The 57,671-nt window shown below is 71.7% G+C and carries 39 protein-coding genes and 1 pseudogene (2 of these 40 cut by a window edge); 21 read left to right on the top strand and 19 right to left on the bottom strand.

The features are described from left to right. A protein-coding gene (locus ACZ6TV_RS03950) for a glycoside hydrolase family 3 protein (RefSeq protein ID WP_465295110.1) crosses the window boundary here: on the top strand, window positions 1-944 show its 3' portion. Its footprint begins 508 nt before the window's first position; only the last 944 of its 1,452 coding nucleotides appear in the window; its start codon lies off the left edge, out of view; its stop codon occupies window positions 942-944. A 657-nt stretch (window positions 945-1,601) separates the two neighbouring features. On the opposite strand, the gene ACZ6TV_RS03945 is transcribed toward ACZ6TV_RS03950, so the two are convergent. After that, on the bottom strand, window positions 1,602-6,461 hold the full coding sequence (locus tag ACZ6TV_RS03945) for an NAD-glutamate dehydrogenase (RefSeq protein WP_465295108.1): 4,860 nt from the start codon (window positions 6,459-6,461) through the stop codon (window positions 1,602-1,604). A 205-nt stretch (window positions 6,462-6,666) separates the two neighbouring features. On the opposite strand from ACZ6TV_RS03945, the gene ACZ6TV_RS03940 reads away from it, so the two are divergent. Further along, window positions 6,667-8,535: a penicillin-binding transpeptidase domain-containing protein gene (locus tag ACZ6TV_RS03940; protein WP_465295106.1), complete on the top strand. Its 1,869-nt coding sequence runs from the start codon at window positions 6,667-6,669 to the stop codon at window positions 8,533-8,535. A gap of 1,064 nt (window positions 8,536-9,599) precedes the next feature. Here the strand turns inward: ACZ6TV_RS03940 and ACZ6TV_RS03935 are convergent. The 13 genes and pseudogenes from ACZ6TV_RS03935 to ACZ6TV_RS03875 form a co-directional block, all read right to left on the bottom strand. Further along, a pseudogene (locus ACZ6TV_RS03935) lies at window positions 9,600-10,769 on the bottom strand (arginase family protein); the annotation flags it as partial. An 11-nt stretch (window positions 10,770-10,780) separates the two neighbouring features. Then, on the bottom strand, window positions 10,781-11,662 hold the full coding sequence (locus ACZ6TV_RS03930) for a tetratricopeptide repeat protein (RefSeq protein ID WP_465295104.1): 882 nt from the start codon (window positions 11,660-11,662) through the stop codon (window positions 10,781-10,783). A 4-nt stretch (window positions 11,663-11,666) separates the two neighbouring features. Further along, the gene (locus ACZ6TV_RS03925) at window positions 11,667-12,539 is read right to left on the bottom strand and encodes an ABC transporter ATP-binding protein (RefSeq protein WP_327005949.1); all 873 of its coding nucleotides are present in this window, start codon (window positions 12,537-12,539) and stop codon (window positions 11,667-11,669) included. A gap of 12 nt (window positions 12,540-12,551) precedes the next feature. Beyond that, window positions 12,552-15,566 (bottom strand): FtsX-like permease family protein, encoded by a 3,015-nt coding sequence (locus ACZ6TV_RS03920; protein ID WP_465295101.1) that lies wholly within the window; start codon window positions 15,564-15,566, stop codon window positions 12,552-12,554. Window positions 15,567-15,740: 174 nt separating this feature from the next. Beyond that, complete coding sequence (locus ACZ6TV_RS03915; RefSeq protein ID WP_465295099.1) at window positions 15,741-18,707, bottom strand: FtsX-like permease family protein; 2,967 nt, start codon at window positions 18,705-18,707, stop codon at window positions 15,741-15,743. Window positions 18,708-18,793: 86 nt separating this feature from the next. Next, on the bottom strand, window positions 18,794-20,467 hold the full coding sequence (locus ACZ6TV_RS03910; protein ID WP_465295097.1) for an acyl-CoA mutase large subunit family protein: 1,674 nt from the start codon (window positions 20,465-20,467) through the stop codon (window positions 18,794-18,796). Window positions 20,468-20,587: 120 nt separating this feature from the next. Further along, on the bottom strand, window positions 20,588-21,232 hold the full coding sequence (locus tag ACZ6TV_RS03905) for an Asp23/Gls24 family envelope stress response protein (protein WP_465295095.1): 645 nt from the start codon (window positions 21,230-21,232) through the stop codon (window positions 20,588-20,590). Window positions 21,233-21,299: 67 nt separating this feature from the next. Then, window positions 21,300-21,950, bottom strand: a complete 651-nt coding sequence (locus tag ACZ6TV_RS03900; RefSeq protein ID WP_465295093.1) for an ATP-binding cassette domain-containing protein — start codon at window positions 21,948-21,950, stop codon at window positions 21,300-21,302. After that, a complete protein-coding gene (locus ACZ6TV_RS03895) occupies window positions 21,947-22,807 on the bottom strand; it encodes an ABC transporter ATP-binding protein (RefSeq protein ID WP_465295091.1) in 861 nt (286 codons plus the stop codon). Before ACZ6TV_RS03895 ends, ACZ6TV_RS03900 begins: the two co-directional genes overlap by 4 nt. A 207-nt stretch (window positions 22,808-23,014) precedes the next feature. Continuing rightward, a complete protein-coding gene (locus ACZ6TV_RS03890) occupies window positions 23,015-26,032 on the bottom strand; it encodes an ABC transporter permease (RefSeq protein WP_465295089.1) in 3,018 nt (1,005 codons plus the stop codon). 45 nt (window positions 26,033-26,077) lie between these two features. After that, on the bottom strand, window positions 26,078-27,055 hold the full coding sequence (gene meaB / locus ACZ6TV_RS03885; RefSeq protein ID WP_465295087.1) for a methylmalonyl Co-A mutase-associated GTPase MeaB: 978 nt from the start codon (window positions 27,053-27,055) through the stop codon (window positions 26,078-26,080). Next, a complete protein-coding gene (locus tag ACZ6TV_RS03880) occupies window positions 27,052-27,465 on the bottom strand; it encodes a hypothetical protein (RefSeq protein ID WP_465295085.1) in 414 nt (137 codons plus the stop codon). The genes meaB and ACZ6TV_RS03880 overlap by 4 nt, the downstream gene beginning before the upstream one ends. Window positions 27,466-27,509: 44 nt before the next feature. Then, entirely contained in the window at window positions 27,510-28,697 is a 1,188-nt protein-coding gene (locus tag ACZ6TV_RS03875) for an acetyl-CoA C-acetyltransferase (protein ID WP_465295083.1), read from the bottom strand. A 73-nt stretch (window positions 28,698-28,770) separates the two neighbouring features. On the opposite strand from ACZ6TV_RS03875, the gene mce reads away from it, so the two are divergent. The 5 genes from mce to ACZ6TV_RS03850 all read left to right on the top strand — a co-directional run bounded on the left by mce (window position 28,771) and on the right by ACZ6TV_RS03850 (window position 36,586). Continuing rightward, a complete protein-coding gene (gene mce, locus ACZ6TV_RS03870) occupies window positions 28,771-29,247 on the top strand; it encodes a methylmalonyl-CoA epimerase (RefSeq protein ID WP_465295081.1) in 477 nt (158 codons plus the stop codon). 157 nt (window positions 29,248-29,404) lie between these two features. Further along, complete coding sequence (ccrA, locus tag ACZ6TV_RS03865; RefSeq protein WP_465295079.1) at window positions 29,405-30,754, top strand: crotonyl-CoA carboxylase/reductase; 1,350 nt, start codon at window positions 29,405-29,407, stop codon at window positions 30,752-30,754. Window positions 30,755-31,053: 299 nt separating this feature from the next. Then, complete coding sequence (locus ACZ6TV_RS03860) at window positions 31,054-32,301, top strand: coiled-coil domain-containing protein (RefSeq protein ID WP_465295077.1); 1,248 nt, start codon at window positions 31,054-31,056, stop codon at window positions 32,299-32,301. Between the two features lie 121 nt (window positions 32,302-32,422). After that, window positions 32,423-35,014, top strand: a complete 2,592-nt coding sequence (locus ACZ6TV_RS03855) for a hypothetical protein (protein WP_465295075.1) — start codon at window positions 32,423-32,425, stop codon at window positions 35,012-35,014. Window positions 35,015-35,227: 213 nt separating this feature from the next. Then, window positions 35,228-36,586 (top strand): hypothetical protein, encoded by a 1,359-nt coding sequence (locus ACZ6TV_RS03850; RefSeq protein ID WP_465295073.1) that lies wholly within the window; start codon window positions 35,228-35,230, stop codon window positions 36,584-36,586. A 6-nt stretch (window positions 36,587-36,592) separates the two neighbouring features. On the opposite strand, the gene ACZ6TV_RS03845 is transcribed toward ACZ6TV_RS03850, so the two are convergent. The 3 genes from ACZ6TV_RS03845 to ACZ6TV_RS03835 are packed head-to-tail and all read right to left on the bottom strand — an operon-like array spanning window position 36,593 to window position 39,270. Further along, window positions 36,593-37,222, bottom strand: coding sequence for a PIG-L deacetylase family protein (locus tag ACZ6TV_RS03845; RefSeq protein WP_465295071.1), 630 nt, complete (start codon window positions 37,220-37,222; stop codon window positions 36,593-36,595). Continuing rightward, on the bottom strand, window positions 37,219-38,031 hold the full coding sequence (locus ACZ6TV_RS03840) for a glycosyltransferase family protein (RefSeq protein WP_465295069.1): 813 nt from the start codon (window positions 38,029-38,031) through the stop codon (window positions 37,219-37,221). The genes ACZ6TV_RS03845 and ACZ6TV_RS03840 overlap by 4 nt, the downstream gene beginning before the upstream one ends. A 6-nt stretch (window positions 38,032-38,037) precedes the next feature. After that, a complete protein-coding gene (locus tag ACZ6TV_RS03835; protein ID WP_465295067.1) occupies window positions 38,038-39,270 on the bottom strand; it encodes a methyltransferase domain-containing protein in 1,233 nt (410 codons plus the stop codon). A 215-nt stretch (window positions 39,271-39,485) separates the two neighbouring features. Here ACZ6TV_RS03835 and ACZ6TV_RS03830 point away from each other — a divergent pair, with 215 nt between their 5' ends. The 14 genes from ACZ6TV_RS03830 (at window position 39,486) to ACZ6TV_RS03765 (ending at window position 56,092) form a co-directional block, all read left to right on the top strand. Next, the gene (locus ACZ6TV_RS03830) at window positions 39,486-40,514 is read left to right on the top strand and encodes an NAD-dependent epimerase/dehydratase family protein (protein WP_465295064.1); all 1,029 of its coding nucleotides are present in this window, start codon (window positions 39,486-39,488) and stop codon (window positions 40,512-40,514) included. Between the two features lie 52 nt (window positions 40,515-40,566). After that, window positions 40,567-41,745, top strand: a complete 1,179-nt coding sequence (locus tag ACZ6TV_RS03825) for a class I SAM-dependent methyltransferase (protein WP_465295062.1) — start codon at window positions 40,567-40,569, stop codon at window positions 41,743-41,745. 14 nt (window positions 41,746-41,759) lie between these two features. Further along, complete coding sequence (locus ACZ6TV_RS03820) at window positions 41,760-42,704, top strand: glycosyltransferase (protein ID WP_465295060.1); 945 nt, start codon at window positions 41,760-41,762, stop codon at window positions 42,702-42,704. Window positions 42,705-42,713: 9 nt separating this feature from the next. Further along, entirely contained in the window at window positions 42,714-44,306 is a 1,593-nt protein-coding gene (locus ACZ6TV_RS03815) for a lipopolysaccharide biosynthesis protein (RefSeq protein ID WP_465295058.1), read from the top strand. 8 nt (window positions 44,307-44,314) lie between these two features. Next, entirely contained in the window at window positions 44,315-45,625 is a 1,311-nt protein-coding gene (locus ACZ6TV_RS03810) for a glutamate-1-semialdehyde 2,1-aminomutase (RefSeq protein WP_465295056.1), read from the top strand. 11 nt (window positions 45,626-45,636) lie between these two features. Continuing rightward, on the top strand, window positions 45,637-46,896 hold the full coding sequence (locus ACZ6TV_RS03805; protein WP_465295054.1) for a hypothetical protein: 1,260 nt from the start codon (window positions 45,637-45,639) through the stop codon (window positions 46,894-46,896). A 422-nt stretch (window positions 46,897-47,318) separates the two neighbouring features. Next, window positions 47,319-48,326, top strand: a complete 1,008-nt coding sequence (locus tag ACZ6TV_RS03800; RefSeq protein WP_465295052.1) for a Gfo/Idh/MocA family protein — start codon at window positions 47,319-47,321, stop codon at window positions 48,324-48,326. Between the two features lie 14 nt (window positions 48,327-48,340). Next, window positions 48,341-49,486 (top strand): DegT/DnrJ/EryC1/StrS family aminotransferase, encoded by a 1,146-nt coding sequence (locus ACZ6TV_RS03795; protein WP_465295050.1) that lies wholly within the window; start codon window positions 48,341-48,343, stop codon window positions 49,484-49,486. Window positions 49,487-49,543: 57 nt separating this feature from the next. Beyond that, complete coding sequence (locus ACZ6TV_RS03790; protein ID WP_465295048.1) at window positions 49,544-50,407, top strand: sugar transferase; 864 nt, start codon at window positions 49,544-49,546, stop codon at window positions 50,405-50,407. Then, window positions 50,404-51,675: a glycosyltransferase family 4 protein gene (locus ACZ6TV_RS03785; protein WP_465295046.1), complete on the top strand. Its 1,272-nt coding sequence runs from the start codon at window positions 50,404-50,406 to the stop codon at window positions 51,673-51,675. Before ACZ6TV_RS03790 ends, ACZ6TV_RS03785 begins: the two co-directional genes overlap by 4 nt. Window positions 51,676-51,729: 54 nt before the next feature. Continuing rightward, window positions 51,730-52,740 carry a hypothetical protein gene (locus ACZ6TV_RS03780; protein ID WP_465295044.1) on the top strand — a complete coding sequence of 337 codons (1,011 nt, stop codon included), beginning with the start codon at window positions 51,730-51,732 and terminating at the stop codon, window positions 52,738-52,740. Next, window positions 52,737-54,227, top strand: coding sequence for an O-antigen ligase family protein (locus tag ACZ6TV_RS03775; RefSeq protein ID WP_465295042.1), 1,491 nt, complete (start codon window positions 52,737-52,739; stop codon window positions 54,225-54,227). The genes ACZ6TV_RS03780 and ACZ6TV_RS03775 overlap by 4 nt, the downstream gene beginning before the upstream one ends. A 60-nt stretch (window positions 54,228-54,287) precedes the next feature. Continuing rightward, a complete protein-coding gene (locus tag ACZ6TV_RS03770) occupies window positions 54,288-55,109 on the top strand; it encodes a glycosyltransferase (RefSeq protein WP_465295040.1) in 822 nt (273 codons plus the stop codon). Then, entirely contained in the window at window positions 55,106-56,092 is a 987-nt protein-coding gene (locus tag ACZ6TV_RS03765; protein WP_465295038.1) for a glycosyltransferase family 2 protein, read from the top strand. The genes ACZ6TV_RS03770 and ACZ6TV_RS03765 overlap by 4 nt, the downstream gene beginning before the upstream one ends. Window positions 56,093-56,290: 198 nt before the next feature. On the opposite strand, the gene ACZ6TV_RS03760 is transcribed toward ACZ6TV_RS03765, so the two are convergent. Together ACZ6TV_RS03760 and ACZ6TV_RS03755 are read right to left on the bottom strand one after the other, a co-directional pair. Continuing rightward, on the bottom strand, window positions 56,291-56,572 hold the full coding sequence (locus ACZ6TV_RS03760; protein WP_465296095.1) for a hypothetical protein: 282 nt from the start codon (window positions 56,570-56,572) through the stop codon (window positions 56,291-56,293). A 67-nt stretch (window positions 56,573-56,639) separates the two neighbouring features. Beyond that, on the bottom strand, window positions 56,640-57,671 hold the 3' portion of the coding sequence (locus ACZ6TV_RS03755; protein ID WP_465295036.1) for a 3-hydroxyacyl-CoA dehydrogenase family protein. It continues 756 nt past the right edge of the window; the window shows 1,032 of its 1,788 coding nt (coding positions 757-1,788); its start codon lies beyond the right edge, outside the window; its stop codon occupies window positions 56,640-56,642.

Raw genomic sequence — 57,671 nt, 5'->3', positions numbered from 1 at the left:
CCAAGCACTTCCCCGGGCACGGCGCCACCCTCGCCGACTCGCACCTCGAGCTGCCCACCGTCGACATCTCCCTCGACGAGCTGCGCGGCCGCGAGCTGCCCCCGTTCATCGCCGCCGTCGAGGCCGGCACCAAGTCGATCATGAGCGCGCACATCCGCGTGCCCGCGCTGACCGGCGACGCCCCGGCCACCTTCAGCCGCGCCGTCCTCGTCGACCTGCTGCGCACCGAGCTCGGCTTCGCCGGCGTCGTCGTCACCGACGCCCTGGAGATGCTCGGCGCGGCCCGCTACGCCGGCAGCACCCAGGCCGGCGCCGTCCTCGCCCTCGCCGCGGGCGCCGACCTGCTCTGCATCGGCGCCGAGGTCGACCACGCGCTGACCCTCGCGTGCGTCGACGAGATCGTCACCGCCGTCCAGGACGGCCGCCTGCCGCTCGCCCGCCTGGAGGAGGCCGTCGCCCGCGTCCAGGCCCTGTCCGACTGGACCCGCCAGGGCGACCGCACCGACCGGGAGGAGCCCGGCCTCGGGTACCCGGCCGCGCTCAGCGCCGTGCGCATCGAGGGCTCGGTGGACCGCGTCTCCGCCCCGCTGATCGTGCAGCTGGAGTCGGAGTCGTCGATCGCCGCCGGCCGCGTGCCGTGGGGCCTCGGCCCGCACGTCAACGGCACCGAGCAGGTCCGCGTCGTGGCCGACCGCACCGCCCCGGAGGAGCTGCGCACCCTGGCCGGCACCCGCCCGATCGTCGTCGTGGGCCGCAACGTGCACCGCCTGCCGGGCGCCCGCACCCTGGTCGACACCCTGGCCGCCACCCACCCGGTCACCGTGGTCGAAATGGGCTGGCCGTCCTCCTGGCGCCCGGCGAACGCCCGCGCCTTCATCACCACCTGGGGCGCCAGCCACGCCAACGGCCGCGCCGCCGCCGAAACCCTCGGCCTCGCCGCCTGACCTTTCCCCATGATCCGGAAGAGTTTGGGCACCTATGGGTGCACAAGGCCTTCCGGATCACGGGAAATCGGGAGTGCGGCGGCGCGTCGAGCGACGGATCGGGCAGTCCGGGCGACGGCACGGTTGCGGCCGTCCCCTCCAGCCGCCGGCGCGGAGGGTCCGGGCGACCTGGATCGCCGTGGCGCAGGGTGTCGCGACGTCGCCCCAGCCGTAACGGAGCGTTCGCTGTCCGTCGATGGCGGTCGCGTTGTCCCGCCGCTGATCGTCCCGGCGCCGCTCCTCGGGGTGGCAGGCCCGCCCGGCGAGCTCGACGACGGTGGCGAACGCCCGGTCCCGCCCGGAGCAGCGCGGCCCAGAACAACGTGCGCCGGCTCGGCTCGCCCGTGTAGGTCCGGAACACCCCGTCGTGCATCGCCACCCAGCGCCCCGCCTCGACGTGCGACCGGATCGCGCCGAGGCTCACCCCCGCCGCGAGCGCCTGCCGCCGGGTCACGACACCGTCCTGCACCTTCAGGAGCGCGTCAGGCATCCGCCCAGCCTGGTCGGCGCCCGGTCCGTCAGGAAGCTCGGCTTTCAGCCTGTGGACAACGCTCCCCATAATCCGGAAGACCTTGTGCACCCATGGGTACACAAGGTCTTCCGGATCATGAGGGACTGTCAGGCGGCGGAGGCGCGGACCAGGGTGCGGATCTGGCGGAGGAGGACGGAGAGGGCGGCGAGGTCGCCGGGGGACTCGCCGAACTCGCCGATGGCGTTGCGGGTGCGGGCGATCGACGTGGCGTTGCTCTGCTCCCATTCGTCGACCCGGGCTTCGGCGTCGTCGGAGGGGGCGGTGCCGTTGAGGACTTCGGCGGTCAGGGCGGCCAGCGCGGCGTACAGGTCGTAGCGCAGCGCCATGCGGGCCAGGGTCTGCCAGCGGTCCTCGCGGGGCAGGTCGGAGATCTTCGACAGCAGGTTGTCGACCCGGAAGCGCTCCGAGAGCACGTAGTAGACCGTGGCGACCTCGTTGACGTCGCGGCCGGTCTGGGAGGCGACCTCGACGATGTCGAGCAGGCCGAAGCCATACATGATGCGGGTGGTGAGCTCGGCCAGGTCGTCCGGCACGCCGAGGTCGCGCAGGCGGGCGGTGTTGTCCGTCAGGACGTCGCGCTCCCTGCCCCGGAAGAGGCTGTCGAGCTCGCCGAGCAGCCGGGAGATGCCGGGGCGCAGCCGGGCGATCTCGCCGGGGACGTCGATCGGGAGGCGCCGGTTGGAGACCAGCCAGCGCACCGCGCGGTCGAGCAGGCGGCGGATCTCCAGGTAGACCTCGGTCTGCGACTCGGTCGGGATCTGGTTGTCGAGGTCTTCGACGGCGGAGCGCAGCGCGTTCAGCCCGTAGACCTCGCGGATGACGACGGAGGCGCGCAGCACGTCGGCCGAGCCTGCGCCGGTCTCTTCGGAGGCGCGGTGGAAGAACGACGTGCCGCCCCGGTTGACCGCCTCGTTGACGACGGCGGTGGTGACGATCTCGCGGCGCAGCGGGTGCTCCGCCATCGACTCGGCGAAGCGCTCGCGCAGCGGGGTCGGGAAATACTCCACGAGGACCTCGTTGGTCCACTCCTCGTCCGGCAGGCCGGAGTCGAGGATCTCGTGCTCGAGGACGATCTTGACGTAGGACAGCATGACGGCGAACTCGGGCGAGGTGAGGCCGACGCCGGCCGCGGCCCGCGCGTCGAGCTCCTCGTCGGTCGGCAGCCCTTCCAGGGCCCGGTCGAGCTGGCCGCGGCGCTCCAGGTCGGCGATGAGCCGCTTGTGCACCGGCAGCAGCGACCGGGACTGGGCGCGGGCGTTGCCCAGCGCGGTGGCCTGGTCGTAGTTGTCGCGCAGGACCAGCTCGCCGACCTCGTCGGTCATCTGGGCCAGCAGCGGGTTGCGGTCCGCCTGCTCCAGCATGCCGGCCGCGACGGCCCGGTCGAGCAGGATCTTGATGTTGACCTCGTGGTCGGAGCAGTCGACGCCGGCGGAGTTGTCGATGAAGTCGGTCGCGATGCGGCCGCCGCCGAGGGCGAACTCGATCCGGCCGTGCTGGGTCAGGCCGAGGTTGCCGCCCTCGCCGACGACCTTGGCGCGCAGCTCCCGGCCGTTGACCCGCAGGTAGTCGTTGGCCTTGTCGCCGACGTCGGCGTGCGACTCGCTGGTGGCCTTGACGTAGGTGCCGATGCCGCCGTTCCAGAACAGGTCGACGGGGGCGGCGAGGATGGCGTGCATCAGCTCGTTGGGCGTCAGCGAGGTCAGCGAGGACGGGATGCCCAGCGCCGCCTTGGCCTCCGCGGTGAGGGGGATCGCCTTCGCGGAGCGCGGGTAGACCCCGCCGCCGGCGGAGATGATCGACCTGTCGTAGTCGTCCCAGGACGAGCGCGGCAGGTCGAACAGCCGCTGCCGCTCCTGGAACGACGTCGCGGCGTCGGGGTCCGGGTCGATGAAGATGTGCCGGTGGTCGAAGGCCGCGACCAGCCGGATGTGCCGGGAGAGCAGCATCCCGTTGCCGAAGACGTCGCCGGACATGTCACCGACGCCGACGACGGTGAAGTCGGCGGTCTGGGTGTCGACGCCGAGCTCGCGGAAGTGCCGCTTGACCGACTCCCAGGCGCCCTTGGCGGTGATGCCCATCTTCTTGTGGTCATAGCCGGCGGAGCCGCCGGAGGCGAACGCGTCGCCGAGCCAGAACCCGTAGCGCACGGAGATCTCGTTGGCGATGTCGGAGAACGTGGCGGTGCCCTTGTCTGCGGCGACGACGAGATACGGGTCGTCGGGGTCGTGCCGGACCACGTCGGCGGGGGCGACGACCTTGCCGCCGTCGAGGTTGTCGGTCACGTCGAGCAGGGCCGAGATGAACAGCTGGTAGCAGGCGACGGCCTCGTCGCGGTCGCCCGGGACCTGCTTGAGGACGAACCCGCCCTTGGCGCCGGTCGGCACGATGACCGCGTTTTTGACCATCTGGGCCTTGACCAGGCCGAGGATCTCGGTGCGGAAGTCCTCGCGCCGGTCGGACCAGCGCAGGCCGCCCCGGGCGACCGCGCCGAAGCGCAGGTGGACACCTTCGAACCTGGGCGAGTAGACGAAGATCTCGAACTTCGGCCGCGGCGCGGGCAGGTCCGGGATCGACTGCGGGTCGAGCTTGAAGGCCGTGTAGGACTTCGGGCGCCCGGCCTCGCCGCGCTGGAAGAACGAGGTGCGCAGCGTCGCCTGGATCAGGGTCAGGAACGAGCGCAGGATCCGGTCCTGGTCGAGGCTGGTCACCTCGTCGAGGTCGGCGTGGATCGCCGTGACCAGCTCCTTGGACTGCACGGCGCGGCTCTCCTCGGACAGCTGCAGCCGCGGGTCGAAGCGGGCGGCGAACAGCGCCACGAGCTTGGAGGCGATCGCCGGATACTGCAGCAGCGTCGACTCCATGTAGTCCTGGGAGAAGACGGTGCCGGCCTGGCGCAGATACTTCGCGTAGGCCCGGAGCACGACCACCTCGCGCCAGGTGAGGCCGGCCTTGAGCACGAGGGTGTTGAACCCGTCGACCTCCGCCTCGCCCCGCCAGGTGGCGGAGAACGCGTTCTCCAGGTGGGGGCGGACCTCGGCGATCGCCCGCGAGTCCGCGGGCAGCTGGAGGCCGAAGTCGTAGAGGTAGATGGTGCCGTCGGCGCGGTGCATCTCATACGGCCGCTCGTCGGTGACCCGCACGCCGAGGGAGTGCAGCACCGGCAGCACCGCGGACAGGATCATCGGCTCGCCGTAGCGATACACCTTGAACCGGATGTCCGACTCGTCCTGGCGGCGCCGGTAGACGTGCATGACGAGCTGGCCCGGCTCGTCGAGCAGCTCCAGCTTCGCGACGTCCTTCACCGCCTCATAGGGCGTGTGCTCGTCCTTGTAGGTCTCCGAGATCGCCGCGCCGTAGCGCTGGTAGAGCTCCTTCGCCTGGTGCTCGTCGTCGAGCTTGCGCTCCAGCACGAGCCGGAAGTCGTCGTCCCACAGGCGGGTGGCCTCGGCGAGCCGCTCGGTCAGGTCGTCGACGTCGACGTCGCCGGGCGGGTTGCCGGGCTCGGTGCGCACGATGAAGTGCACCCGGGCGAACTTGGACTCGCTGACGCGGGTGGTGTAGTCGACGCCGACGCCGTTGAGCTCGGCGAGCAGGATCTGCTGGATGCGCAGCCGGTTGGCGGTGGTGAAGCGGTCCCGGGGCAGATAGACCAGGCAGGAGATGAAGCGGCCGTAGGCGTCGCGGCGCAGGAACAGCCGCAGCTGCCGCCGCCCGGCCAGGCGCAGGACGCTCATCGCGGAGCGGAAGAGCTCGTCGGTGGTGATCTGGAACAGCTCGTCGCGCGGATAGGTCTCGAGGGTCTCCATCAGGTCCTTGCCGGAGTGGCTGCGCGGGGACAGCCCCGAGCGCTCCACCACCTCGGCGACCTTGCGCTTGACCACCGGCAGGTCCCGCACGCTGGTGCGATAGGCCGCGGAGGAGAACAGCCCCAGGAAGCGCTTCTCGCCGGTCACGTTGCCGTCGGCGTCGAACAGCTTGAAGCCGATGTAGTCCAGATACGCCGAGCGGTGCACGGTCGCCCTGGAGTTGGCCTTGGTGATGATCAGCAGGCGCTTCTCCAGCGCCTTGGCGTAGGCCTCGGCGGTCATCGAGCTCAGCACCCGCGGGTGCGGCTGGTCGGCGCGCAGGATGCCCAGGCCGGTGCCGAGGACCGCCTGCAGCAGGTCCTCGCCGTTTTCGCCCTTGGCCAGCTTGTATTGCCGGAAGCCCAGGAACGTGAAGTGGTCGTCGGCGAGCCAGCGCAGCAGCTCGACGGAGTCGGTGATGTCCTTGTCGGGCACCGGCAGCTGCGCGCTGCCGAGCTCGTCGGCGAGGGTGAGCGCCTGGGTGCGCATCTTCTGCCAGTCCTCGACCGCCTCACGCACGTCGTTGAGCACGCGGGCGATGTCGGTGCGGACGGTCTCGACGTCGTCCTCGTCGCGGATCCGGTCGATCTCGATGCGGATCCAGCTCTCGACGATGTCGCCGGGGTCGGCGTCCTCGGGCTCCAGCCCGACCCGGACCTCCTGCAGGGCGCCCAGCGGCTGGCGGCGCACCACGACGAGCGGGTGGACGAGCAGGTTGACGTCGAGGTTGCGGGACGACAGGGCGCTGGTGACGGAGTCGACCAGGAACGGCATGTCGTCGGTGACGATCTCCAGCGATGTGCCGCCGGTCACACTGAGCCCGATGCGGAGCTTCAGCTCCCCCGGGACCCGCTGCTGGGCGAGCTCGAGGTGCGACCTGGTGGCCGCGACCATCTTCGACACCTGGCAGCTGGCCAGCTCCTCGTCGGGGACGAGGCGCCAGTAGTTCGCGACCAGGGCGGGATCGGTGTCCTGCGCGGCGGCCAGGACCACCGCCTCGGCGACGAGGTGCTCAGCGTTGGGCACTGGCTGCGTTAACTCGTCGTCCTCGATCGTTGGCTCGGCGACCGCAGTGCGCACCGTTGCCGTGGGCCGGTTCATCGGTCAGTTCTCCCCTCACCCACGACGCTGTGGGTTGTCCCGCACAGCCTAAGACGTACCTCCGACAATTCTGATCGGCCCAGCGTCGGTTACCCGATCGACCGGGGCGACCCTGCACTAATTGTCCAACTTTACCGATCTTGGGGAGTGCGGATCGTGGCTTTCATGGCGCAGAATCGCCCACATGGCCGTTTCGTTTCGTCGCATGATCGCCCTCCTCGCCGGGCTGGCACTGCTGGGCGCCCTGCCCGCCTGCTCCAGCAAGCCACCGGACGACGCGCTGAAGACGTTCCTCGCCGCGTGGGAGCAGGGCAACATCGCCGGGATGAAATTCGTGGGCACGGACGGCAAAGCCCTCAGCGGTGACGCGGCGCAGAAGCTGTGGACCACTGTCGCCGGCGACCTCGCCGCCACCCCGCCCACGCTGACGATCAAGGGCGCGCCCGCGGTCAAGAAGGACGAGGCCAGCGCCGTCGTGACGGTCAAGTGGCCGGTCGCGGACTCGACGTGGGAGTACGACACCACGGTCAAGGCCAGGCGCGTCGACAAGCAGTGGACCGTGGTCTGGGACGCCAAGACCATCAACCCGACGCTGGAGCCCACCGACAAGATCGCCGTGCGGAAGTCCGCCGGACCCCGTGGCAGCATTCTCGACGGCTCCGGCCAGCCGATCGTGAGCAGCAAGCCCGTGGTCATCATCGGCGTCCAGCCACGCTCGGTCACCGACATCAACATCGTCACGAAGAACCTCGGTGAGGCGTTCACCGCCGCCAAGGTGCAGGTCGACCTGTCCGGGCTGCCGGGCAAGGTGAAGGCCGCGAAGCCTGACGCGTTCGTGGAGGTCGTGACGCTCCGCAAGGAGGTCTACGACACGGTCGCCAACAAGCTCAACTCGACGCCCGGCGTCGTCACCCGCAACTCGACGCAGACCCTGGGTCCCTCGGCACAGTTCGCCCGTGCGCTGATCGGCACGTCCGGCGAGGTGACGAAGGAGATCATGGACAAGAACCCCGGCAAGTACAAGATCGGCGACGTCGTCGGCCTGTCCGGGCTGCAGCAGAAGTACGACACGGCACTGCAGGGCAAATCGGGCGTCTCGGTCGTCGTGCCGATGCCCACCGGCACCCCCGACAAGAAGCTCTTCAGCACCGAGGCGGCGCCGGGCGCGGCGATCAAGCTGACGCTCGACGTCAACATGCAGAACGCGGCCGAGGCGGCGCTCGCCCTCGACACCCGCCGCTCGGCCCTCGTCGCGATCCGGGTCAGCGACAACTCGATCGTCGCCGTCGCCAACGGCCCCGGCGCGGCCGGCAACAACTTCGCGCTCGTCGGGCAGACCCCGCCCGGCTCGACGTTCAAGACGATCACCGCGCTCGGCGTGCTCGACAAGGGCACGACCGGCGAGACGGTGGTCCCCTGCCCGAAGAACCTCACGGTCGACGGCCGCACGTTCAAGAACTCCCACGACATGGAGCTCGGCAACGTGCCGTTCCGGGTCGACTTCGCCAAGTCGTGCAACACCGCGTTCGCGTCCCTCGCGCCGCAGCTCGCCCCCGACGGCCTCGCCAAGACCGCGCAGAGCGTCGGCATCGGCATCCCGTGGGACCTCGGCGTCGACGTCTTCACCGGCAAGGTCTCCGCCAACGGCTCCAAGTCCGAGCAGGCCGCGGCCGCGTTCGGGCAGGGCACCACGCTCTCCTCGCCGGTCGCCCTCGCGGGTGCCGCCGCCGCGATCGCCCGCGGTCAGTGGAAGCAGCCGCAGCTGGTGCTCGACCCGGCGCCGAAGAACCCCGCCGCCGACGGCCCGCAGCTCAACCAGGCCTCCCTGGACGCGCTGCGGCAGATGATGCGCGAGGTCGTCACCGCCGGCACCGCCGACCAGCTCAAGAACCTCCCCGGCGACCTGCGGGGCAAGACCGGGACCGCGGAGTACGACAACGATCCCGCTCACACGCACTCGTGGTTCATGGGGTACCGCGGCGACATCGCCTTCTGCGTCTTCGTCGAGAACGGTGGCGCGAGCACCGCGGCCGCCGTCCCGATCGCCGGGAAGTTCTTCCAGACCATCGGCTGACGCACGCGTCCCCGGCCCCGCTCGCCACCGGCGGGTGGGGCCGGGTCGCGTCAGGGCTTCGGTGTCCGCTCGTCGTCAGGTGTACGAGCAGCCGGCACCACATCCGTGAGCGGCGACTCCGGCACGTCGGTGTCGTCGCGGGCCGGCCTGGCCTGTGCCGGCACGAACGGCACGACGTCCTGGTCGTGGGCCTCCCCGCCGCCGGTCTGCGGGTCGCCGCGCCGGGCGAGCCGCCCCGACGCGGGCGGCGCCGAGATCGGGGCGAGCGTCAGCGCCAGCCGCGGCGCCCTGCGCCCCTTGCGCCCGGGCCGCCCGAACGGCAGCGCGCCGCCCTCCTCGGCGGTCTGCGCGGTGTCTTCCACGGGCGGGTCCACGGGCTCGTCCGGCACCTCGGCGGCGCCGCCGACGGCCACCCAGCCATCGTCCGGGTCCTCGGCGGGCCCAGGGGGCTCGATCGGTCTGCGGGTGGTGATCCCGATCACCGCGCCGCGACTGTACGCCGGAAGCTTCGGCCCATCGTCCTTCTCCGGCGCGGCACGACCGGCGCTCCGGCCGGCGGCCAGGTCGACCACCGCCCCGGTCCGCACGTCGACCCACGCCACGGGCGGCCGCTCGAGCCCGGCGCCACCGCTCTCGGGCTCGGCGGAGGCGTCGACCGGCGCGGCTGCCAGGTCGACCGGATCGTGCGCCGGGCCGCCGGCGGGGACGTCGTCCGGTGCCTGCGCGCGCCCCGGGTCTGCGGGGTCCGCGTCCGGCTCGCCGCCGCGACCGTGCGCCGGGTCCTCCGCCGGCTCACCCCGGACGTCGTCAGCCGGCTCGTCGCCCGGCTCATCCGGCACGTCAACGGAGAACTCATCGACGGGCTCATCCGGCACGCTCGCGGCGAACCCGTCATCCGGCACGGCCGGTGCGTCCGCGGCGAACCCGGCAACCGGCCCGGCCGACTGGTCCGCGGCGAACTCGTCATCCGGCACGCCCGCGGCGAACTCGTCCACCGACCCGGCCGGCAGGTCCGCGGCGAACTCATCGACGGGCTCGTCCGGCACGTCCGCGGTGAACTCGTCGTCCAGCTCTGCCCGCGGGTCCGCAGCGGGCTCCTCGCCGGCGAGCGCCGTCCCACCGTCCGATGCGTCCGGCGCATCCGGCACGGCCGGTGGCTCCGGCGGCTCCGCCGGGCCGGAAGGCGACACCTCGTCGGCGAGCCGATCGATGGTCAGCTCCGCGGCCGGGTCGAACACCGGCGCGAAGGACGCGGGAGCGAAAGGGGCCTGCAGCGGCGGGGCGGAGACGACCGGGGTCAGGTCGGTGGCCGCCAGCGCCGACGACGTGATGAGCGGCTCCAGGCCGGCGACGAGCACGTCGGTGACCTCGCGGGCGTACTGCCCGTCGGGGTCGTAGTCCGGGTCGAAGACGGTGACCTGCACGCCGACGCAGCGCGGGTCGCTGACCAGGCCGCTGAGCAGGATCTCCAGCTCCCGGTAGGCGATCCCGCCCACGTCGGGCGCGTCGACCGCGGGCATGACCGCCGGGTCGAGGACGTCGACGTCGACGTGCACCCAGAAGCCGGCGCAGTCGCGCAGCTGGTCGCGGGCCCACTGGGCGGACCGGGCGGCGCCGTGGGAGCGCAGCTCCGGCACCGCGCGGGCGACGATGCCGGCGGCCTGCAGGTCGAGGCGATACTCGTCGTGCGTGCGGATGCCGAGCAGGACGACGTCGACGTCGCGGAAATACGGCCGGCGCTGCTCGATCGAGGCGAGGTTGCTCTGCCCGCGGCCGGTGGCCAGGGCGAGCGCCTCACCCCCGGCGGCGCCGACGTAGGAGGCGTTGCCCTCGTGGCGGAAGTCGGAGTGCCCGTCGACGTAGACGAGCCCGACCCGGCCGGCGAGCTCGGCGGAGTGCCGCCGCATCGCCAGCCCGGCGCCGAGCAGGATGGAGCAGTCCCCGCCGAGGACGACCGGGAAGTCGCCGGAGGCGAGGACGGCGCCGATCCGGTCGGCGAGCCGGCGGACGAAGACCGCGATCTCGTCCGCCTGGGCGACGCCGTCGCCGGGCTGCCAGCCGGCCGGGTCGTAGCGGGGCGGGGTGATGCACCCCGCGTCGCGGGCGCCCAGCCGGGCCAGCAGGCCGCTGTCGCGCAGCGCACCGGGTGCTTTCGCGCAGCCGGGGACCGAGGTTGCGGTCGGTGGCCGCAACCCCAGGTTGCTCGGTGCGTCGACGACGGCGATCCGGCGCATCCCGCCCCGGCTCAGAACAGCGCGCTCGCCAGCGCCCGGCGGGCTTTGGCGACCGCGGGGTCGTCGGGCCCCGCGACGGTGAACAGCGAGACGAGGTGCTTGCGCACGGTCTCGCGTTCGTCGCCGGGGGTGCGGCGGACAAGGTCGATGAGGCGCTTGTACGCGAGGTCGGCCTGGCCGGTCAGCACCTCGATGTCGGCGGCGAGCAGCTGCGAGGGGAGGTCGTCGCCGGCCGCCGCGAGGACCGCCGCCGGGTCCAGCCCCGAGGTGCGGCGCAGCAGCGCGACCTGGGCGAGGCCCGACTCGGCGATCGGGTCGGCGGGCGTGTCGGCGAGGATGGCCTTGTAGGCCTGCTCGGCGCCGTCGAGGTCGCCGTCCATGAGCGCGTCGTCGGCGGCGAGCAGCCGCGGGTCGTCGCCGCGCTGGACTTCGACGCCGGCGGCCTTGAGGACCGCGTCGATCCACTGGCGCAGGTGCGACTCGGGCAGCATCTGGTTGAACGCGTCGACCGGCTGCCCGCCGACGATCGCGACGACGAACGGGATGCCCTGGATGCGGAACATCTGGGCGAGCCGCGGGTTGGCCTCGATGTCGACGCGGCCGAGCAGCCAGGTGCCCTCGCCGTCGGCGGCCAGCTTCTCCAGCAGCGGGGAGAACTGCTGGTGCGGCTGGCTTCCCTCGACGTAGAAGTCCAGGACGACCGGGGTGGTGACCGAACGCTGCAGCGCGGCGTCCTGGAAGTTGGCCTCGGTGACGTCGAAGACATAGGCGGAGCTCGGCGCGGCGGCAGGCTGGGCAGATCGCTGCGCCGCGGCCTGATTGCTCCGGGCCAGGGCGCCGAGGTCCACCGCCCCGCGGGTGAAGATCGACTGGGTCTGCCTTGGGTCGCTCATGGAGCTAGTTTTGCACGTGCCCCAAGTGGTCCGCCGCAAGTGACCGGTCGGATCCCCCTGCCACCAGTGTGACGGCGCCGTCGATGTGCTCGACGGTGAAGAGGGTGCCGGGCGGGAAGTCGCCCAGGACCTCCGGCGGCAGCTGCACGGTGCCGTCCCCGGCGACGACCGCGAAGTCCTGACCGTCGCGGCCCTCGGCGCCGACGCGGCCGTCGCGGATGGTCACGGCGCGGCCGAGGCGGGTGCCGACGTCACCGTCGTGGGTGACGACGACGATGGTCGTGTTGCGCTCCTGGTTGACCGTCTCGAGGGCTTCGAGGACCTCGTCGCGGCCGGCGGTGTCGAGCTGGCTGGTGGGCTCGTCGACGAGCAGCAGGCCGGGTCCCGCGGCGATGCCGACGGCGAGGGCGGCGCGCTGGCGGGCGCCGGGCGCGAGCTCGTCGATGCGGGAGCGGCCGAGGCCGGGCAGGCCGACGAGGTCGAGGATGCGGTCCGGGTCGTCGAGCTTGATGCCCTCGGTGCGGGCGGCGCGCCGCTGGGCGAGCCAGATGTTGCGGTGCAGCGTCGCGTAGGGCAGCAGGTTGCGGGCCGCGCCCTGCAGCACGACGCCGATCTCGGTGCCGCGCAGGCGGGCGATCTCACCGTCGGAGAGCTTGCCCATGTCGTACGTGCCGATGTTGACCCGGCCCGCGGAGGGCCGCATGAGCCCGGCGAGCAACGCGATCAGCGTCGACTTGCCGGAGCCGGACGGCCCGACGAGGGCGAGGGTCTCCCCCGGCCCGATCGACAGGTCGACGCCGGCGAGCGCCACGACGTCACCGGCCTCGGCCCGGTAGATGTGCACGACCCGCCGGCAGGCCACCGCCAACCCGTTCATGAGCAGTCCCCTTTATCGCTGTCTGGTCGCGGCACGGAGTCGGGCACCGGCGAGGAGCGCCACGCCGGCGAGGATCAGCACGGCCGCCAGCCACGCCACGGCGACGGGCAGCGGCGACGGCCAGATCGGCACCGGGAAGGTGCCGGGGTCGTCAGTAAACACCGGAAGATGTTCGCGCACCAGGAGCCAGCAGCTCATCGCGGCGAACGGCCCGATGACCGCCGCGGTGCCGACCAGCGCCAGGTAGCCGTTGGCGGACGCGTCCCGGCGGCCGACGCCCTGGGCCCGCAGTGCCCGCAGCTCGCCGCGGCGGCGCTGCCGGTCCAGGGCGGTCACGAGCCAGAGGGCGCCGCCGGCGAGGAGCACGGCGAGCCCGGCGGCGAGCTCGTGGAAGCGCAGCGCGACCGCGGGCCCCTGCTCGTCGAGGGCGTCGCGCAGCGGGCGGATCCGCTCGTCGGTCATGACGCGCAGGCCGACGGCGTCGACCTTGGCGAGGATGTCCGCGGGGGCCTTCTCGTTGAGCCAGACCTGCGGGGAGATCGTGTCGGCGCTGCCGGCGGAGAGCCGCTCGGTGTAGTCGAGGTCGACCAGGCCGCCCTTCGAGCCCATCCGCGGCACCTGCTCGACCTCGCCGGCGGATTTGACGGCGATCCGGCCGCCGTCGAAGCCGGCCATGAACTCGCCGATGCGGGCGGCGCGGCCCATGATGACCGGCATCGGCGTCGGCGCGTCGGTCGGCAGGAGCGTGAACGCGACGTCGGCGCCCTTGTAGCCGGCCACCTTCATCTGCAGCCCGCCGTCCTCGGTCCGCAGTTCCGGCACGATCAGGACGGGGCCCGGGGTCTCCGGGACGCGCCACTCCTCGGCGTTGCCGAAGTCGGTGATCGTCTCGCCGCGCTGCGCCAGGGAGTGCAGGGTGATCGTGGCGTCGAAGCCGCGGTCCTCCGGCTGTCTGATCCGCAGCGCCGCCAGCCGGCACTTGTTGACGCACATCGGGAGGTTCCTGATGTACGTGTGCCGCCCCAGCTGCGGTGCGCCGAAATCGACCTCGCCGGCGGCCGAGCCGTCCAGCGGGATGACGACCGCGATGAACCTGACCCGGAACGCGTCGACGAGGTTGCTCACGGTGATGTCGAGCGTCACGTCCTTGTTGTCCAGGATGACGCTGTCCCGGGGGACGTCGGGGCGCAGCAGCGCGGCGGCCTCGGCGGCGGTGACGTGGGTGTCGTTCCACAGCGCGACCTTGGCGAGCCGCTCGCTGTCGACGCCGAGCACCCGCGGCACGGCGGAGTCCTCCGACTTCGGCAGCATCGCCGCGGCCATCGCGAAGTCGCCGGCCGGGTCCAGCTCGCGGACCTTGCTGAGCAGCTCGGTGCGGCTGACCGGCTCGACGGTGAGCACCCGGTCGGCGCCGAGCTCGACCCGGATCCGCAGGTCCCGGTTGTCGGCGGAGGCGGTCGCCGCGGTCGCCGCGAAGCAGGCCAGCGCGATCGCGATCACGAACAGGGCGAGGATGCGCTGGCTGCCGGGGCGGCGGGCCATCGCGTACGCGGCGAGCGTCGGGCCGATCCGCCCGCGCCGCAGCGCCCGCCGGCCGTTGCGCTCGGCGAGCGGCAGCACGCCGCGGGCGGCGAGCAGGCCGAACGCGATGACCACCAGCGACGGTCCGAAGATCGCGAAGCCGGTGAGCCCGCTGTCGCCCTCGCGCAGCTGCAGCACGGCGACGACGGCCAGTACCACCACCGCGACCTCGAAGACCGGGGCGCCCCACCGGGACAGCCGGCTCGGCACGTTGCGCAGCAGGTCGATGGTCTTCTTCGCCAGCTCGGCCCGCTGGGCGAGGACCGCCGCGCCGAGCGCGCCGCCGAGCGCGACCAGGGCCCACAGGTTGGCGCCCTCCTTGAACGGCACGTCGCCGCTGGCGCCCAGCAGCAGCCAGGCGGCGAGCCGGACGAGGTAGTGGCCGAGCACGAAGCCGGCGGCGGCGCCGAGCAGGATCGGCACGATGCTCTCGCCGGCGGCGAGCCACCAGCGGCGCGGGAACGTGACCCCGCGCAGGGACATCAGCCCCAGCTCGCGGCGGCGCTCAGCGGTCGCGGAGGCCACGGCGACGAAGAGCACGAACCAGCACAACAGCACCAGCGGCACGGCGCCGACCGGCACGACCTGGGCGACCAGGCTCCGGTCGCGCTCGATGCGGGCCAGCAGGAACGGCAGGTCGGCCTTGACCGTCGGCGACCCGGACAGGCCGGCGAGCTGCGCCCGGCCGCTCTCCACGGCGGCGTTGACCGCGACGAGGCTCTCACCGGTGATCGCGGCGTGGTCGATGACGACGTCGAGGGCCTGCCGCTCGTTGAGCCGCTGGACCGACTCCAGGGTGAGCCGGTTGGCGAGGATCGGCGCGGTGGTCCGCCGGGCCGACGCGCGCTCGTCGAAGTAGCCGAAGTCGGCCCAGTACTGCTCGGCCGCGTCGATCGGCTCGTACGCGCCGATGACCGACATGACCGTAGGCTTGCCGAACGGCACCCACTCCTGACCTTCGGCGTCGAACGTGCCCCAGTCGACGTCCAGGGACGCGCCGATCTTGATCTTGAGCTGGTCGAGCGTCGCCTTGCTGAGGATGATCTCGCTCTGGCTGATGTAGCAGCGGCCCTCGACGATCCGGACGTGCTCGCACGCCCCGTCGCGGTAGACGAACCGCGGCGCGATCGCGTCGACGCCCGGCACGGGGCTCTGCACGTAGGTGTTGGTCTCGGCGCTGAAGATGGTGGAGAAGCCGGGGAAGACGAACACCTTCGGCGCGAGGTCCTCGAAGGCGCGGTCGCCGGCCTTGGACTCGCGGCGGGCCTGCACGACCAGCTCGTTGACGGGCGCCGCGGCGACCTCGCTGGCCACCACGGCCCGGTCGGCGGTGGTGATGTAGACCGGCGCGCTCACCGCGGCCGCCATGGCGAGCATCCCGAGCACGAACGCCGTGACCGCCTGCCCTGGCCGCGCCCGGATCATCGACATCACAAGGCCGATCACGCCGTCACCTCCGCTGCGCTCCGGCGCCGCCGTGATCCGAAACTGTGCCCATGATGCCCAGGCACTGCGCTGCGCTCCGGCCCGGTCATGCCGTCACCTCCGCTGCGCTCCGGCGCCGCCGTGATCCGAAACTGTGCCCATGATGCCCAGGCACTGCGCTGCGCTCCGGCCCGGTCATCGTGCGCTCCATCCGTCGGCGAAGTACGGCAGGACGTCACCGATGTAGGCCCGGATCAGCACGACCAGCAGCACCCCGGTGAGGATCGAGACGCCGACGAGGATGAGGTACCCCTCGACGGCGACGCGTTGCACGACGCGGGCCGGCGCGCCCTGCACCCGCAGCGCGCCCAGCTCCCGGGCCCGCGGCCGGCGCTCGACGGCGGCGACCACGGTGGCCGAGCCGATCGCCAGCGCGACCCCGATGATCGCCGACAGCAGCATGAACTGCAGGGTCAGCGGCGGGCCGAAGGACGCGTACCGGGCGGCGGTGGCGTCGATGCTCTCCTCGCCCTGCACGATCAGCCCCTGCTCGGTGAGACGGTCGGCGATGTCGCGCGGCGCGCCCGGGGCGAGCCAGACCTGCATCGACTCGCCCGCGCCGAAGTCGGCGCCGAGCCGGTCGGCGTATTCGAGGTCGACGAGCACGCCCTGGTCGCCGAGGCGGGGCAGGCGGGTCGCGTCCCCCACGATCCGCTCGGCGATCGACGCCGAGCCGTAGGTGACCCGCTGGTCGCCGGCGATGCGCTGCTGGAGCCGCTTGGCGCGGATCGATGCGATCGGGGCGGGCGTGTCGACCGGGTAGACGCCCGCGTCGGACGCCGGGCCGGGGCGCAGCGGCGCGACCCGCAGCAGCATCCCCTCGGCGGTCGGCGTGACGATGAGGTTGGGCGGTGCCGGGGAGACCGCGAGCCGCCATCGGCTGCGGTCGGCGAGGGCGTCGGCGCCGAGCACCGGCGACCCGGTGGACAGGCCACGGACGGTGACGTCGATGCCGGGCCGGGCGGCGAAGAACACCTTCTGGTCCAGCGTGCTCTGCATGATGGCCAGGGAGCTGAGCCGGCAGCCGGGCGCGGTGGCGCAGGCCGGGATCGGCGCCTTCAGCACCGCGGCGCCCTCGACGAGCGGGCCGACCCGGGCGACCAGGCGGTCGCCGTCGGGCTCGGCGAGGACGGCCTCGAAGAAGAGCGTCCGGCCCCGCTCCGGCGCGGTCATCACCACGTCCAGGTCGAAGGTCAGCTCCCCGCCGGTGACCATGACCGGCTCGGGCGCCTTCGGGTGCAGCGCGGCGGCGGCCTGCTCGGCGGTCATCCCGTATTCGGGGCGCCAGGTGGCCACGGCCGGCAGCCGCGGGCTGTCGACCAGCAGGACCCGGTCCTGGGCGGAGCGCAGCGACTGCACCACCGCCATCGCCTGCTTCCCGGACGGGTCGGCGGCGCGGACCGCGTGCAGCAGGGCGAGCCGGTTCTCGGCGCGCACGGTGAGCACCCGGTCGGCGCCGACCTCCAGCTCGGCCCTCGCCCGCCCGGCGCTGCGGCCGCTGTCCCAGGTGATGTACGACGTGCCGAGCAGCGCCACGGTCACGATCATCAGCGCGGCGAGCCGGTGCACCCCGGGGCGGCGGGCCAGGTAGATGGCGGTGAGCGCGCGGGCCGGGCGGCCGTGCCGCAGCGCCCCTTCGACCAGCCGGCCGGCGGTCGCGGTGATCGCCCGCGACGCGACGAGCGCGAAGGCGAGCGCGGCCAGCCCGGGCGCCAGCAGCGCGAGCCCCGCCGCGTCACCGGAGGCGCGGGTCTTCACCTGGTACACGGCGATCCCGGCGACGATCACCAGCACCAGGTCGAACAGGTCCCGCCACGCGCGGGCCCGCCCCGGCGCCTGCCGCAGCAGCTCCGCGACCGAGGCACCCAGCGCGCGCCGCTCGGCGAGCAGCGCGGCCAGCATCGCGCCGACCACGGCGACGACGACCGCGGCGACGGACAGCGACGCCGCCTGCGAGACGACCGCCGGGTCGTCGATCGTGCCGGTGACCGAGACGGCCACCAGATAGCCGAGCGGGAGCCCGAGCACCGCCCCGGCCAGCATCGGCACCGCGCTCTGCCCGCCGACGAGCGCCCAGGTCCGGCCGCGGGTCGCACCCCGCAGCTTGACCAGCCCGACGTCCGGGCGGCGCTCGTCGCCGGTGTACTTGACCGCGAGGTACAGCGCGAACCAACACAGCAGCAGCAGCTGGAACGCGCCCACGGGGACGCCGAGGCTCAGCAGCCGCCGGTCCCGCTCGACCCGGTCGACGGTCGAATAGATGCTGGTGTACATGGTGAGCCGGTTGTTGGCGGCCTTGACCGTCGCCGCGTCGAGGAAGGCGCGGACCTCCGACGGGGAGTTGTCGACGAAGAGCTTCGGCTCGGCGACCAGGTCGACGATGAAGCGCGCCTTGTCGGGCTTCAGCTGGTCGAACAAGGCCGGGCCGGCGAGGATCGCGTCGTCGACCGGCTCGGTGATCTCCGGCGGCGCGCCGGCCGGCAGGTCGACCGCGATCAGCTGGGCGTTGCTGCTCCAGAACGGGTCGGCCGGGTTGTCCGGCCGGTAGATGCCGACGACCGTGAACTGGGACGAGCCGAGGATGTTGGTCGCCTCGTAGGTGACCTTGTCGCCGGGTTTGGCGCCCAGCCAGTGAGCGGTGCGGTAGCTGAGCATCACCTCGTCCGCGGCGGTCGCGCAGCGCCCCTCGATGGTGGCGTGCTCGCACGCGCCGGTGCGCAACGTCAGCGGGGAGTCGGTCTCGCGCTTCACGCCGATGGTGCGGCCGTCGTCCTGCGCCGACGTCGCGAACAGCGAGCCGACCAGATAGGCCGACGTGTAGGAGGTGAACCCCTCCAGCTCCACGACCGACCGGGTGAGGCGCTCGTTGGCCTCCAGGTACGCCGCGACGGACCCACCCTCGACCGCACCCTCACCGACGGTCTCCAGGGACCGCTCCTGGATCGGCGCGGCGTCCACGTGACGGGTCGCGATGCGCTCGGTGGACGCCAGGACATACCAGGGCGCGGCGGCCGCCGCGGCCGCCGCGAGCGTGCTCAGCAGCAGCAACGTCAGCGCCTGGGTCCGCCTGGCCCGCAACGCTGCGAGCACGAGTGCCAGCAAGGCCCCTCCCCCGTCGGTCAAGGTCGTTCGTAGGTAGACCAGCCGGGAGAGGGACCGGTTGCATTGCGGTTAGGTAACTGCCGCCGCTAGAACCTCGCGGGCTCGCGGTAGATGCCCCACTCGTCCTTGAGGGCTCCGCAGATCTCGCCGAGGGTCGCCTCGGCCCGGCACGCGTCCAGCATCGCCGGGATCATGTTGCCGCCGGTCCGCGCGACCGCCACCATCTGCTCCAGCCGCTGCCGCACCAGGTCGTTGTCCCGCTCGGCGCGGCGGGCGCCGAGGAGCTTGTTCTGCTCGGTCTCCACCTCGTGCGAGACCCGCAGGATGTCCAGCTCCCGGGTCAGCGACCCGGTGTGCACGTTGACCCCGACGACCCGCTTGTCGCCCTTCTCCAGGGCCTGCTGGTAGACGAACGCGCTGTCGGCGATCTCCGACATGAACCAGCCGTCCTCGATGCCGCGCAGGATGCCCGCGGTGATGGTGCCGTCGCCGCCCATGTCCCGGATCCGCTGGAAGATCGCCTCGGCCTCGGCCTCGATGCGGTCGGTCAGCTCCTCCACATACCAGGAGCCGCCGAGCGGGTCGGCGACGTTGGTGACGCCGGTCTCCTCCATCAGCACCTGCTGCGTGCGCAGGGCGATCTCGGCGGCCTCGTCGGTGGGCAGCGCCAGGGTCTCGTCGAGGGCGTTGGTGTGCAGCGACTGGGTGCCGCCGAGGACCGCGCTGAGCGCCTCGACCGCGGTGCGCACGACGTTGTTGTAGGGCTGCTGCGCGGTCAGCGAGACGCCGGCCGTCTGCGTGTGGAACTTGAGCCAGAGCGCCTTCTCACTGGTGGCGCCGTAGACGTCGCGCAGCCAGCGGGCCCAGATCCGCCGGGCGGCGCGGAACTTCGCGATCTCCTCGAAGAAGTCGATGTGCGCGTCGAAGAAGAAGCTGAGCCCCGGCGCGAACCTGTTGACGTCGAGGCCGCGGGACTGGCCCAGCTCCACGTAGCCGAAGCCGTCGGCCAGGGTGTAGGCGAGCTCCTGCGCGGCGGTCGAGCCGGCCTCGCGGATGTGGTAGCCGGAGACGGACAGCGGCTTGTAGCGCGGGATCTCCCGGCCGCAGAACTCCATGAGGTCGCCGATGAGGCGCAGGTGCGGCTCGGGCGGGAAGAGCCACTCCTTCTGCGCGATGTACTCCTTGAAGATGTCCGTCTGCAGGGTGCCGTCGAGCCCGCGGAGGTCGGCGCCCTGGCGCTCGGCGGCCACCAGATACATGCAGAAGACCGGGACGGCCGGGCCGGAGATGGTCATGCTGGTGGTGACGTCCGCCAGCGGGATGCCGTCGAAGAGCACGTCCATGTCGGCGGCGGAGTCGATGGCGACGCCGCAGTGGCCGACCTCGCCGAGGGACTGCGGGTCGTCGGAGTCGCGGCCCATCAGCGTCGGCATGTCGAAGGCGACCGACAACCCGCCGCCGCCGGCGCCGAGCAGCATCTTGTAGCGCGCGTTGGTCTGCTGCGCGTTGCCGAAGCCGGAGAACTGCCGGATGGTCCAGGTGCGGCCGCGATACCCCGTGGGGTGCAGGCCGCGCGTGTAGGGGAACTCGCCGGGCCAGCCGATGCGCTCGAAGCCCGGCACGTCGGCACCCTCGGGAGGCCCGTAGACCGGGTCGAGCCGGGTCCCGGACAGGGTGGTGAAGTCGGCGTCGCGCTTGCGGGCCTCGTCATAGCGGCGCTGCCAGCGGGCGCGGCCCTCGGCGATGTCGTGGGCGTCCATGGGGTGTCGGCGCTCCTCGCGGTGATCGGGGTGTCCGTCTCACCGTCGATGGTATGCGCTTCCTGAACGATCGCTCAGGAGGGCGGGGTAACTCCCACCCTCCGTCATGCAGCGTTTACCCTACGCGGCCGACGCCGCCTGCGACTCCGGAAGCTTGTCGCTGACGTGGACGTCGTCCACGACGATGTCGACCGCGGTGACCTCCAGGCCGAGCAGGTTCTCGACCGCGCCGATGACGTTGGCCCGGACCTTCTCGGCGACGGAGTACAGCACGAAGCCGTACTCGATGACGAGCGTGACCCGTACGGCCGCGGAGGTGCCCTCCAGCCGGACGCTCACGCCACGGTTGCCGTTCTCGCGCTCGTCGTCGCCGAGACCGATCCGGTCGCGGACCGAGGCGAAGACCCGGGCGACGTCGCCGCCGAGGTCGTAGACGCCGGGGACCTCACGGGCGGCGATGCCGGCGATCTTCTCGACCACCTCGTCGGCGATGGTGGTGGTGCCCCGCTCCGCGGCCAGCTCGGCGTTGTTGCGCAGCCGGTCGACGACCTGCGACGCGATCCGCCCGGACGCGGCGGCCGTCGTGGTCGCGAACTCCCCGACCCGCTCGGCGGCGTCGGACGCGAAGGTGGTGACCCGTTCGGCGGCGGAGGCGCCCGCGACGGATCCCGGGGTGGCCGGTTCGATGGCGAGCGCGTCGCCGGTCATGTCCGGGTCGTCCACATCGGTGCGTTGCGTGGGCAGACCCGCGGTCACGTCGGTCATGTCTGTACTCCCCTAGGTCAGTGGCCGAGCGCGAGCGTACTCGCGCCCGGCCACCCCCGGGCAGGTCCTAACGGACCAGTTGGGCGACCCCGTCGGAGAGGTGCAGCTCGCGGTCGCAGGCGGCCGCGGCCTCCGGGTCGTGGGTGGCGAAGACGACCGCCGCGCCCCGGCGGGCCTCCTCCTGCAGGATCTCCATGACCTTCTGCCGGTTGGTCGAGTCCAGCTCGCTGGTCACCTCGTCGGCGAGCACCACGGCGCCGTGCAGGGCCAGGCCCCGGGCGATCGCGGTGCGCTGCTGCTGGCCGCCGGAGAGCTCCTCGACGAGCTGGTCCGCCTGGCCGCCGAGGCCGAGGCGCTCCAGCGACGACACGGTCGCCCGCCGGGCGTCGGCCGGGGCCGCGCCGCCGGCGATCATCGCGACCTGGATGTTCTCCTGCGCGGTGAGGATCGCGGCGAGCCCGTTGTCCTGCGGGATCAGCACGACCTTCTCGGCCACGGCGTGGTCGCGGTCGCGCAGCGGCGTGCTGTCGACCGCCACGGTGCCGGCCGCCGGCCTCAGCAGGCCCGCCATCGCCCACAGCAGGGTCGTCTTCCCGGCACCGGACGGACCGGTGACGGCGAGGATCTGCCCCGGGGACACGACCACCGAGACGTCGCGCAGCACGGGATGGTCGCGCTCGTACGCCACCGTGACACCGTCGACCGTCAACGTCTTCACTGCATGTCCTCCAACAACGTGTGAGACCGGGCGGGCACGAGCAGCACCGTGCCGTCGGGCTGCGGCTCGACGCCGACCAGCGAACCGGGCGGCAGCATGCGCAGCACCTCCTGCGGCAGGTGCACCGTACCGTCGCGGCCGACCACCGCGTAGTCCTCCCCGCGACGGCCTTCGGCGCCGACCCGCCCGTCCCGGATGGTGACGGTGCGGCCCATCCGCCGGCCGACGTCCGGGTCGTGCGTCACGACGACCACCGTCGTGCCGGCCCGGCGCACCGCGTCCAGGGCGAGGAGCACCTCGTCGCGGGCGTGGGTGTCGAGCTGGCTGGTCGGCTCGTCGGCGAGCAGCAGTCCCGGGCGGGCGGCCAGCCCGACGGCGAGCGCCAACCGTTGACGCTCACCAGGAGAGAGTCGCTGCGGCCGCTGCCGGTTGCGTCCCCGCCCGCTCAGGCCGACCGTCGCGAGCACCTCGCGCGGGTCTGGCAGCTGCCGGCGCCGGTCGCCGGGGACGCCGCGCTGGGCGAAGCGGATGTTCTGCTCGGCCGTCAGGTACGGCAGCAGGTTGCGCGACGCGCCCTGCAGCACGACGCCGACGTCGGTCGCCCGCAGCTGCTGCAGCTCGGCGGGCGTGGCCCTGGCGAGGTCGTGCTCGCCGACGCTGACCCGGCCCGCCGACGGTGGCAGGAGGCCGGCGAGCAGCGACAGGAGGGTCGACTTGCCGGACCCGGACGGGCCGAGCAGGGCGACCGACTCGCCCGCGGAGATGTCGAGGTCGACCCCGGACAGGGCGACGACGTCGTAGCCCTCCAGGCGGTAGATGTAGACGAGCCCCCGGCACGTCACCGCGAGCCCGCTCACGCCGTCACCTCCGCTGCGCTCCGGCGCCGGCCTGAGCCAATACCGCATCCATGGTGAGCAGCCACTCCGCTGCGCTCCGGCCCGCTCACACCGTCACCTCCGCTGCGCTCCGGCCCGCTCACACCGTTACCTCCGCTGCGCTCCGGCGCCGGCCTGAGCCAAGCACTGAGCTCATGGTGAGCAGCCCTCCGCTGCGCTCCGGCCCGCTCACGAGGCACCGTCCCGCAGCCGCTCCGGGGTGGCCCGGCCGAGGAGGCGGAGCACCATCAGTACCGCCGCCGCCAGACCGACGACGGCGGCCGCGACCGCCACCGGCAGGGCGCCCATGGTGAGACGCCAGGCGATCGGCGTGGCGACCCCGACGGTGACCAGCGGGATGCCCGGCAGCATCACCATCGCGCCGAGCAGCCCGGCGGCGAGGCCGACGACGAGCGGGACGCCGAGCAGCGCCCGGTACTCCCGGAACACCGCCCTGCGCAGCTGCCCGGCCCGGACCCCGGCGACCCGCAGCGCGGCGAGCTCGTAGAGGCGGGCGCGGACCCCGACGTACGCGGTGAGCAGCACGACCCCGATCGCGAGGAGGATCGCGGCGCCGCCGGCGAGCAGGTAGAGCCACAGGCCGAGGGCCGGCGCGCGGCGGGCGAGCTGCGCCAGCCGCCCGTCGATGGTCTCGGTCCGCAGCACCTGCACCCCGGCCTCGGCGAGCCGCCGGTCGAGGTCGGCGGGCGCGGCGGCGGAGGCCCACACCTCGTAGCGCAGGGAGGCGTTGTCGGCGAGGCTCGCGCCGCGCTCGGCCATCCGGGTGGCGTAGTCGAGGTCGAACAGCACCCCGCGCCGGCCGGCCCTGGGCAGGCTGCCGGCGTGCGCCGCGACCGTGAACGGCTGCGGCTGCTCGGAGAACCCGGGCAGCTTGAACGTCGCCGCGGCCGCGTCGTCGGTGGGCGCGCCGCCGGCGAGGACCGCGGGCAACGCGTCGGGCGTGTCGATGTGCTCGACGACGGCGTCGGCCGGGTCGCCGCTCTCGACGGTGACGCCCAGCGCCGCACCCGACCGGACGCTGACCGTGTCCTGCCTGGCCCGCCAGCGGCCGGCCAGGTCGAAGCCGGGCGTGAGGGCCCCGCCGTCGCTGCTCAGCGCGCGGACGGCGACGCTGACGGCGAAGGGTTCGCCGCCGCCGGCGGCCCGCCCGATGGCGAGGCCGACGAGCCGGCAGCCGGCGGCGCAGCCGGTGAGGGTGGCGTGGTAGGTCCTCGTCCCCTTCGCCAGCCCGCCGAGCGCGACCGTGCGGGGCGGCTGGCCCGGCGCGGCGACGATCGCCGCGACCCGCAGCGCCGGGCGGGCCGGCAGCGCGTCGACGGTGATCTCGGCGGCGACGTCCTTGCCGAGCCGCAGCGGCGCGGCGACGTCCGGGTGCAGCCGGGCGGCGAGCGCGCCGACGTCGGCCCGGGAGTGCCCGCGCCACACCGCGACGTCCGCGAGCCGGCCCGACTGGACCCCGAGCAGCTCGACGGGGGCGTTGTCGAAGCGCTGGCTGGCCCGGACGACGGCCATGGCGTGCCCGCCCGGGTCGGCCTTGTCGACGGCCGCCTGCAGGGCGGACGGGTGGTCGGCCGCGACGGTGAGGACCCGCTGCGCGCCGACGGTGTCGTCGGCGGTGTCACGGCGGGCCTGCGCCGCGGCGTCCCACGCGGTCGCGGCGAAGGTCAGCAGCGCCACCGCGACGGTGACCACGACGACGAGCCGCCCGCCGCCGGGGCGGCGGGACAGCTGCGCGGCGGACAGCAGCGGCACGATCCTGCCGCGCCGGCGGGCGATGCGCAGCCGCGCGTGCGACCACAGGCTGAGCAGCCGCGCCGCGGCGACGCCGACGACGAGCGCGATCAGCGGCGGCGCGAGCAGCGCCAGGGGCGAGCCGCGGTCGCTGACGGCGGCGGCGAGGCTGGCCGCGGCGAGCGCCACGACGACGCCGTCGGCGACCCCGGCCCGCAGGCCGCCGCGCTCGGGGACGCGGCGCAGCAGGCCGAGGACCGGCCGGGCCAGGGTCTGCCGGCCGGCGAGCACGGTGGCGGCGACCCCGGCGGCGAGGGCGACACCCGCGGCGGCGAAGACCGGCCAGCGCACCTCGACCCGGACCCCGTCGGCGAGCAGCGCGCCCGCGGCCAGCTGCACGAGCAGCAGCCCGGCGGCGATCCCGGCGGGCGTGGCGGCCACGGTCAGCAGCAGCACCTCGCCGAGGCCGAACCTGCCGGCCCGACCGGCCGGGTAGCCGCGCAGCTTCGCCAGCGCGATCTCCGGTGCCCGCTCCTCGGTCAGCGACGCGACGAGCAGGAACAGCACGAACCAGCACAGCAGCAGCAGCGGCACGGCGATGACCGGCGCGGTCCGGCCGATGCTGGCCCGGTCGGTGTCGATGTCGCGCAGCACCGCCGGGAGGGTGGTGGTGACCTCCAGCTCCTGGCCGCGCAGGCGGTCACCCAGGGTCTGGATGCCGTCGCGGAGCCCGGCGACGTCGTCGAGCCTGACCCGGTCGGCGCGCAGCGGGTACTCCAGGCGGGTCGCGAGGGTGGCGGTGCGCTCCTGGCGCAGGTCGTCCTCGGTCATCGTGAACAGCGCGTCGGCCGTGCTGTCGCTGGCGTTGAAGTAGGACGTGCGGCCCCAGTACGCGGCGTCGGCGTCGGTCGGCGTGTACAGGCCGCTGATCGTGAACGTCTTGTCGTGCCCGCCGGTCGCCGGCCCGAGGTGGACGGTGAGCCGGTCCCCGGTCCTCAGGTCACGGGCCGCGGCGGTGCGCCTGCTGATCGCGATCTGGCCCGGTCCGTCCGGGCAGTCGCCGTCGATGCCCAGGTGGTAGCAGGCGTTGTCGCGGTACGCGAGCTTGGCGCCCACGTCACCGAAGGTGACCTCGGTGTCGATGGCCGCGACCGGCAGGTCGAGCCGGTCGGCGAGCAGCTGGTCCTTGGCGAGCGCGGTGTTCATGGCCAGCCGGATCTCGGCGAGGTCCATGAACGCGGCGCTGTCTGCGGTGCCCTTTGCCCCGGCGGTCAGCCCGGTCGCGTCGGTGGACGCGGCGGACAGGCCGTCGGTGAGCACGGACTGCTGCGCGGCACGGCTGTACGCGGGTGCGAGCACGGCCGCCGTGGTCGCCGTCACGGCGAGGACGAAGACCACGAACGACCGGCCGGCCCGGTATCTGATGCCACGCAGCATGACGGTCCAGGCCGTCAAGATGTGCCCCCTGTGCTGGTCGAGCTGAAGGTTGACCCGCAGACCTTAGCGGTCGTTCCGCTTTTCGGTCATGGTCACCAGCTCGGCCGCCGCGGAGTGCGGATCCAGGTCACCGTCCGCTACTTTCCGGGCCAGACCGGCCAGCACGGCGCCGTCCCGCAGGGCTTCCATCCGGCCACGCAGCGTGCCCAGCGCGATCGCCTCGATCTCGGCCGCGGCCCGCTTCTCGCGGCGGCGGCGCAGCTCGCCCGTGTCCTGCAGGTGCGCCCGGTGCTCCGCGATCGTCGCCACGATCTCGTCGATGCCCTCGTTCTTGACCGCGGCGCAGCGCAGCACCTTGGGCCGCCACTGGCCGGGCGCCCGCTCGCCGAGCCCGATCATGCCCTGGATGTCGCGGTACGTGGCGTCGGCGCCGTCGCGGTCCGCCTTGTTCACGACGAAGATGTCGGCGATCTCCAGCACCCCGGCCTTGGCCGCCTGGATCGAGTCGCCCATGCCGGGCGCGAGCAGCACGAGCGTCGTGTCGGCGAGGCCGGCGATCTCGACCTCGGCCTGCCCGACGCCGACGGTCTCCACGACGACGGGGTCGCAGCCGGCGCCGTCGAGGACCCGTACCGCCTGCGGGGTCGCCGCCGACAGCCCGCCGAGGTGCCCCCGGCTGGACATGGAGCGGATGTAGACGCCCGGGTCGGTGGCGTGGTCCTGCATCCGGACCCGGTCGCCGAGGATCGCCCCGCCGGTGAACGGGCTGGACGGGTCGACCGCGAGCACCCCGACCCGCCGGTCCTGCTTGCGGAACGCGCGGACCAGCTCGTTGGTGGTGGTCGACTTGCCGACGCCGGGCGAGCCGGTCAGCCCGATCACGTGGGCGTCGCCGGCGTACGGGGCCAGGGCCGCCGCGACCTGCGGCAGCACCTCGTCGCCGTCCTCAACCAGCGACACCAGCCGCGCGACGGCGCGAGGGTCGCCCTCCCTCGCCTTCGCGACCAGCTCCGGGACGTCCCGGGACCGCCGGACGCTCACGGTCGCCGTTCCTTGCTCTCGTCGCTGATGTTCCGCATGTACTGGATGATCGCCGCTCCAGGCGCTCCGCGCCGCACGGGGTCCGACGCCCCGGGCGCCGCGCGGTCCCGGCCGGCCGCCGTCTCCGGCGCCGCCGGGCCCCGTGCGATCGTCGCCCCGACCACCTGCCGCCGCGTGATCGCGGCTTCGACCACCTCTGGCCGGGTGATCGCCGTTTCGATTGCCTGCCGCCGTGTGATCGCCGCGTCGACCGCGCGAGGCCGCGAGAGCGCCGTTTCCAGCGCCGCCGAGCTCCGGGTGATCACCGTTTCGCCCACCTCGGGCCGCGCGATCGCCGTTTCGGGTGCGTGGCGCCGCGTGATCGTCGTCTTGACCGGCCCGGGGCGCGTGATCGCCGTTTCCGGCGTCACGCGGTGCCGGGTGGTCGCTGTTGCGGGCGCCTGGTGCGTCCGGGTCACTGCTTGGGGACGCGGAGCAGGAGCGCGTCGCCCTGGCCGCCGCCGCCGCACAGGGCCGCCGCACCGAGGCCGCCGCCGCGGCGGCGCAGCTCCAGCGCGAGCGTCAGGGCGAGCCTGGCGCCGGACATCCCGATCGGGTGGCCGAGCGCGATCGCGCCGCCGTTGACGTTGACGATCGCCGGGTCGACGCCCAGGTCCGCGGTCGACTGCACGCCCACCGCCGCGAACGCCTCGTTGATCTCGACCAGGTCGAGGTCGTCGGCGGTCAGGCCGGCCTTCTGCAGGGCGTGCTTGATCGCGTTGGACGGCTGGCTGGTCAGCGAGTTGTCGGGGCCGGCGACGTTGCCGTGCGCGCCGATCTCGGCCAGCCAGGTCAGCCCGAGCTCCTCCGCCTTCGCCTTGCTCATCACCACGACCGCGCAGGCGCCGTCGGAGATCGGCGAGGAGGTGGCGGCGGTGATCGTGCCGTCCTTGCTGAACGCGGGCCGCAGCTTGGCCAGGGTCTCGACCGTGGTCTCGGGCCGGATCTGCTCGTCGTCGGTGACCAGCAGCGAGTCGCCCTTGCGCTGCGGGATCTCCACCGGCACGATCTCGTCGGCGAAGCGCCCGTCCTTCTGCGCGGCGGCGGCCTTCTGGTGGCTGGCCGCGCCGAACGCGTCCTGCGCCTCGCGGGTGATGCCGAGCCGCGCCACGTGCCGCTCGGTCGACTCGCCCATCGACACCTGGTCGTAGGCGTCGGTGAGACCGTCGAGGGCCATGTGGTCCTTGATGACGACGTCGCCGTACTTGTACCCCTGGCGCTGCCCGACCAGCAGGTGCGGGGCGTTGGTCATCGACTCCATGCCGCCGGCGACGACGATGTCGAACTCGCCCGCCCGGATGAGCTGGTCGGCGAGGGCGATCGCGTCGAGGCCCGAGAGGCAGACCTTGTTGACGGTCAGCGCCGGCACCGACATCGGGATGCCGGCCTCGATGGCGGCCTGGCGGGCGGGCATCTGACCGGCGCCGGCGGTCAGCACCTGGCCCATGATCACGTACTGCACCTGCTCGGGCGCCACTGCCGAACGCTCGAGCGCCGCCTTGATCGCGACACCGCCGAGCCTGGTCGCGGGAAAGTCCTTGAGCGCGCCGAGCAGTCGCCCCATCGGGGTGCGGGCGCCGCTGACGATCACCGCTTGAGTCATCGTGAGGCCTTTCGAGAGATGGTTCACATCGCACCGTCGCGACTGAACGATTACTAGGGTTCAGACTATCGCCATGACGTCCTCCGACCCGCAGTTGGATATCTCACCCGTCGGCATTCTCCGTATCGATCACGTCGGTATCGCCGTGGCGGATCTCGACGCGGCGATCGAGTTCTACGCGCGCGTCTTCGGCATGCGCTGCGTCCATCAGGAAACCAACGAGGAGCAGGGGGTGCGGGAGGCCATGCTGTCGGTCGGGCCGACCACCGCCGGCGGCTGCCTGCAGTTGCTCGCCCCGCTCAACGAGTCCTCGACGATCGCGAAGTTCCTGGACCGCAGCGGCCCGGGCATGCAGCAGCTCGCCTACACGGTGGCCGACATCGATGCGACCTGCGCCGAGCTGCGCTCCCGGGGCGTCCGGCTGCTGTACGACGAACCCCGCCGCGGCACGTCGGACTCGCGCATCAACTTCGTGCATCCGAAAGACGCCGGAGGCGTACTCGTGGAGCTGGTGGAGCCGTTTCGCGCAGCTTCGAGCAACCACTCCTGACGTGGTCAGTGGACTTCTTCACAGGCCGGTTCCTGATTTAGCTACCGTTCAGTAACGTCCGGCGCAGGGCATCGAGATGTGTCGCCGAGCCCCATAGGCACTCCGCCTTTCACGGTTTCACCCTTGATGCCTTCACCCCTGACGTTAGGAGCCATCGGTGCAGCACATCCTCGACGCGATCATGCAGGCGGAAGGTGCCGCGGACCCGGCGGCCGAACTGCGCGCCGTGGCCGGCCTGCCGGTGCCCTCGTCGTACCGGGGCGTGGTCGTGCGCGCCGACGAGACCGACATGTTCGACGGCCTCGCCACCCGCGACAAGGACCCCCGCAAGTCCCTGCACGTGCAGGAGGTCCCGACCCCCGAGGTCGGACCCGGCGAGGCCCTGATCGCGGTCATGGGCAGCGCGGTCAACTACAACACCGTCTGGACCTCGATCTTCGAGCCGGTGTCGACGTTCGGATTCCTGCAGCGGTACGGACGGCTCAACGACCTCGCGAAGCGGCACGACCTGCCGTATCACGTGGTCGGCTCCGACGCCGCCGGCGTGGTGCTGAAGGTCGGCCCGGGCGTGAGCAAGTGGAAGCCCGGCGACGAGGTGGTCGCGCACTGCCTCAGCGTCGAGCTGGAGGACGCGACCGGGCACGACGACACGATGCTCGACCCGCAGCAGCGGATCTGGGGCTTCGAGACCAACTTCGGCGGCCTCGCCGAGCTGGCCCTGGTCAAGGCCAACCAGCTCATGCCGAAGCCGGCGCACCTGTCGTGGGAGGAGGCGGCCTGCCCGGGGCTGGTCAACTCCACCGCCTACCGGCAACTCGTCTCGCACCACGGCGCGCAGATGAAGCAGGGCGACACCGTCCTCATCTGGGGCGCGTCGGGCGGCCTCGGCTCCTACGCCACCCAGTTCGCCCTCAACGGCGGCGCGACCCCGGTCTGCGTCGTGTCCAGCCCGCAGAAGGCCGACCTGTGCCGGGCCATGGGCGCCGAGCTGGTGATCGACCGCTCGTCGTACACCTTCTGGAAGGACGAGCACACGCAGGACACCGCGGAGTGGCGCCGGTTCGGCGCGGAGATCCGCTCCCTGACCGGCGGCGACGACCCGGACATCGTGTTCGAGCACCCGGGCCGCGAGACCTTCGGCGCCAGCGTCTACGTCGCCAAGCGCGGCGGCACGATCGTCACGTGCGCCTCGACGTCCGGGTTCATGCACCAGTACGACAACCGGTACCTCTGGATGAACCTGAAGCGCATCATCGGCAGCCACTTCGCCAACTACCGCGAGGCGTGGGAGGCGAACCGGCTGATCGCGCTCGGCAGGATCCACCCGACGCTGTCGCGCTCCTACGCCCTGGACCAGACCGGCCAGGCCGCGCACGACGTGCACCGCAACGCCCACCAGGGCAAGGTCGGCGTGCTCTGCCTGGCCCCGGCCGAGGGCCTCGGCGTGCGCGACCCCGAGCTGCGCGCGAAGCACGAGACGGCGATCAACCGGTTCCGCAACCAGTAACCCGCCGCCTCACCCGGACTCCGCGACGGGAGCGCCACAGCGTTGTGGCCTCCCGCCGCGGTTTTGTCGTTCCGGGCCTGGTGAGGGCGTGTCATCCGAGCTGGGGGACGGCCCGGGCATCGTCTCGACCGGCGCACCGTTCGGTGACCTTGACCTGTCCGTACGGCTACTCGACACGCCGACAAAGCGTGACAAAAACGTGGCGTGTCCTGCCTGGGTGAAGATGACCTTGTGACCATCTCGGAAGAGTGCCGTTGCACCCTTGCGAAAGCCCCCCCGTGGTCTGCAAGTATGTGCCAATGCCCCAGCAGCAGTCCTCGGTTGACTTCTTTCAGAACGGCTCGGATCACGAAGAGCTGAGTGTTGTCCTGCGCGGCTATGACCGTGCCCAGGTCGACGCCAAGCTGCAGCGGATCAACGCGCAGCTCCAGCAGGCCAACCAGGCCCGCGAAGAGGCCGAGGGCCGTCTCGCGGAGTCCCAGCGGCGCATCCGTCAGACCGAGCAGCGGCTCGGCACGATGGAGCAGAAGCTGAGCGACACCAACAAGCAGCTGGAGGAGAACAACCGGCCGACGCTGTCGGGGCTGGGCACGCGGGTCGAGCAGATCCTCCGCCTCGCCGAGGAGCAGGCCAACGACCACCGGGGCGAGGCCAAGCGGGAGTCCGAGGGCATCAACTCCGCCGCGCGGCTCGAGGCTCGCGAGATCACCGACAAGGCGCGCGCCGAGGCTGCCGCCATGAAGGCGACCGCCGAGCGCGAGGCCGGCAACCTGCGCACCGCCGCCGAGCGCGAGGCCGCCGAGGTCCGGGTCCAGGCCCGGCGCGAGGCCGACACGCTGCGCGCCGACGCCGAGCGCGAGACCAAGCAGCTGCGCACCGCGACCGCGCACGAGGTGGCCGAGCTGAAGGCGACCGTCGAGCGCGAGGTGGCGACGCTGCGGGCCACCGCCGAGCGGGAGATCACCCAGCTGCGCGCCAAGGCCGCCCGCGAGGCGGAGGAGAAGCGCGCCGAGGCGACGAAGCTGCTGACCGACGCGCGGGACAAGCGCGACAAGGACCTGCAGTCCCTGGCACTGGAGCTGGCCGAGCGGCAGGAGAAGGCGGAGCGCGACGAGTCCGCCCGTCACCAGTCCGCGGTCGCCGCGACGCAGAAGCTCGTCAACGAGGCCGAGAGCCGCGCCCGGGCCGCCGAGGACCGCGCGAAGGAGATCGAGCAGCGGGCCGAGGCGCGCCGGGTCGAGTCCGAGCGCAGCGCCGCCGAGACCCTCGAGAAGGCCAAGAACCTGTCCGAGAAGACGGTCAACGAGGCCCGCGCCGAGGCGCACCGCCAGCTCAGCGAGGCGCGTGCCGAGGCCGAGGAGACCACCCAGCGGGCCCGTCGCGAGGTCGAGGACCTCACGCGCCAGAAGGACGCGGTCACCTCGCAGCTCGGTCAGATGCTGTCCGGCCTCGCCGGGATCATGCCGTCGGTCCAGCCCCCGCAGCAGGGCGGCCCGGCCGACGCCAAGAAGGCCAAGTCCGGCGAAGGCGACAAGGTCACCGCCTGACGTCCGCGGGGCGCGGTGATCCGGCCGCTCTTCGATCATTCACGGGGAGTTCGATCGCACGTCCCGTCATGCGCGGTGTGTAATTGCGCGTGGCGGGACGTTGCGTGTGAGGATGGGTGTTATGTCAGACGGCGACCTCTTCGACACCGGCCCGGGCGGCGTCTCTTCAGAGCCCGACTTCGAGACCGCGCTGCGTGGCTACAACCGCGGCCAGGTCGACAAGTACTGGACTCAGTCGGAGAACGAGATCCATGCCCTGAAGCTGGAGAACGAAGAGGTCTGGGGTCAGGTCCAGGCGCTCGCGTCACAGGTGCAGGACCTGCAGATGGAGCTCGCTGAGCTGCGCCGGCGCGGCCCTGTGGGCGACGTCTCGTTCCGCCATCTGGGCGCCCGGGTCGAGCAGATCCTGGGCCTCGCCGAGGACCAGGCGGAGTCGATCCGCGCCAATGCCGTGCAGGACATCGCCGGGCTGCGCACCGAGGCCGAGCGGCTGCTCGCCGACGCCCGCGGCCGGGCCGCCAAGGCCAACGAGGACTTCGAGCTCGCCCTCGGCGCCCGCCGTGCGGAGGAGGAGCGTTCGGTTACGGAGCGTCGCGCCGCCCTGGCGGCGGAGACCCACGCGATCGAGGAGCGGGCCGCGGCTTCGCGGGCCGAGGCCGAGCGGATCGTCGCGCACGCCCACGCCGAGGCGCAGCGCATCACCGCCGCCGTCACCGCCCAGCTCGACGAGGCCCGGCTCCAGGCGGAGCGGGAGATCCAGGCGCTGCGCGCCGCCGCCGAGCAGCACTCGACGCAGGTCCGCGCCCAGGCCGACCAGCACGCCGAGGCCGCGCAGCAGCACGCCACCACCGTCACCGCCCAGGCCGAGCAGCAGGCCGCAACGATCCTCGCCCAGGCACAGGAGCAGGCCGGCACCGTCACCGCCCAGGCCAAGGCCCAGGCATCCGCCGTGACCACCCAGGCGGAGCAGCAGGCGGCGACCGTCACCGCGGAAGCGCAGGCCCAGGCGACGGCGCTCACGGCGCAGGCCGAGCAGCAGGCGGCCGCGGTCACCACGGCGGCGCAGCAGCAGGCCGACAGCGTGACCGCGCAGGCGCAGGAGACCGCCGCCACCGTCGCGGCGAAGGCGCAGGAGGCCGCGGCGGCCGTCGCCAAGCAGGCCGAGGAGCACGCCGCGACCGTCACCGCCCAGGCCCGCGAGACGGCCGACGCCGTCGCCGCGCAGGCGGAGCAGTCCGCGGCCGCCGTCACCGAGCAGGCCGCCGCGCAGGCGAAGGCCATCGCCGACACCGCGGTCGCGAAGGCCGAGGCCGCGGCCGCCGAGGCGCACGCCGCCGCGACCGAGGCCAACCAGAAGCGCACCGACGAGGCGACGCAGAAGGCCGGCGCCGAGGCCGCGGAGCGGGCCGCCGCCGCCCGCGCCGCCATCGACCAGGAGCTGCGCGACCTGCGCGCCGCCCACGACGCGGAGCTCGCCGAGCTGCGCGCCACGACGGACCGGGAGCTCACCGAGGCCACCGCCACCGCGCGGGCGGAGGCCGACGAGCTCCGCTCCGCCGCGCAGACCGAGGCGGACGCCCTGCGCGCCGAGGCCGCGGACGCCGTGACCACCGCGAAGGCCGAGGCGGCGGAGGCGGTCACCAAGGCTCGCACCGAGGCCGACACACTGCGCACCACCGCCCAGTCCGAGGCGGACACGCTGCGCACCAGCGCACAGTCCGAGGCCGAGACGCTGCGCTCCAGCGCGCAGACCGACGCGGACACGCTGCGCACCAGCGCACAGTCCGAGGCCGACACGGTGCGCACCGAGGCGGCGACCGCGGTGGCCGCCGCGAGGGCCGAGGCCGCGTCCCAGGCGGAGGCCGAGGCCGCGACGAGGGCCGAGGCCGCCGCGAAGACGGAGGCCGAGGCGATCGCGAAGGCCGACGCGGCGAACAAGGCCACCGCTGAGGCGATCGCCAAGGCGAAGGCCGAGGCCGAAGCGGCCGCGAAGGCCGGCGACGCCAAGCAGGCCGAGCTCGAGGCCATCACGGCGAAGCTCGCCGAGGCGCAGTCCCGGCTGGCCGAGGCGCAGACGCAGGAGGCCGCCGCCCGCGAGCGGATCCAGGAGGCCGCCGACGCCGAGGCCCGGCTCGCCGACCTGCGCGAGCAGGAGACGGCGCTCACCAGCAAGGTCGCCCAGACCGAGACGGCGCTGAGCGCGGAGCTGGCCGGGCTGCGGTCGCAGGAGACGGACCTCACCACCCAGGTAGCGGCCGCCGAGGCCCGCCTGGCCGAGCTGCGCCAGCAGACCGCCGACGCCGAGGCTCTCAGCGAGAAGACCACGGCCGCCGAGCAGCGCGCCAGGCAGGCCGAGGACAAAGCCAAGCAGGCCGAGGAGCAGGCCGCGCGGGCCGAGGTCAAGGCGAAGCAGGCCGAGGAGCAGGCCAAGCAGGCCGGCGACAAGCTGCAGCAGGCCGAGGACAAGGCCGCGGAGGCCCAGGAGCTGGTCGAGGTGGCGCAGCGGCGCGCCACGGAGATCGAGGAGCTGGCGAACGCGGCCGGCACCGAGGCCGCCGACCGGGCCGCGAAGACCATCGCGGAGGCCGAGCAGGCCGCCGAGGCGATCCTCGAAGCGGCCCGGCGCGAGGCCGAGCCCGCGCCCGCCGCCGCGCCCGCCGCCGTGGAGAGCAAGGCGAACGGCAAAGGAAAGGTGAAGGTCGCCGCCGAGTAGGGGCGAACTGCCGAAAGTCCCTGTGCGCGATGCGCGGAAAGCCGACACTCAGGTTGAGGACGCGATGACGAATCACGTATCGTCCGCGGGTCTGTGCGCCTAGTCACGTTCAGGGGGAGATAGCGTGCGCGGTCCGGAGCGAAGCGGCGAGACCGCTCACCGGAGTTGCAGTTTCCGCTCACGGCGGCGCCGGAGCGCAGCGGAGGTAACGGCGTGAGCAGCGGCACGGAGCAGGTGCAACGAGACCGCCCCGGGCGCCACTCCGCTCCACCGGCCCGGCAGAGCCGGCTCGGCATCCGCCTCGCGATCGGCGGCGCGGCGGTGGTTGTGCTCGCCGCGGGCACGGTCGCGGTCCTGCAGCTCACGTCGGGCGGCGGCGCCGAGAGCCAGTCCGGCACCGCGGACGAGAAGGCCACCGTCATCAGCACCGACGGCACCGTCGTCGACGGCCAGCAGCTGACGACGGCGTTGTTCATCAAGGCCAACAACGTCAAGGTGGTCAACACCACGGTGCGGCACAAGGGCACGATCGGGATCAAGGTGTTCCCCGGCGTGACCGGCACCGTGGTGCAGAACACCGAGGTGTTCTGCGGCAGCAAGGACATGACCGGCGTCGGCAACGGTGGCTACACGGCGACGAACGTCAAGGTCCACGGCTGCGGCACCGGTTTCCAGCATTTCGCGGGCGCACCGGCGACGGTCACGGACTCCACCGTCGACGACCAGCCGTACCGGGCGAGCTACGCCTTCACCGAGTCCGGCAAGAAGCATCCGACGTCCGGCACCGGCCTGGTCCCGGGCCCGGTCAGGGCGGCGAAGCCGTGGCCCGGCCCCGACAACACGGGCGTGCCGGCCGGGACGACGCTGACCCCGTACACGGGGAAGTACGTGATCACCGAGCCGGACACCGTCATCGACGGGAAGATCCTCACCGACTGCGTCGAGATCAGGGCGAAGAACGTCACCATCAAGCGGTCGAAGATCAACTGCAAGAACAAGGGCGGCATGATCATCCGCGTGTTCGACGAGCTCGTGCCCGACGCGAGCCTCCTGATCGAGGACAGCGAGATCACCGGTGACGGCGAAGGGCTCGGGGTCGGCTTCGGCAAGTACACGCTGCGCCGCGTCAACATGCACACCCTCAACGAGGGCCCCCGGGTCTCCGACGGCGCGGTGATCGAGGACAGCTGGATCCACGGGCTGGTCTTCACCGACGAGAAGGACCACCAGGACATCCTGCAGACGACCGGCGGCACCGGCATGGTCGTGCGGCACAACACCCTCGAGGCGTTCAACCCGGCCCGCAACGACCCGTTCAACGCGGGCTTCCAGCTCGGCTCGGAGACCGTGGACCTGATCGACCTGCTCGTCGAGGACAACCTGTTCACCGGCGGCAACTACACGGTGAACCTGCGGCCGGACACCAAGGCGAACAAGGTCGTCTTCCGCAACAACGTGTTCGTGCAGAACAGCCGCTACGGGCCCGCCTCCAACGAGGACCTCCCAGGCGTCACCTGGGAGGCCAGCAACGTCTTCCTCGACGGCGGCAAGCCCGTCACGCACGGGCCCTGAGCAACCTCAGAAGGTCACCACGGACTTGGTGACCGTGTACGCCTCGGCGTAGTGCGACCGGCACTCCATGCCGCGGATGCGGGCGAGCCCGAGGAACACCTCGTCGTCCCACCAGTCCCGGGCCTTCTGCGACGGGAAGTGCTCGTGCAGCAGCGCCACCTTGCGCCTGCCCCGGTCGACCGTGAGCGGCACGTACACGTTGCGCCGCGAGAGATCGCCGTCCCATTTGGGGATCTCGTAGTGCATGACGAGCGAGTCCCGGAAGGCGGTCGACGCCAGGGACCCGAGCAGCCGGTGGTCCTGGTGCGCGTCGTCGGTCGACGGCGCGAGGACCAGGTCGGGCGTGCCGAGCTTGGCCGCGGCCTCGACGATCTCCTTCGTGGCGTCCCAGTGCGCGGGCAGCCGGCCGTCCGGGAGGTCGTGCAGGTGGAAGGCGACGGTGCCCTGCGACAGGAACGCCGTCGCGGCGGCCCGGGCCTCCTCCTGACGGGCCGGCACCCCCGTCGCCAGGACGTAGTCGACCCGGACCCCTGAGGGCAGGGACAGCAGCAGGCCGCCGGCGGCGATCTCGATGTCGTCCGGGTGTGCACCCAGGGCGACGACGGACCGCACGCCGGCGAGCGAGAACTGGATCACGAGCGCTGCGCGGGGACCAGGGACGGGCGGCGGGAGGCGTCCCACAGCATCCACGGGCAGTTGCCGTGGTTGTAGGCCTCCTCCATCTCGGCCCGGTCCTTGAACGTGTCGACCGCGCGCCAGAACCCGTCGTACTGCTGGGCGAGGAGCTTGCGGTCCGGGATGAGCCGGTCGAAGGCGTGCGGCACCATGTCCTCGCCGTCGCGCAGGACGTCGAAGATCTCCGGCCGCATGATGAAGTAGCCGCCGTTCTCCCAGGTCATCAGGTCGCGGAAGTCCCGGACCCGCGACACCGCCCCGTCGTCGGACATCTCCAGGATGTGGTGGGTGGAGACCGGTGGCACGGCGAGCATGCTGACCGCCGCGGCGGAGGACCGGAAACGCTCCACCATCTCCGGCAACGGCGCGTCGGTCAGCGTGTCGGCGTAGTTGGCCAGGAACATCGGCTCGTCCTCGACGTACTTGCGCACGCGCATGAGCCGCTCGCCGATCGTGGCCTTGAGCCCGGTGTCGATGAACGTGATGTTCCAGTCGGTGATGTCGGTCGAGAACAGCTGCACGTCACGGTTGCCGCCGACGAGGGTGAAGTCGTTGGACAGCGTCTCGTCGTAGTGCAGGAAGTAGTCCTTGACGACCGCGGCGCCGTAGCCGAGGGCGAGGACGAAGTCGGTGTGTCCGAAGTGGGCGTAGTAGCGCATGACGTGCCACAGCAGCGGCCGGTCACCGATCATCGCCATCGGCTTGGGGACGTTGCTGGTGCCCTCGCGCATCCGCATGCCGAGACCACCGCAGAACAGGACGACCTTCACGACAAACTACTCCTCGACGTCGAGTGCCGGGATCGGGTAGACCAGCTTGCCGCCCCAGTCACGCACGTACGACAGCTGCGCGCTGATCTCGGTGCGCAGGTTCCACGGCAGGACCAGGACGTAGTCGGGCCGGTCGGCGGCGATCCGCTCCGGCGCGTGGATCGGGATGTGCGTGCCGGGCAGGAACATGCCCTGCTTGTGCGGCGACCGGTCGACCGTGTACTCCAGCAGGTCCTCGCGGATGCCGCAATGGTTGAGCAGCGTGTTGCCCTTGCCGGGGGCGCCGTAGCCGACGACCCGCTTGCCCTCGGCGCGCGCCTTCATGAGGAAGTCGAGCAGGTCGCGCTTGATGGTGAACACCTCGTCGGCGAAGCCCTGGTGCCCCTCGAAGGTGTGCAGCCCGGCGGTGGCCTCGGCGTCGAGGACGGCCTTGACGGCCACCGAGGGCTCGCCCGCGGTTTCCGTGTGCATCGCGTGTACGCGCAGCGACCCGCCGTGGGTCGCCAACTCCTCGACGTCGACGACGGTGAGCCCGCCCTTGGCCAGGGCCCGTGACGCCGTGAGCAGGGACAGGTACTGGTAGTGCTCGTGGTAGATCGTGTCGAACTGCCGGCGCTCGATCAGGCGGAGCAGGTGCGGGAACTCCAGCGTGACCAATCCGTCCGGTTTGACCAAGTTCGCCAATCCCTGACTGAAGCCGATAATGTCCGGAATGTGGGCATAAACATTATTTGCCGCAACCAGATCCGCGCGACCGTACTGTGCCGCGACCGATTCGCCGGTTTCCGGCCCGAGAAAGCACACCTCGGTCCTGATCCCCTTTTCGCGGGCGACCGCCGCGACATTTCCGGCGGGCTCGACGCCGACCACAGGAATACCCGCGGCCACAAAATGCTGCAGAAGGTACCCGTCATTACTGGCCACTTCGGCGACCAGGCTGTCGGCCGTTAGGCTGAGCTTCTCGATCATAGCGACGGAGTACCGCCGGGCGTGCTCCACCCAGGATGATGAATAGGAGGAGAAGTAGAGGTAGTCGGAGAAGATCTCCTCACCCGCCACGTAGGCCGGGAGCTGCACCAACAGGCACTCTGCGCAGGTGCGCACGTGCAGTGGGTAGAACGTCTCCGGTGCGTCGACCTTGTCCGCGGGCACATAGCTCTCGCAGAGTGGTGACATACCAAGGTCGACAAAGGTCTCGGTGAGCTCGGCACCACAGAGCCGGCACGAGACAACGGGCATGCGTCCCCCCAAAATAATCGTTCACGCTAGGCTCCAGCTATACGGCAGGAGCATGATGCGGACGCGTCAGCCTAAGGCAGAATCCAAGCCAAGAAGCTAGCGGTCGCTGAACACTGCTGTTCAACGTCAGAGTAAGAAGTCCGACACACCACCGAGGGCACTTTCGGTCCCTCTTAGACTCGCCTTCCACCCGCCGAGCGTTCGGGAGCTTTGCCATGCGCGTACTCGTCACCGGTCACGACGGATACATCGGCAGTGTGCTGGTGCCGATACTCCGGCAGGCCGGGCACGAGGTGGTCGGTCTGGACACGGGGTTGTTCGCAGACTGCGTGCTCGGACCGGCGCCGGAGGAGGTCAAGACGCTCCGCGTCGACCTCCGCGACGTCGAGCCGTCGCACGTCACCGGGTTCGACGCGGTCATGCACCTCGCGGCGCTGTGCAACGACCCGCTGGGCAACCTCAACCCCGACCTGACCTATGACGTCAATCACCGCTCGACGATCCGCCTGGCGAGGGCCGCGAAGGCCGCCGGGGTGCAGCGGTTCCTGTTCTCGTCGTCCTGCTCGCTCTACGGCAAGGGCGCCGACGACACCCCGCTGGACGAGACGGCCGGCTTCCAGCCCGTGACGCCCTACGGCGAGTCGAAGATCCTCTCCGAGCAGGGCCTGCTGGAGCTCGCCGACGACGACTTCTCGCCGGTGTTCCTGCGCAACTCCACGGCCTACGGCTTCTCGCCGCGGCTGCGCGGCGACCTGGTCGTCAACGACCTCGCCGCGCACGCGCTGCTCACCGGCCAGGTCCGGCTGCTGTCGGACGGCAAGGCGTGGCGGCCCCTGGTGCACATCGAGGACATCTCCGCCGCCTTCCTGGCGCTGCTGGAGGTCGACCGGTCCCGCGTGCACGCCAAGGCGTACAACATCGGCAAGAGCAGCGAGAACTACCTCATCCGCGACGTGGCCAACCTGGTCGCCGAGGTCGTGCCCGGCAGCGAGGTGACGTTCGCCGAGGGCGCCGGCACCGACCTGCGCAACTACCGGGTCACGTGCGACCTCATCGCCGCCGAGGTGCCGGAGTTCCAGCCGAAGTGGACCGTCAAGCTCGGCGTCGAGCAGCTCATCGAGCAGTACCAGCGGCACGGCCTGACGATCGAGCAGTTCGGCAGCGAGACCCACCAGCGGATCAAGCGGATCAAGGCGCTGATGGCGGCGGGCAAGCTCGACAACAACCTTCGGTGGACCGCATGAGCGGCCAGCGGAGCGGCTCGGGCCGACGCCGGAGCGCAGCGGAGGTGGCGGCATGAGCAGACTTTGTGATTCCTGCGGCGAGGAGCGGCTCGTCCCGTTCGCCGATCTCGGTGAGATCCCGGTCCTGTGCGGGGTGCACTGGGAGGCGCACGGCGACGCGGTCGCGTCCCCGCAGGGGAAGATGGAGCTGGCGCACTGCCCGCGCTGCGCCTACGTGCGCAACGTCGCGTTCGAGCCGGACAAACTGGTCTACGACACGACGATGGACACCAACCTGCACTTCTCCCCCGCGTTCCAGCGGTTCTCCGCGGACCTGGTGCAGAGCCTCAGCGAGCGCTACGACCTGTCCGGCAAGCTCGTGCTCGACGTCGGCTGCGGCCAGGGCGAGTTCCTCAAGGAGCTGACCCATGTCAGCGGCGCGAGCGGCGTGGGCTACGACGCGATGTACGCGGGCGAGACCGGCACCAGCGGGCTGACCACGTTCCACAGCGGGCTCGCCCCGCGCGGGTCCGGCCTGCCGGAGTACGACTTCTTCACCTCGCGGCACTGGTTCGAGCACCTCGACGACCCGTACGAGTTCCTCGTCGACCTGCGGGAGCAGGCGAAGGGGCGCGAGGTCTTCGGCTACGTCGAGGTCCCCGACGCGGTGTACGACCTCGCCACCGCCGGCTGGGAGGTCATCTACCCGCACGTGTCCTACTTCGACGCGTACTCCCTGGCGAGCATCTTCGGCCGGGCGGGCTGGACGGTCGAGTCGACGGGCACGCTGTTCTCCGGCATGTTCCGGTACATCGAGGTGTCGGCGAACCGGCCCCGCGCCGGCGGTCACGTCGCGCACACCGGCGAGCTGCCCTCGATGCGGGCCCGCGACAAGCAGCTCGCGGCGATCGCCGGCTTCGCGGAGCGGCACCACGCCGAGCGCGAGCGCTGGCGCAGCACGATCGCGCAGCTCAACGCCGACGGCGCCAAGCCGGTGCTGTGGGGCGCGGGCTCCCGCGGCGTGCAGTTCCTGACCCTCGCCGACCGCGAGCTCGGCCTGCACGGCGTCGTCGACCTCAACCCGCGCAAGTGGGGCCGGTTCCTGCCGGTCACCGGGCACCGGGTCGACCCGCCGTCGACGCTGACGACGCTGCAGCCGAAGGCCGTGGTGATCACCAACCCGGCGTACAGGGAAGAGATCGCGAAGTCGCTCGCCGACCTCGGCGTGACCGCAGAGATCCTGGTGGCCTGACCATGTCTCCTCGCGTGACGATCGGCATGACGACGTACAACGTCGAGAAGTACCTCCCCCTCGCCATCGAGTCGATGCTGGCGCAGGACTACCCGGACTTCGAGATCGTCGTCTGCGACAACCTGTCGACGGACAGCACCTGGGAGATCCTGGAGCGGTACGCGGCCAAGGACGAGCGGGTCCGGGTGTTCCGCAACCCGGAGAACCTCGGCGAGGCCGGCAACTTCCGGCGGGTGGTGCAGCTGGCCCGCGGCGAGCTGTTCCGGCTCGCCGCGCACGACGACCTCGCCGCGCCGACCCTGATCAGCCGGTGCGTCGAGGCCCTGGACGCCAACCCCGGGGCGATCCTGGCCTTCCCGCAGACGATGCTGATCGACAGCGACGGCAACGAGATCGGCCCGTGGGACGACGCCATGGACACGTCCACGCTGCGCTCGCGCGGCCGGGTCAGCTGGTACGCGCGGAAGTGGAACCTCTGCAACGAGGTCTTCGGCGTCATCCGCACCGACGTGCTGCGCAGGACCCGGCTGCTCGGGCCGTTCCTGTCCAGCGACGTGCGCATGCTGCACGAGCTGGCGCTGCGCGGCGAGTTCGTCCAGGTGCCGCAGCGGCTGTTCTTCCGCCGGATGCACGCGACCAACACGTTCGGTGCCCAGCGCGACACCGACGAGGTGCTCGAATGGCTGGAGCCGGGCGCGGCCAAGGGCAAGAACCGCAAGCGCAAGCCGGCCTCGGACCAGAGTCACCACACCCGGATGACCTGGGAGATCACCAAGGCGCTCATGAGCAACGAGCTGCCGGTGACCGAGCGGGCGGCCGCCACCGGCGCGTTCCTGACCTCGTGGGGCACCCGGCGCGGGCGGGCGAAGCTGGGCCGGATCCGCCGCTCGATCACGCGCACGCCGATCGCCCCGCCGCCGTGGGAACAGCCCAACGACCAGCAGCAGCCGCAGGCCTAGGGAGTTCGCATGAGTCAGAGCGTCGACAACAGCGTCGACCCGCTCGACCGCACCGTCGATCTTGACCGTACCGCCGAGATCAGCGCTCTGACACCACCGGCCGCCTTGACGGACGACGTCGAGGAGGCGCCGCGCAAGCGGCTGAAATCCGCGATCTTCTGGTCGTACGCCTTGACGGCGGGCCGGCTGGGCACGACGACCATCGTCACGTTCGTCCTGGCGCACATGCTGGGCCCGCACGCGTTCGGTGTCGTGGCGACAGCGCTGCTGTTCGTGATGATCACGCAGATGCTGCTCCAGCAGACGCTGCTGACCACGATCATCCAGCGGGAGAAGCTCGAGGACGACCACCTCGACGCCGGGTTCTGGCTCGTCATCATCGGCAGCCTCGCGCTGACCGGGCTCGCGGCCGGCGCTGCGCCGCTGTGGGCCGCGTTCAACGACCAGCCGGAGATCACGACCGTCTGCATCGCCCTGACGCCGATGATCCTGTTGCAGGGGCTCACGGTCGTACCAGAGGCGATCATGCGACGGAAGATGACCTTCCGTCCCCTGGCGATCCGGACGCTCATCGCCACGGTGATCGGCGGGGTCGTCGGCATCGTCATGGCGCTCGCCGACTACCAGGCCTGGGCGCTCGTGGCGCAGCAGCTGGTGACCGGCGGCGTGGGCGCGGTCGTGCTGTGGTCGGTCACCGACTGGCGGCCGCGCTGGCGCCTGCCGCGGCAGGCGGTCAAGGACCTGTGGGGCTTCTCGTCGCAGGCCGCGCTCGGCGGCATCGGCGTGTTCCTGGCGATCCGCATCGACGTGCTCGTGCTCGCCAAGTTCTTCGGCCCGGTCGCGGTCGGCCTGTACCGCATCGCGCAGCGCCTGCCCGACATGCTGACGGAGGTGACCAGCCGGTCGCTGCAGCAGGTGTCGCTGCCGGAGCTGGCCCGGCTGCAGAAGAAGCCGGACGAGCTCGGCGACCGCCTCGCCAAGATGCTGCACGTCTCGGCCGTCGCCGGCCTGCCGGCCCTGGGCATCCTCGCCGCCACCGCGAAGCCGCTCGTCGCGCTGCTCGGCCCCGAGTGGTCGCCGGCCGGCACCGGCATGCAGCTGCTGTGCATCGTCGGCATCGTCAACGTGTACGGCGTGCTGCTCGGCCCGGCGCTGCAGGCGGTCGGGCGGCCCGGCATCAACACCGCGCTGTCATGGTTCCAGCTGGTCGTCGGCGTCACCACGTTCTACTTCATCGGCCAGTGGCTCAACGGCTCCACCGACGACCGCGCGCAGGTCGCCGCGATCGCGCTGGGCATGTCCGCGGTCGAGCTGTCGATCACGATCCTGATGATGTACATCACCTTCGTGCGGGTGCTGAAGGTCAACACCTGGCAGATCCTCGGCCCGACGGTGCCGGCGTTCGTCGCGGGCGCCGCGGGCTTCCTGGTCCCGTTCACGGTCGACCGGCTCGAGCTGTTGGGCGGCGGCCCATGGCTGCTGAAACTGGTGGTTTACGGCGTGCTCGCCACGGGCATCTCGGGCGGTCTGCTGCTCGCCCTGGACACCCGGACGCGGGGGATGGTCATGCGGAAAGTTCAACCATTGCTGGGAAAAAAGTAGGAGCGGTCTTGCTGTTCGACGAGTCAAACCGCCTGCGCCCGCTGGCGCACGCGGTCATCCCCGGTGGCGCGCACACCTATGCGAAGGGCGACGACCAGTTCCCCGAGGAGGCGCCGGGCTTCATCGTCCGGGGCAGCGGCTGCCACGTGTGGGACGCCGACGGCAACGAGTTCGTCGAATACGGCATGGGGCTGCGCTCGGTCACGCTCGGCCACGGCTACGCGCCGGTGGTCGACGCCGCGGCCCGGCAGATGGCGGAGGGGCTCAACTTCAGCCGCCCGGCGACGATCGAGCTGACCGCGGCGCAGCGGCTGCGGACCGCGCTCGGCGTGCCCGACCGGATGGTGAAGTTCGCGAAGAACGGCTCCGACGTCACCAGCGCCGCGGTGAAGCTGGCCCGCGCCCACACCGGCCGGGACCTCGTCGCGATCTGCGCGGACCACCCGTTCTTCTCCACCGACGACTGGTTCATCGGCACGACCGGCATGCCCGGCGGCATCCCCGGCGCCGTCCGGGACCTGACCGTCCGGTACCGCTACAACGACCTCGCCGGCGTCGAGGCGCTCATCGCCGGGCACGACGGGCGGATCGCCTGCCTCGTGCAGGAGGTCGAGACGACCGAGCCGCCCGCGCCGGGCTTCCTCGAAGGGCTGCGGGCCCTGTGCGACCGGCACGGCATCGTGCTGATCTTCGACGAGATCATCACCGGCTTCCGCTGGCACGTGCGCGGCGCGTCGCACGTGCACGGCGTCCAGGCCGACCTGACCAGCTACGGCAAGGCGCTCGGCAACGGCTTCGCGGTCGCCGCGCTCGTCGGCCGGCCCGACATCATGGAGCTGGGCGGGCTGCGCACCGACCGGGAGCGGGTCTTCCTGCTCTCCACCACCTACGGCGCCGACACGCACACCCTGGCGGCGACGATGGCCGTGCTCGACGTGTACGAGAACGAACCCGTCATCGAGCACCTGCACCGGCAGGGCCGCCGGCTCGCCGAGGGCGTCACGGCCGCCGCGGCGGCGCACGGCATCGCCGACTTCGTCGGTGTGGCGGGCCGCGACAGCAACCTCATCTACATGACGAAGGACGCCGACGGCGAACGGTCGCAGGCGTTCCGGACCCTGTTCATCCAGGAGCTGATCCGCCGCGGCGTGATCGCGCCGTCGTTCGTGGTCAGCTACTCGCACACGGACGCCGACATCGACCGCACGATCGAGGCGGTCGACGGCGCCCTCGCCGTCTACGCGAAGGCGCTCAGCGACGGTGTCGAGGCCTATCTGGTCGGCCGGGCTGTGAAGCCGGTCTTCCGCCCTTACGTCTGAGGGGTACACCCGTGGTCGCAGTCCTCGAACAACGGGAAGAAGTCCAGCGCTCCGGGCGCCCGCTGCTCAAGGCCACCCTGGTCGTCGGAGCCCTCGCGGCCGGGACGGCCGCCTCGATCCTGCGGCAGCCGGGGCCCGGCGCGCTGGACACGATCTGGGCCGAGGACGGCGAGATCTTCCTGACCCAGGCGGTGCGCGACGGCGCCGGGGCGTTCACGACGTCCTACGCCGGCTACTACCACCTCGTCGCCCGGCTCGTCGCCGGCGTCGCCGCGCTGGTGCCGCCGGCGCAGGCCGCGGCCGCGCTCGCGATCGGCGCGGCGCTGGTCACCACGGTCTTCGCGATCGCCGCGTACGGCCTCAGCGGGGAGTACATCGGCTCGACCGTGGGCCGGCTGGCCGTGTCGGTGCCGGTCGCGGTGCTGCCGATGGCGCAGGGCGACGTGCTCAACTCCCCGGCGAACCTGCACTGGACCGGCCTCTACGTGCTGTTCTGGTTCCTGCTGTGCCGGCCCGCCTCGACCGCGGGGAAGGTGCTCGCCTGCGCCGGGATCGTGCTCGTGGTCGGCAGCGACATCCTGACCGGGGTCTACCTGCCGCTCGTGGCGTTCGTGGTGTGGTTCCACCGGGACCGGTACGCCGTGGTGAAGGCCGTCGCGTTCGTGGTGCCCCTGGCGGTGCAGGTGCTCGGCCTGCTGACCGGGGCGAGCGAGCGGGAGGGCCTGGCGCCGGACCCGGTGCGGGCGGTGACCGGCTTCGTGCTGCGCGCGGTGCCGACGGCCCTGTTCGGCGAGCGCTGGGTCGGCCAGACGGTCAGCACCCGCAGCCTGCTCTTCGCCGCGCTCGCGTGGCTGATCATCGGCGCGGTGCTGGTCCTCGGCCTGCGCAAGGTCACCCGCCCGCGCTGGACGCTGGTGATCGCGGCCGGGGTGCACAGCGCGCTGGTCTACATCGCTCCGGTCGCGCTGAGCGGCATCGCGACCCCGCGGTACAACGTGGCGCCGGCGCTGCTGGTGCTGGTCACGCTCGTCGCTCTGCTCAACGACGTGATCGGCGTGCGGGTGCTCGCCGGGCTGCTGCTGGTCGTCTGCGCGGTGAACTTCCGGGTGGACAACGCACGGGCGGACGGGCCGGACTGGCACACGGGTCTGCGGGGCGCGGAAACGGCCTGCGCGGCCGATCCGGCGGGGACGGTGAGTGTCGAGGTGACTCCGCTCGCGGCACCCGGATGGCATGTTGCGCTGCCGTGTGACTATGTCGACAAAAAATGACCCCATCACAAACTCGGCATCACAGGACAAGCAATTATCAGGCGAACTATGATCCACTCCAGAGTTAAGGACTGATTTTCCCCGACCGTTCGGCCAGGCTTGCCTGACGGAACGACGGAGGTCGCTGCACCCCGGAACGAGATTCATATTCTGGGGCCCACAGGTACGCTGAGCTGCGAAACAAGAGATCACATCTGTCCGTTTCGCAACTTTGGTACCAATTGAACTAATTGCCTTTCTTGTCATTCTTAAACGCGTAAAGCGGCATTTCATGTTCCGTTAAAAGGGGCATGTAAAGAATGCGACACGGCGAGTTTGCCAGTGCCCACTTGCCCCGCCGACGCGTTATCCGCCAGTGTCGCTAGGCGACTGCCCGTGGGGGCGCGCCGCGACGTATTCATTCTTCGGGAGCAGGGTCGGTCATGAAGGTTGGCGTCATCGGCTGCGGTTACTGGGGGGCGAAGCACGTCCGGGTGCTGTCGTCGCTACCCGAGGTGTCCCTGGTGGTCGCGATCGACGCACAGTCGGAGCGGATCGAGCCGCTCCGCAGGATGTATCCGAGCGCGCTGTGCGTCACCAGCCTCGACGAGGTCATCGACCTGATCGACGCCGCGATCATCGCCACGCCGCCGCGCTCGCACGCGCCCCTGGCGAAGCGGCTGCTCGCCGCCGGCAAGCACGTCATGGTCGAGAAGCCGATGACCGCCTCGACCGCGGAGGCCCGCGAGCTGGTCGCGATGGCCGACGCCAACGGGCTGACCCTCGCCACCGGGCACACCTTCGAGCACAACGCCGTGGTCAAGCACCTGCGCGACATGGTCGCCGCCGAGGAGCTCGGCAAGATCTACTACATCGACACGGCCCGGCTGAACCTCGGCCTCTACCAGCCCGACGTCAACGTGGTCTGGGACCTCGCCCCCCACGACATCTCGATCATCAACATGGTGCTGGGCAGCACGCCGACCGCGGTGAGCGCCTGGGGCACCAGCCACGCCGGCACGCCCTTCGAGGACGTCGCCTACCTGCGCCTGGAGTACGGCACGATCGGCGCCACCGCCAACATCCACGTCAGCTGGCTCGACCCGTCGAAGGTGCGACGTGTGACGGTCGTCGGCAGCCAGCGCATGGCCGTCTACGACGACATGCTCGACGAGGGCCGGCTGCGCATCTACGACAAGGGCGTCCAGGGCGCCCCGCTGGACGGCACCGTGCCGATGTCGTACCGCTACGGCGGCATCACCGCGCCGCACATCCCGATGACGGAGCCGCTGGGCGAGGTCGACAAGGACTTCGTGCAGTCGGCGCTGACCGGCCGCACCCCGCAGGTCGACGGCCGGCGCGGCCTCGCCGTCGTCGAGGTGCTCGAGGCGGCCGCCGAGTCCATGGCGACCGGCCGCACGGTCAACATCTCCCAGCCCGCGAACGTCTGAAAGGCCTCAGCCAAGTGCGCATCCCGTTCAACGACCTCGCCACCCCGCACGCGCCGATCGTCGAGGACATCGTCGCGGAGGTGCGGGCGCTGGCCGGCAACTCCCGCTTCATCGGCGGGCCGGCCGTGGAGGCCTTCGAGCAGGACTTCGCGGCGTACTGCCGCACCACGCACGCCGTGGGGGTCGCCAACGGCACCGACGCGATCGAGCTGACGCTGCGGGCGCTCGGCATCGGCGGCGGCGACGAGGTCCTCGTGCCGGCCAACACGTTCATCGCGACCGCCTCCGCCGTCGCGGCCACGGGCGCCACCCCGGTCTTCGTCGACGTCGACCCGGTCAGCCTCCTCGTCACGCCCGGCTCCCTGGAGGCCGGCGTGACCGAGCGGACGGCCGCGGTCATCCCGGTGCACCTGTACGGGCACATGGTGCCCCCGGCGGACGTCCTGCCGTTCGCGGCGAAGCACGGTCTCGCCGTGATCGAGGACTCCGCGCAGGCGCACGGCGCGAACGCTCCGGCGGCGCACAGTGATCAGGATGGCACCCCGGGTGAGAAGGTGCGAGCCGGCTCCTACGGTGTCGCCGGAACCTTTAGTTTTTATCCAGGCAAGAACCTCGGCGCCTGGGGCGACGGTGGTGCGGTGGTGACCGATGACGCGCAGCTCGCTTCGCGGATCCGGTCGCTGGCCAACCACGGCCGGTCCGAAGGCACCGACCACTACGAACACCGCTACATCGGGCGCAACAGCCGGCTCGACGCGTTGCAGGCCACCGTCCTGCGCCGCAAGCTCGCCGATCTGGACGCGGCCACCGGGCAGCGCCGGCGCGTCGCGTCGGTCTACGCGGAGGCACTCGCCGCACACGGCATCCCGATGGTGGCACCGCTGCCCGGCGTGGACAGCGCGTGGCACCTGCTCGTGGCGCGGGTCCAGGGCCGTGAGACGGTCCGCCGCCTGCTCGACGAGGCAGGCATCGGCACCGGGGTCCACTACCCGGTTCCTTGCCACCGTCAACACGCATACGCTACCGACCAGACCGTCAGCCTCCCGGCTGCCGAGCAGGCCGCCACCGAGATCGTCTCCCTTCCCTTCTTCCCGCACCTGCGGGACGAAGAGGTCGCCTATGTCGCGGACCACCTCGCCAAGGCGATCACCGCGCTCTGATCTTTGTCAGCTCGCTCGTTCGTTGTCGCACCAACGTGCAGTGAGGAGGTGTCGCCGTTGACCGCGCCACAGGCCGTCGACGCAACACTCAACGTCCCGTCGTCCGAAGTCCCGATCGAAGACGACACCCCGGACGACGCCACCGTCGTGATCTCGTCCCTACCGCAGCCCACGGCCGAGTCCGGCGTCGGTGACGACGCCACGGTCGAGATCCCGATGCCGCAGCGGGTGCTGCGCAAGGTCGGCAGCGGCTGGGGCCTCATCCAGGGACACCGGGAAGGGCGCTCGCTCATCCCGAAGCGGTCGCTGCGGCAGCTTGCCGAGGGGCTCGTCGCCCTGGCGATCCTGGCCGCGCTGTCGCCCGTGCTGCTCGTGGTCGCGCTGGCGGTCAAGTGGACCAGTGAGGGTCCGATGCTGTTCCGCCAGGAGCGGCTCGGCCTGCACCGCAGCACCTTCAAGATCATCAAGTTCCGCACGATGAGCAACAAGAACAGCGACGCGCAGCACCGCGAGTTCGTCAAGAAGATGCTCACCTCCGACGACGACGTCGACGGCGGCGAACAGGGCGTCTACAAGCTGGTCAACGACCCGCGGATCACGCCCATCGGCGGCTTCCTGCGGCGGACCAGCATCGACGAGCTGCCCCAGTTGTGGAACGTCGTGCGCGGCGAGATGTCGCTCGTCGGCCCGCGTCCCGTCCTGGCGTGGGAGGCGGACCTGTTCCCGCCGGAGGCGGAGCGGCGCTTCGCGGCCCGGCCCGGCATGACCGGCCTGTGGCAGGTGTCCGGCCGCAGCACCCTGGACTTCAAGGCCGCCCTCGAGCTCGACGTCGTCTACGTCGAGAAGAAGTCGGTCTGGTACGACATCACGATTCTCTGGCGGACCGTCGGGGTCGTCTTCAACCGATCGGTGGCACGGTGAAGGATTCGCGACTCCACGTCGTGATCGCGGTGGCGAATCTGCCGGTCGAACGCGACCGGCGGGTCATCCGCGAGGTCAAGGCCCTCGAAGCGGCCGGATACCGGGTGACGGTCATCTGTCCCCGCGGCCCGCAGAAGATCACCCAGGTCCCGGGGACCGTCGACGCCAAGGTGCGCTCGTACAAGATGTACGAGTCGTCCGGCGGCGCGGTGTCCTTCGCGATCGAGTTCGCCTGGTCCTTCGCGTGCATCGGCTGGCACATGCTGGCCGCTGTGATCCGCGACCGGGCCGTCGCCGCCCAGGTGTGCAACCCGCCGGACGTGTTCTTCCCCCTCGCGCTGCTCATGCGGATGCTGGGCCGGCCGTGGGTGTTCGACCACCACGACCTGTCCCCCGAGGTGTACCAGGCCCGCGGCGGCCGCCCCGGCTCCGTGCTGGACAGGATCCTGCTGCGCTTCGAGAAGTGGTCGCAGCGCGCCGCCTCGGCCGTCGTGTCGACCAACGAGTCCTACCGCGAGCTCGCGATCAGCCGCGGCGGCTGCGACCCGTCCCGGGTCGTCGTGGTCCGCAACGGCCCGTCGTCCGCCGAGGTCCGGCCCGTCGCCTCGGCCCCGGCCGACATCGACGACCACACCATCGTCTACCTCGGTGTCCTCGGCGCGCAGGACGGCGTCGACAACGCGATCCTGGCCGCCGAGCGGCTGGTCGACCTGCGCGGCCGGCTCGGCTGGCGCCTGGTCGTCGCCGGTGACGGCGAGTGCCTGGAGAGCCTCAAGGCGCTGACGGTCGAGCGCAAGCTCGAGGATGTCGTGGAGTTCACCGGCTGGCTCGGCGTCGAGGAGATCGACCGGCTGCTGCGCACCGCTTCCGTCGGATTGCAGCCAGATCCGCGCAGCGCGCACGCCGAGGTGTCGACAATGGCCAAGACCGTCGAATACCTCGCCCGGGGGCTCCCGGTCGTCGGCGTGGACATGCGGGAGACCCGGCGCAGCGCCGGCGATGCCGGGGTCTACGTCCCGAACGGCACCCCCGAGGAGTTCGCCGTCGCCCTGCACCGCCTGCTCGACGACCCGGTGGCCCGCGCGTCGATGCGCAATGTCGCGCTCGCACGGTTCCGCAATACCTTGGCCTGGGAACACCAGGCGGCGGCGTATGTCCGGCTATGGGATGAGTTGCTGTCCACCCGCCGGGAGAGGTACAAAGCGGGATCGGCGATCGTCCGGCAAGCCGCACCAGCAGACGTCAGTCAGGCAGAACAACGACAGTGATGAGCGCAATTACATACCGCCCGCCCGGCGACCGCGCTTGTGTGAGGGGATGACGTGGACCTCTGGGATCTCGCCAAGCTGATGGGTCGCCGCTGGTACCTGATGGCGCCGATGATCATCTTGACCCTTGCGGCGACCAGCTGGGCGCTGCTCACGATCAAACCCGACTACACATCGACCGGTCAGATCATGCTGATCCCGCCGGCCGACCGCACCCCGCTCACCCCGGCCGAGCTCCAGTCGACCAACACGTGGGTGGAGGTCGGTGAGGACATCATGGCCAAGGCCCTGTCGATCTCGCTGAACACCAACCAGACCCACAAGGAGATCGAGGGCGAAGGCTTCTCGACCACCTTCGAGGTGGCCGCCGAGGACCGCTCCAGCATCCTCACCGTGACCGCGACGGCCACCACGGCCGCGGCGGCCCAGGCGACGGTGCAGCGCATCCAGAAGCAGATCACCCGTGAGGTCGAGGAGATGCAGGCGCGCTACAAGCCCAAGGCGGGCCGCGCGATCAGCACCCAGGTCCTCGACGGCGGCGACACCATCGAGGTCGTCTCCTCCAAGGTCAAACGCGCCGCGGTCGTCATCATCGGCGTCGGTCTGCTGCTCACCGCGGCGGTGACCATCGTCGGCGACAACATCCTGCGCCGCCGGGCCAGGGCCCAGCTGCTGCGCCGTCAGCAGGGCGGCGACCTCGAGTCCGGCGACGACGCCGACGTCATCGCCGACACCGACCGGCTGCCGTCCGCCCGGACCAACGGCTCCGGTGGACCGGGCGGCGGCGGGGACGCCGTCGCGAAACAGGACGAGACCGCCGTGCTCAGCGTCGGCCGGATCAAGAGCACCGTCGCGTCCGGCAACGGCGGCAACAACAACGGCAACAACAACGGCAACGCCGCCGGGCCCGGTCTCACCGTGGCCTACCGGCAGGCCGAGATCGCCCCGGACGACGACCGCCGCGGGGTCGAGCCCGACGACGCCACGATCATCCTGCCCCTCGGCAACACCCCGTGGGCCGGCAGGGAAGGACGTGACAAGGACACAGAGGCGCGCAACCGTTGACCTCCAGCACCGTCGCCGGCGAGAGCCGCACGCGCCAGGCGCCACCCCAAGCGGTGGCGCCCGACGACCTGCGGATCTTCAAGCGCAAACCGAAGCGGAAGCGGGTCCAGGGCTACCGGCCCTCCCCCGACCTGCTGCCGGTCCTCGTCGACGAGCGGACCTACGCCTCCCGCCGCCGGCGCAGCCACATCGACGCCGCGTCGCTGCTGGTCCTGGTCGTCATCCTGATCCAGCTGCTGCCGTCCCGGCTCGTCGTGCCGGACCTGACCTCCGTCGGCCGTCCCGGCCTGCTCATCGGGCTCCTGCTCGCCGTCTGGTGGATGCTGTCCAAGCTGCACCCGCGCCTGGCGATGATCGGCCCACAGCCGATGCGCTGGGCGTTCGTGGTCTATGCGCTGACCCTGCTGCTGTCCTACGCGGCAGGACAGTTCCGCGGCCTGCCCGTGCTGGAGGCCAACTCCGCCGACCGCGCGCTGCTCGGCGCGCTCGCGTTCATGGGCATCGTGTTCATGACCGCCGACGGCGTGCCCACCCGTGACCGCCTCGACGACGTGCAACGGGTCCTGGTGTACTGCACCGGCATCAACGCCCTGCTCGGCATCATGCAGTTCATCACCAAGAAGGACCTGACCCAGAGCATCGTCATCCCGGGCCTGACCCTGCAGGGCGAGCTCGTCGGCCTCGCCGACCGCGGCGGCGGCGGTCTCATCCGGGTCGCCGGCACCACCGGCCACTTCATCGAGTTCAGCGTCGTCATGGCGTTCGCGGTGCCGCTGGGCATCCACTACGCCCGCTACGCCAAGACGAAGCTCGAGCGGCGCATCTTCCTCGTCGCCACGCTGGTGATCGCCGGCTCGATCCCCCTCGCCCTGTCCCGCACCGGCATCCTCGCCGTCGGCATCGCGCTGCTGTGCATGTGGCCCGCGTGGAACTGGCGCTTCCGCTTCAACGTCGCCGTCATCAGCGTCGGCCTGCTCGCCGTGCTGTCCGTGGTCCGGCCCGGCCTGCTCGGCACCCTGCGCTCCCTGTTCAGCAACGCCGAGGACGACCCCAGCATCAAGGGCCGCACCGACGACTACGCCATCGTCTTCCAGTACGCCTCCGAGCGGCCCTGGCTGGGCCGGGGCACCGGCACGTTCATCCCCGAGCTCTACCGCTACCTGGACAACCAGTGGCTGATGACGCTCATGAACAACGGCTACCTCGGCATCGCGGGGATGGTCGTCCTGCACTTCTCCGGCGTGTTCCTCGCGATCATCGCGTTCCGCCGGGCGGAGAACGAGGTCGACCGGCACCTGTGCGCGGCGATCTCGGCGGTGCCGCTCATCGCGGCCCTCACCGGCCTCACGTTCGACTCGTTCTCGTTCAGCACCTTCGTGGTCGTGCTCGCCCTGCAGCTCGGTGCCGCCGGCGCGATGTGGCGCTTCACGCACCCGGCCCGCACCACCCGCGGCGCCGCCGTAGGCGCACTGCAGAAGCAGCGATAACCCCTTCCTGGAGCGTCCGGTGATCTGCGTCGTCCCGCCCCGCCCCGAACGGAGCCCCTGGTGATCTCTGTCGTCATCGCCGCGCACAACGAGGCGGCGGTCATCGGACGCTGCCTCGACGGCATCCTCGCCCCCGACATCGACATCACCGTCGTCGCCAACGGCTGCAGCGACGACACGGCCGCCATCGCCGCCCGCCGGCCCGGGGTCCGGGTGATCGACCGCCCCGAGCCGGGCAAGTCGGGCGCCCTGAACGCCGGCGACGCGGTCGCGGTCGGCTTCCCCCGCATCTACCTCGACGCCGACATCCCGCTGACCGCCGCGGACCTGCGGACCCTGGCGGGCTTCCTGGCCGGCACACCCGGCCTGCTCGCCGCGACCGCGCACCGGGCCCTGGACACCCGCGGCCGCCCGCTGGCCGTGAAGGCGCACAGCGCGATCAACGGCCGGCTCCCCGCGTACCGCGACGCGCTCTACGGCCGCGGCGTCATCGCGCTGTCCGAGGCGGGCCGCGCCAGGTTCGACACCTTCCCCGAGGTCGTCGCCGACGACCTCTTCCTCGACGGGCTCTTCGGCCCCGGCGAGAAGGCCGAGACACCCGCCGTCGTCGCCGTCGTCGAGACGCCACGGCGCACTTCGGACCTTGTGAAGCGTTTGGCCAGGGTACGAGCGGGTAGCGCCGCCCTGCGCGCCGCAGGTGCCGCCCGCCCAGCGGCGCGCTCCTCGTGGTTGCGCGACGTCGTGCTCCCCCGGCCCTGGCTCCTGCCGGCGGCCGTGGGCTACGTCGCGCTCACCGTCGCCGCGTCGCGCGCCGCCCGCCGCCGCGACGTCGGCTGGGGCCACGACACGTCCACCCGCGGAACAGTCGGAGCACAACAGTGAGCCTTGAGCCAGTCGTCAGCGTCGTCCTCGTCTCGTACAACACCCGCGAGCTGACGCTCAAGAACCTCGCGGGCCTGCAGGCGGGCACCGCCGTGCCGATCGAGATCATCGTGGTCGACAACGCGTCGACCGACAACTCCGCCGCCGCGATCGAGCACGCCTACCCGGAGGTCCGGGTCCTGCACCAGCCGGTCAACCTCGGCTTCGGCAACGCCGTCAACCTCGGCGCCGCACACGCCACCGGCCGCTGGATCCTGCTCATCAACCCCGACACCGAACCCATCGGCGACGTGATCCGCACCCTCGTCGAGTACGCCGGCAGCCACCCGACGAACCGGATCTACACCGGCCGCACGCTGCGCGCCGACCACACCGACGACGGCCACTCCGTCCACGCGCTACCCAGCCTGTGGGGCTACGTCTGCTTCGCGACCGCGCTGTCCTCGCTGCGCCGCAGGTCGCCGCTGTTCAACCCCGACGAGCTGCCCGGCCTGGACCGCGCCATCGGCGGCGAGGTGCCGGCCGTGTCCGGTTGCCTGCTGCTGATCGACCGGCCGCTGTGGGAGCAGCTCGGCGGCTTCACCCCCGACTACTTCATGTACAGCGAGGACATCGACCTCAGCGCCCGCGCCCGCGACCTGGGCGCCCGCCCCGTCCTCGTGCCCGAGGCCCAGCTCCTGCACGTCGGCGGCGCCGCCTCCAGCACGGTCAACAAGCGCATCATGGTCCTGCGCGGCAAGACCACCTTCATCCGCCTGCGCTGGTCCCCCGGCCGCGCCAGGCTCGCCCTCCTGCTCATCTCCGCCGGCGTCCTGCTCCGCGCCATCCCCGGCGCGGGCTGGCGCGACGTGTGGCGCCAGCGGGCGACGTGGCTGACCGGCTGGCCCGCCCCGACCGCCTCCGTGCACATCCCCGCGCCTTCGTTGCCCGCCCCGATCTCGGCCGTCCCGGCGGACTTGGAGTCGGACCAGCCCACCCGCTGAACCGCTTCCCAATTCGCCGATTTCCCGATCGGCGTCACGTGCGCGGCGCACCGTAAGACGTTGAGGTGGACGCGATCTTTCTCACCGTAGCATTCCCGAAAAAACAATCATGGGCTTCGTAACCGGCCCATTGCGGTGCGTCATACGGCCAGGCCATCCGCGCTTCGGCCGTGCTGAAAGCGGGCGACCGGCACGCCGTCAGCCGTAGCGGGGGGCGCTGCGGCTGCGCTGGACGTTGGGCATGCGCCGTTCGCGGCCGCGCCAGCAGCCGGTGTGCCAGTGCCGCCGGTCGCCGAGGTCGCCGCGGCCGTCGGCCGGCCAGGCCACCAAGTGTGGCACGCCCGGGGCGATCTCGTGGTCGCAGCCCGGGCACCGGTACGCCTTCACCGCGGCGCTCGCCGGGATGTTGCGCACCTGCCACTCGCCGTCGCTCCACGTCTGCACGCCTTCGACGCCGCGCTTGACCCGTTCGAGGTCGATCGGCTCAGGTGCGGCGTCGCGACGGGGGTGGTTGCGACGAGGGCTCACCGTTCCAGCGTACCGATGATCACCGTTTCGAGTAGTCGCGGAATCCCCGGCCGACCTTCCGGCCCAGGTATCCCGCGGTCACCAGGTGCTCCAGCAGGGGCGCCGGGGCGAAGCCGGGCTCGCGCAGCTCCAGATACAGCTCCCGCTGGATCGCGAGCGAGACGTCCAGGCCGACGACGTCGAGCAGCTCGAACGGCCCCATCGGGTATCCGCAGCCGAGCTTCATCGCGTAGTCGATGTCGTCCGCGGTCGAGTAGGACGCCTCGACCATCTTCACCGCGTCGTTGAGATACGGGAACAGCAGCGCGTTGACCACGAACCCGGACCGGTCCGAGCACACCACCGCGTGCTTGGCGAGGGCCCGGCACACGGCGGTCGCCGTCGCCACCGTCGCGTCGGACGTGCGGATCGTGCGGACCACCTCGACCAGGCCCATGACGGGCGCCGGGTTGAAGAAGTGCAGCCCCACCACGTCGGCGGGCCGCTCGGTCGCCACCGCGCACTCGATGACCGGCAGGCTCGACGTCGTCGTGGCGAGCACGACGCCCGGCTTGCAGATCTCGTCGAGCGACGCGAACAGCGCCTTCTTCACCGACAGCTCCTCGACCACCGCCTCGACCACCAGGTCGGCGTCGGAGAGGTGCTCGAGCGTCGCCGACCAGGTGACCCGCCCGATCGCGGCGTCCCGGTCCTGCTCGGTGAGCTTGCCGCGCACGACGCCCTTGTTGAGCGACGTCTTGAGCCGCTCGCACACCTTCGCGGACTTCTCCGCCCCGCGGGTCACCGAGACGACCTCGAACCCGGCCTTGGCGAACACCTCGATGATGCCTGTGGCCATCGTGCCGGAGCCGACCACGCCGACCTTCGCGACGCTCTGCGCGGCCTGGCCGGCGTCGGCGTCCTTCGACGGCGTGAGCTCGTCGGGCACGACGACCGGCGAGCCCGGCTTCTCGTACGAATAGAATCCCCGGCCCGACTTCCGCCCGAGCAGCCCTGCGGTCACCATCTGCTTGATCAGCGGCACCGGGGCGTGCCTGCGGTCGCGGCCGCC

It is taken from the genome of Dactylosporangium sp. NPDC051087 (assembly GCF_055586325.1).
This window is presented reverse-complemented; position numbering and strand designations above follow the sequence as displayed.

What these genes read in the sequence shown, in the direction of transcription:
- ACZ6TV_RS03945 (WP_465295108.1), bottom strand. Translation starts at nt 6,461, where the DNA reads ATGAACCGGCCCACGGCAACGGTGCGCACTGCGGTCGCCGAGCCAACG.
- ACZ6TV_RS03940 (WP_465295106.1), top strand. Translation starts at nt 6,667, where the DNA reads ATGATCGCCCTCCTCGCCGGGCTGGCACTGCTGGGCGCCCTGCCCGCC.
- ACZ6TV_RS03930 (WP_465295104.1), bottom strand. Translation starts at nt 11,662, where the DNA reads ATGAGCGACCCAAGGCAGACCCAGTCGATCTTCACCCGCGGGGCGGTG.
- ACZ6TV_RS03925 (WP_327005949.1), bottom strand. Translation starts at nt 12,539, where the DNA reads ATGAACGGGTTGGCGGTGGCCTGCCGGCGGGTCGTGCACATCTACCGG.
- ACZ6TV_RS03910 (WP_465295097.1), bottom strand. Translation starts at nt 20,467, where the DNA reads ATGGACGCCCACGACATCGCCGAGGGCCGCGCCCGCTGGCAGCGCCGC.
- ACZ6TV_RS03905 (WP_465295095.1), bottom strand. Translation starts at nt 21,232, where the DNA reads ATGACCGACGTGACCGCGGGTCTGCCCACGCAACGCACCGATGTGGAC.
- ACZ6TV_RS03875 (WP_465295083.1), bottom strand. Translation starts at nt 28,697, where the DNA reads ATGACTCAAGCGGTGATCGTCAGCGGCGCCCGCACCCCGATGGGGCGA.
- mce (WP_465295081.1), top strand. Translation starts at nt 28,771, where the DNA reads ATGACGTCCTCCGACCCGCAGTTGGATATCTCACCCGTCGGCATTCTC.
- ACZ6TV_RS03860 (WP_465295077.1), top strand. Translation starts at nt 31,054, where the DNA reads ATGCCCCAGCAGCAGTCCTCGGTTGACTTCTTTCAGAACGGCTCGGAT.
- ACZ6TV_RS03855 (WP_465295075.1), top strand. Translation starts at nt 32,423, where the DNA reads ATGTCAGACGGCGACCTCTTCGACACCGGCCCGGGCGGCGTCTCTTCA.
- ACZ6TV_RS03835 (WP_465295067.1), bottom strand. Translation starts at nt 39,270, where the DNA reads ATGCCCGTTGTCTCGTGCCGGCTCTGTGGTGCCGAGCTCACCGAGACC.
- ACZ6TV_RS03830 (WP_465295064.1), top strand. Translation starts at nt 39,486, where the DNA reads ATGCGCGTACTCGTCACCGGTCACGACGGATACATCGGCAGTGTGCTG.
- ACZ6TV_RS03825 (WP_465295062.1), top strand. Translation starts at nt 40,567, where the DNA reads ATGAGCAGACTTTGTGATTCCTGCGGCGAGGAGCGGCTCGTCCCGTTC.
- ACZ6TV_RS03815 (WP_465295058.1), top strand. Translation starts at nt 42,714, where the DNA reads ATGAGTCAGAGCGTCGACAACAGCGTCGACCCGCTCGACCGCACCGTC.
- ACZ6TV_RS03800 (WP_465295052.1), top strand. Translation starts at nt 47,319, where the DNA reads ATGAAGGTTGGCGTCATCGGCTGCGGTTACTGGGGGGCGAAGCACGTC.